Origin of the sequence: Streptomyces sp. NPDC088246, from assembly GCF_044741025.1 — a bacterium.
GTDB lineage: Bacteria > Actinomycetota > Actinomycetes > Streptomycetales > Streptomycetaceae > Streptomyces.
Map to the genome: position 1 here is coordinate 1 of NZ_JBIURV010000001.1, position 57,671 is coordinate 57,671.

Below are 57,671 nucleotides of genomic sequence, written 5' to 3' on the forward strand. Positions count from 1 at the left end.
TGGGGGGACCCCCTTCGCGTTGCCTCCCTCCTCCGCCTTGCAGCTGCACGCACCCAGCCCCGCTCCTTCTCCCACCCCCCATGTGCCGGTCGGTCCAAGTGAGTCTTGGACCCACTGCCGCGTACTGGGCGCATCCCGAACGAACCCCCGTTCCCACCCCCCGAACCACCGCCAGGACTCACTCCCGCTCACCACGACTCACTTCAGCTCAGTAAACCGACAGCAGCTCACAACCCCTCGGCGAGCAGCCGGTCCGCGACCCGCGCCGCCGCCCCGCCGTCGTCCAGGTCGCAGAAGTCCCGGCGGAAACTCTCGTACGCCTCCGCGTGCCGGGCCGCCGACGCGGTCAGGGCGCCGGCGTCGCGCAGGACCCCGGCGATCTCGTTTGTGCCGACGAGCAGCGGCCCCGGCGCCCGGGTCTCGAAGTCCAGACAGAAACCGCGCACCGTGTCGCGGTAGTGCTCCAGGTCGTAGGTGTGGAAGAGCATCGGACGGCCCGTGTGCGCGTAGTCGAACATCAGCCCCGAATAGTCCGTGACCAGTACATCGGCGATCAGCAGCAGCTCCGCGGTGTCCGGGTGCGCCGACACATCGCGTACGCCGTGTCCTTCGGGCACGCTCCCGGTCACCTGTGGATGGCGCCGCACCAGCACGGTGTGGCCGTCGCCGAGGGACCGCGCCAGCGCCGCCAGGTCGAGCGCCGGATCCCAGCGGTAGCGGGGCCGCTCGCCACCGGTGCCGGACGGGTGGGCCAGCTGGTCACGGTAGGTCGGCGCGTACAGCACGACCCGGCGGCCGTCCGGGATGCCGAGCCTGCGCCGTACCCGCTCGGCGGTCTTGGCCCGGTCAGCCGAGAAGAGCAGATCGTTGGCGGGGGAACCCGCCTCCAGGACCTCGCCCCCGTAGCCGAGCGCGCGGCGCAGCAGCGGGGTGGAGTGGCGGCTGGGGGAGACCAGGACGGACCACTGGGCCGCCCGGCGCGGCAGCGAGGCGAGCTGGTGGTGGTCGGCGTACAGGGTGCCGCCCAGATCCGTGCCGAAGCGGCCGAGCGGGGTGCCGTGCCAGGTCTGCACGACGGTCTGGCCGGGCCGCCGCTCGAACCACTCGGGCAGCTGGTCGGCGGTGACGATCCGGCGGGACCGCGCCAGCGCCTCGTACCAGGCGGCGCTGTGTTCGATGACCGGGACGGTGGCGGACGGGATGTGTCCGTGGAGCCCGTCGGTGACCCAGAGGTGCTCCGACTCCACGCCCCGGCGCAGGAGTTCGGCGTGGACGGCGCGCGGTGAGGCGCCGCCCGTGTAGAGGACGGCGTCCCGCAGCGGCAGTGCGCGCCGGGCCGGATAGTGCGTGCCGCGCAGTTCGGCCCGGCGGTACGCACCCCGCTCGGCGACCGCGAGTACCGGTCCGGCCTGCACGGTCAGCCGGTCGCCGAACCTGCGGTCCAGGGCGAACTCCCGGCCGGGTGCGGGGGCCGTGGAGTCCGCCGCCGTGCGCCGGAGCGGCAGACGGGCGGTGAGTGCGGTCAGCACACGGACCGGCCGGCCGCCCAGATACGCGTCCCAGCGGCCCTCGTGCAGCCCCGCGGCCACCGAGGGCGCGAGGAACGCGGTGAAGCGGCACCCCTCGTAAGTTCCCTCGTAAGCCACTTCGGGCGTACCCGCGCGTGCTTCCCCGTACGTTGCCGCGCGCGGCTCCTCATGTGTGACGGGGACCGTCACCGTCTCGCGCAGTGCCTCGTGCCGCAGTACGAGGTGGGTCGGACCTTCCTCCTCCCGTACGCCCGTTCCGGCGCCGGTCACCCCCTCCACCCGCAGCGCACCGTCCGACGTCCACGCCGCCCCGTCCACGAACGGCTGCCCGCTCAGGTCCAGCACCAGCTCGCCCACCGCATCGGCCACGACCGGCGGCGCCGCCTCCGGGGCCGCGGCCAGCGGCACCCTCGACCCGTCCGCCAGCACCAGCCGCGCCCGCCACCGCCCGCCGGGCTCCGGCTCGACCTCGCGGGGCGCCCGGTGCGGCGCCTGTGGTGCGGCCGCCATCCCGGCGAGGTCGGTGAGCGGAATCCGTACCGCGAAACGGCCGTCGGCCCGGCACTCGACCGGGTGGCCGAACTCCTGGTCAGCCACCCCTTCGCAGGTCAGCACCAGGGCCTTCGGCCGGGCGCCCCCGTACAGCCGGCCGGTCAACTCCAGCTCCTCGCCGATGCGACGGTCCTCGCACCGGGCCGGCAGTTGCGCCAGGGTCAGCCTCAGCCGCCCGTCCAGGTAGTCGAGCACCGCCCGCCGTCCCTCGCCCAGGTCATGGACGAGCGGCTGTACGGACCCCGCCTCCACGGCCCGCACCGCCACCCGGCGGGCCGTGCCATGAGCGGCCACCATCATGCCCACCATCCAGCCGCCGGGCCGCAGCCGACGCGGGTCGAGAGTCAACTCGAAACCCGCGTTATCGTAACTATGCACCTGCTGGCCGGAGTTGATGGTCGCCTCGGGTGCGGGAACGTTCCGCACCGGCACCGTCCGCAGATGCTGACCGCGGGTCGCGCGCACCATGCCCACCTTCAGCGAGTGGCGCGGAGCCGCGGCCGGCAGATTGCGGATGTACGCGTAACCGCGCAGCAGCAGCTTCCCGTCGTCGCCCCACTGGGCCTCCAACAGCCGTGCCACGGCCGGGAGATCGGTACGCGCGAGGCGGGTGCTGTCCGGAATGCCGGGGAAACCGGCCTGCCGCCGCCCCGGCACGCCGCCGACCGTGAACGTTCCGGCGCCGTTGGCCCGTTCGAAGGCGAGCACGGCCAGCAGCTCCGCAAGCCTGCGCTCCTTCACCAGCTGCCACTTGATCCGCAGCTCCACCGGCAGTTCATGGGCCACTGCCCGGCCCGACCTGGCCGCCCCGTCCATCCGCTCCATCCGGTCCAGGAACGCCCCCGCGTCCGCCATGAACGCATCCCGGTACTCGGGCCCGCCCATCGCGAGCCCCTCCAGGAAGTACACGAAGTCGTCGCGCAGGCACGAGAGGTCGTAGCGGCGCCGCGCACCGCCGTTCGCCACCCCGCCCCGGCCCGCCAGGAACGCGCTGACCTGCTCGCACGCCGAGATACGGTCCCGTACGCCCTGCACATCCGTACGCCGCCGGGTGATCGACCCCTCCCGGACCCGCCAGTAGTAGACATGCTTGTGCAGTACATCGACCGAGCCCGCGAGGAAGTGCGCCGGGATCATCACCGGGGTGTCCTCGTAGAGCTTCCCCTCCGGGAAGGCGAAGGCGTGCCGGTCCCAGAAGGAGCGCCGGAACACCTTGTTCCAGGCGACCCGGTCGGCGAGCAGTCGCGGATCGCGGCTGATGTGGGTGCGGGCCCGGGTGGCGGTCAGCCAGCGGTACTGCCAGGCCTGCTGCCGCCCTTGCTCGTTCAGCCGCCACACATTGCCGGTCGCGAGGTCGGAGCCGGTCGACTCCAGTGACGCCAGCATCTGTTCGTAGGCGTCGTGGACGACGATGTCGTCGCTGTCGACGAACGCCAGATACGGCACGTCCGCCGTGGTGTGCCGCACGCCGGTGTTGCGGGCCGCGCTCAGCCCCGCGTTGGGCTGACGGACGTAGCGGAAGCGGCGGTCGCGGGCGGCGAACGCCCTGGCGAGGGCCGCGCTGCCGTCCGTCGAACCGTCGTCGACGAGGACCACCTCGATGTCGGAGACCGACTGTTCGGCCACTGACCGCAGGCAGTCCTCCAGATAGTCCTCGACGTTGTGGACCGGGACGACGACACTGAGGCGCGGCTTCATGCCAGGTCAACCGGGGCGGACGCGCCTGGTCACCGGCACTGCCCCGAACGGGTGAACACGCGATTCGGTGCGCGGTGGGTGCGCGATTACCCTCGGCTGCCATGCTCCTCAGTGTTGTCGTGCCCGTCCACCGCGTTCAGGGATATCTCAGGGCGAGCCTGGACTCCGTGCTGGGCCAGGGCCCCGTTGATTCGGAGCTTCTCGTCGTCGACGACGGGTCGAGGGACGGCAGCGCCGAGATCGCCGCCGAGTTCGCGGCGCGCGACCCGAGGATCAGGGTGATCACCCTCGCCGAGCACCGCGGGGCGGGTCCGGCCCGCAACGCCGGGGCGGCAGAGGCACGGGGGCGCTATCTCCTCTTCCTCGACGGCGACGACCTGCTGCGCCCGGGCGCCCTGGAAGCGATCACCGGCCGGCTGGCCGCGAGCGAACCGGACGTGCTCCTCCTCGGACACGACCGCATCGACTGGTGGGGGGACGTCTCGTCCCCGGCATCCGTCATCCCGTCCCCGGCGTCCGTTGCCGAGGGCTTCTCCACCGCCGTCCCGCGCCTCTTCCGCCGCGCCTTCTGGACCGCGCACGGTCTCCACTTCACCGACGGCCCCTATGAGGACGTCCTGCCCGTTCACCGTGCCACCCTCCTCGCCTCCGACGCCGGCACACTCGACACCCTCGACCGGATCTGTGTCCGCCACCGCATCCGCCGCTCCGGCACCTTCGCCACCACCCCGGGACGCCACCACTTCGCGATCCTCGACGCATACGAACGGCTGCTCGCCGAGACGGGCCACGACCCACGGATCCGGGCGGCGCGCACCCACCACCTGCGTGCCGTCCTCGCCGACCCCGGCCGGACCGCCCCCGAGGACCGCGCCGCCTTCCACCGCGCCGCGGCCCTCCCCGGCAACTACGCCGTCCACCGCGCCCGGGAAGCCGTCCGCACCGGCCGCACCCGCGCCCGGGCCGCCCTGCGCCACGGCAAGAAGACGCTCCGGGCCCGCGTCATGCGCGCCGCCTACCGAACGGATCTGCTCCGCCCCCTGGACCCCGACCTCGCGGTGTACGGGGCCTATTGGAACCGAGGAGTCGCCTGCAACCCGGCCGCGATCCACGCCAAGGCCCTCGAACTCGCCCCGCACATCCGGGGCGTCTGGGCCGTCTCCTCCCGTCACCGCGACCGGATGCCGCCCGGCATCCCGTACGTCATCGAGGGCTCCCGCGCCTACTGGCGGGCGATGGCCACCGCCACGTACCTGATCAACAACTCCAGCTTCCCCGGCGGCTTCACCAAACGCCCCGGCCAGCGGTATCTCCAGACCCACCACGGCACCCCGCTGAAGACCATGGGCCTGGACCAGCGCGCCTACCCGGCCCTCACCAACGGCATCAGCTTCGAGAAGATCGTCGCCCACGCCGACCAGTGGGACTTCTCCCTCTCCGCCAACCCGCACACCACCGAGATCTGGGACCGTGTCTACCCGTCCGGCTACGAGCATCTGAACCTCGGCTACCCGCGCAACGACATCTTCTTCACCGCCACCCCCGAGCAGACCGCCGCGATCCGGCAGCGACTCTCCCTCGCCCCGGACCGCACGGTCCTGCTGTACGCGCCCACCCATCGCGACTACCACAAGGGTTTCGTCCCCCACCTCGACCTGGAACGACTCGCCCGCGAACTCGGACCGGACTACGTCGTGCTGGTCCGGGCGCACTACTTCTACGGCCGCTCGGCGCAGCTGGACGGCGCCCGGGTGGTGGACGTGACCGCATATCCGTCCGTCGAGGAACTCTGCCTGGTCTCCGACGCGTTGATCACCGACTACTCGTCGCTGATGTTCGACTACGCCTGCCTGGACCGCCCGATCATCAGCCACGCCCCGGACTGGGCCGCCTACCGGGCCTCGCGCGGCACCTACTTCGATCTGCTGTCCGGACGCCCCGGCGACACCCCGGGCGCGGTCGCCAGCGACGAGGACGAGCTGCTGGAACTGTTCAGGACGGGCGAGTGGCGCTCGGCGCGGACAGCGGAGCTGCGGGCGGCGTTCCGGGTGCGCTTCTGTCCGTACGACGACGGACACGCGGCCGAGCGCGTGGTGCGGCGGCTGTTCCTGAGCGACAGGGAGTAAGCGCGGCGCAGCCGATGTCACCCGTTCGGGAAAGACCGCAACCGGTGACCCCCGGCCCTGCACGGGGTTGAGCCATACGGACAACCAGGCCCCCGATGAACGGACGTGCTCAACATGCCGCCACGGCTCAGTGTCGTCGTACCCGTCCACAACGTCGAGCTCTATCTGACGGACTGCCTGAAGTCCCTCGCGGAGCAGACCATGGCCGACCTGGAGGTGGTGATGGTCGACGACGGGTCCACCGACAACAGTGCGGTCCTGGCCGCCGAGTTCGCCGAACAGGACGGCAGGTTCCGGCTGGTGAGCCAGGAGAACGGCGGACTCGGGCACGCCCGCAACACCGGGGTCCGCAACTGCGACCCGGGTGCCCGCCATCTCGCTTTCGTCGACAGCGACGACGTGCTCCCGCCCCGCGCGTACGAACTTCTCGTCGGCGCCCTGGAGGAGACCGGCTCGGACATCGCGTCCGGCAATGTGCTGCGGCTGCGGGCCTCCGGAAAGCTCCAGCAGTCGCCCAACTTCCGCAAGCCCATGGCGACGACCCGGCTGCGCACCCACATCTCCCGCGACTGGGACCTCGCCGCCGACCGGATCGCCTGCAACAAGGTCTTCCGCCGGTCCTTCTGGGACGAGCACGCCTTCGCCTTCCCGGTCGGCGCCCTCTACGAGGACATCCCGGTCGTCCTGCCCGCCCACTTCCTGGCCCGCTCCGTCGATGTGCTGAAGGACGCGGTCTACCACTGGCGCGACCGGGCGGGCTCGATCACCACCCGTCGGGCCGTCGTCCGCGGTATCCAGGACCGGGCCTCGCACGTGCTGGGCGTCTCCACCTTCCTCGACGAGCACCGCGGTGCCGCCGACAAACGGCAGTACGAGGCGCACGTCCTCGCCAACGACCTCTGGTACTTCATGGAGGCGCTGCCCGACGGCGACGAGGAGTACCGGCGTGCCTTCCTCACCTACGCGAACGAGTTCACCGACCAGGTCGACCCGGCCGTCCTCGACGCGCTCCCGCTGCGGCTGCGCCTGATGTGGTACCTCGTGCGCGAACGGCGGACCGACGAACTGCTGGCCCTGCTCGCCTTCGACAAGGCCGAGCCGGGAGCATTCGCGGTACGGGGCGTGCGGCGCCGCAGCGCCTTCTTCCCCGCCCTCGTCCGGCCGGTGCCGCGCTCGGTGCTGCGGGTCACCGACCGGGATCTGCCGCTCACCGCCCGGCTGCGGGACGCCCACTGGCGGGGCGGCAAGCTGCACCTCAAGGGGTACGCGTACATCCGGAATCTGCCCGCCACCACGCGCGGCAGCGAGTTCCGGGCCGGCTGGCTGCGGGCGGGACGACGGCATGTGCTGCCGCTGCGGCTGCGCACGGTCGCCGAACCCGAGGCCACCGTCCGGTCGCGGCAGAGCCTGCACGACTACGGCCGGTCCGGCTTCGAGACCGTCATCGACCCGGCCAGGCTCCGCATCGATGCGGCCGGCAGCCTCGAACGGCTCACCTGGCGCCTGGAGATCGGCATCGCCGGGCACGGCATGCTGCGCCGCTCCGGCCTCTCGACGAGCGAGGCGGCCGCACCGCCACCCGTGCACCGGCCCGACGGCGACCACCGGATCGTGCCCGCCTTCGAGAGCGGCAGGCTCGTGCTGCACGCCGAGCGGATCGATGCCCGCTTCGAGACACACCGCGAGGGCGGCACGGGCGGCGGCGCAGGCACCGTGGTGATCGACGGGATGATCCGCGACCGTCTCGGCAAGGGACCGTTGCGCCTCGCACTCACCCACCGGGCCTCCGGTACCTCCTTCGACTGTCCGGTGACCGTGCACGAGGGGGCGGTGCCCTCGGCTGCGGGGTGGCGGCGTTTCACAGCCGATGTCCCGCTCGGAGCCTTCGCCGACGCCCGGCAGGCAGCGGGGGAGGGGGCGGCGCCCGCACAACTGCCGTACAGCCTCCAGCTCGTCGGCCCGGACGGGCGCAGGACACCGATCGATGTGCCGGGGCCTGTACTGCCGGGCCGCTACCCGCTGGGCAGGGACGGCGACCATCGGCGCGAACTCGGTCTGACCGCAAGCTCCCGCGGCAATCTGCTGATCAGCGACCGCACCGTACAACCCGCCGTCGACCTGGCGACCTGGACGGAGGACGGACAGCTCCTCCTGGAGGGCACCTTCCCCGACGACCCGGAACGGCCCGTCGAGCTGGTGGCCCGGCACAGCGGACACGGCGAGGAGGCCGTCTTCCCCCTCACCTCCTCCGGGGCCGTCGGGGCGCGGCGGTTCAGGGCCGCGCTCCGGCCGGACGCCGTAGGGGGACCCGGTGGGAAACTGCCGCTGGGCCAGGGCCACTGGTACCTCTTCCTCCGCGAGAAGGGTGCGAGGGACGACGCGTACGACGCCCCGCTGCGCATCCCGGCCGCCGCCCACCGCACCCTGCCCGCCGCCCGCTCCCTCGCGGGCCGGGAGTACCTCATCGAACGGCGCTTCCACGACCAGCTGCTGATCAACTGCGCATCGGTGCTCACCGCCGCGGAACGCGGTGCGCGCGGCAAGCGGCTGCTGCGCGAGGCATACCGGGGCCTGCGCATGGCACCTCTGCGCGACACCGTGCTCTACAGCAGCTTCGACGGCCGCCAGTACTCCGACTCGCCGCGCGCGATCCATGAGGAAGTGGCACGGCGGGGAGCCGGGTCGGAGCATATGTGGGTGGTGCGCGACCAGCAGGCCCGTATTCCGGCGGGAGCCACGGCCGTCGAGCACGGCTCCGCCGCCTGGCACGAGGCGCTGGCCCGCAGCCGTTGCATCGTCACCAACACCCAGCTGCCGGAGTGGTTCGAGCGGCGCGAGGGCCAGTGCGTCGTCCAGACCTGGCACGGCACCCCCCTCAAGCGCATCGGTCTCGACCTCGCGGGCACCGCCCAGGCCAACACCGCCTATATCGCCACCATCGAGCGGCGCGCCCGCCAGTGGAGCGTCCTGGTCTCCCCGAACCGCTTCTCCACCCCCGTCCTGCGGCGCTCGTTCGGCTACCGGGGCGAGGTCCTGGAGTGCGGCTATCCCCGCAACGACCTGTTCCATGCCTCGGACCGGACCAAGGTCGCCGCGGCGGTACGGGAGCGGCTCGGCATCCCCGAGGGCAAGCGGGTCGTGCTGTACGCGCCGACCTGGCGCGAGGACCGGCCGCAGGGCGGCGGCCGCTACGCCCTCGACCTGCAGCTCGACCTGGCCGTCGCCGAACGCGAACTCGGCGCGGACACCGTCCTGTTGGTCCGACGTCACTATCTGGTCGCCGACCGTCTCCCGGACAGCGGCAGCGGCTTCGTCCGTGACGTCTCGCGCTACGGGGACGTCGGCGAGCTGATGCTGGTCAGCGACGCGTTGGTCACCGACTACTCCTCGCTGATGTTCGACTTCGCCCAGACCGGCCGACCGATGCTCTTCCACACCCACGATCTGGCGCACTACCGCGACACCCTGCGCGGCTTCTGCTTCGACTTCGAGGCCCGCGCCCCCGGCCCCCTGATCCCCGGCTCCGCCGGACTCGTCGAGGCGCTGCGCGACCCGGAGCGGGCCACCAGGGGACACGCGAAGGCGTACGAGGCATTTCTCCGGGACTTCTGCGACCTGGACGACGGACACGCGGCGGCGAGGGTGGTCGACCGGATGCTCCAGGGCCTTGGCCGGCCCTGACCGGCCTTGATCCGCCGGACCGTGGTCCGCGCGGCCCGGCCGGTTCCGGTGCCGGCCGGGCAGGGGCGCCGAGGTCATCACATCTCATCTGAATCATTCGAGTGATTCAGGGATTCGGACGTTTGCGCAGATACGCAGGGCATCGAAGTCGCGGGCCATGTAAGTGTGGTCATCGGTGCGTTGCTCGGCGTCTTCGGGTTGCTACGTTCTGTTTTCATGGGTATCCGAATGCGATGCGAAACCTGGGACGTACGACGGGCGAGAGCGGTGGTGCTCATTGCTGCGGCCGCCGGTCTCCTCACCCGAATGCTGATCGCGGCGAATACGCCCGGGCCGGCCGACGTGCGGATCTTTCAAGGTTTCGCAGAGGCCATCGTGCGGTACGGCCCCATTCGGATTTACGAACAGCCGCTGCCGGGGCTGCCCGTCTACAACCATCCGCCACTGGCCGGCTGGATACTTCTCGGTCTGCACGAACTCTCCGAACTCGGAATTCCCTTCGGAACGCTGATCAGATCACCCGCCTCGATCGCCGACTTCTTCTGCGCTCTCCTCGTGTTCGAAATCGTGCGTCGGCGCAGCTCGGCCGGTACGGCGGTCGCCTGCGGTGTGGGCGTGGCCGCCAGCCCCGTGCTGATCGCCACCTCCGGCTATCACGGCAACACCGACGCGGTCGCCATCACGTTCGCCCTGGCCGCCGCCCATCTGCTCGTGGACCGGAGGTCGCCGCTGGCCGCCGGGCTGTGCGCCGCGCTCTCGATCAGTGTCAAGTTCGTCCCGGTGGTGGTGATCCCGGCGCTGTTCATCGTCGCGCTGCGCTCCGGCCGGCCGGCGCTCACCCGTTTCACCGCCGGGTTCACCGCCCTCGTCGCCCTCGTCTGGGGACCGGTCCTGGTGACCGTGCCGCAGAGCCTCAAGGAGAACGTCCTGGAGTACGCGGGCGGCAGCTACCGGCTCTGGGGCCTTGTCCGGTTCGCCGATGCGCTCGGCCTGCCGCAGTCCTTCATCACCTTCATCCAGGGCGAGGGTCACTTCCTCTTCGTGCTGGTCTGCGTGTCGGCCGGGGTCTGGCTCGCCTGGCTGCGGCCCGCGCAGCTGCCCGGTGTCGTCGCCGTGACGATGGGCCTGCTGCTGCTGCTCTCCACCGCGTCCGCCCTGCAGTACCTGACCTGGGCGGCCGCCGGGCTGTTCGTCATCGGGTTCTGGGAAGGCGCCGCGTACGGCTGTCTGCTCGGCCTGACGGCGGTCCTCGGATACCAGGGGCGCTCCGCCGTGCGCTGGAGCGAAACGGTGCTGCATCTGGGCGAGGCCGGCTGGTTCCTCCTCGCCGCCTGCCTTGTCAGCGGAGTCCGCAAGATCCTCGCCGCGCAGCCGTCCGCACCCCCGCAATCCCCCGCCGAGCGGACCTCGGTCCCGGCGCCCTGTACCCCGCGGCCCACCGGCTTCCCCGTCAACTGACCGCCCCTCCCAAGCACCGAGCACAACTGGAGAACGCCCCGTGAAGGAAAGCCCGAGCCCCAGGATCGGCATCCTGGTGGTCGCGTACAACGCCGAGACGACGCTGGAGAGGACCCTCGACCGCATTCCGGAAGACTTCCGGTCCAAGGTCGCCGAGGTCCTGATTCTCGACGACGCGAGCCATGACGCGACCTTCACCGCAGGCTGCCGCTGGTCGCAGACGGAGGGGCTGCCGCGGACCGTGGTGATGCGGCACACCAAGAATCTCGGATACGGCGGAAACCAGAAGGCCGGATACGCGCTGGCCGCCGAGCACGGACTCGACATCATCGTGCTGCTGCACGGCGACGGACAGTACGCTCCCGAATTGCTGCCCGACATGGTCGCACCGATCGAACGCGGCGAATGCGATGCCGTGTTCGGCTCGCGGATGATGAAATCCGGATCCGCTCTCAAGGGCGGCATGCCGGTGTACAAATGGCTGGGCAACCGCATTCTCACCCGCCTGGAGAACGCTCTTCTCGGCTCGCAGCTCACCGAATTCCACTCCGGGTACCGCGCCTACAGCGTTGCGGCACTCAAGAGGCTGCCGATCCACCGGAACACCGACGCGTTCGACTTCGACACCCAGATCATCGTCCAGCTGCTCAACGAAGGAATGCGGATCAAGGAGATCCCCGTCCCCACCTACTACGGCGACGAGATCTGCTACGTCAACGGCATGAAGTACGCGAAGGACGTCGTCAAGGACGTCCTCGAATACCGGCTCGCCGTCAAGGGATTCGGCACCTGCGCCTGGATCCCCAAGCCCGTCGAGTACGCATTCAAGGAGGGCGACGGTTCCTCGCACGCCGTCATCCTGGAGAAGATGCGCAGCCTCCCGCCCGGCCGGGTCCTCGATCTCGGCTGCTCCGGCGGCCTGTTCGCACAGCGACTCGAGGCCCTCGGCCACGAAGTGACGGGTGTGGACTACGTCGAAGTCCCCGGCGTACGCGAGAAATGCACCCACTTCCACCTCGCCGACCTGGAGGAGGGGCTGCCCGCGGAGATCGGCACCGACTACGACTATGTCGTCGCCGGAGATGTCATCGAGCACCTCTCCCGCCCCGAGCGCGTGCTCGCCGAGGTCGCCACCGTGCTGCGGCCCGGCGGCCATGTGCTGCTCTCCGTACCGAACTTCAGCCACTGGTACTCACGGCTGCGGGTCGCGCTCGGCGTCTTCGACTACGACCGGCGCGGCATCCTCGACGAAACGCATCTGCGCTTCTTCACCCGGGCCAGCCTGCGCCGCACGGTCAGGAACGCGGGCTACGACGTCCTCCACATCGCCTCCACCGGAGCCCCGTTCTGGGCGCTGCTCGGAGGCGGACCGCTCCCCGCGGTCCTCGGCGGGGTGTCGAAGCTGCTCACCCGGATCCGGCCGACGCTGTTCGGCTATCAGCACGTCGCACTGCTCACCCCGCATGCGGCCGAGACGATCATCGCTGGAGAGCACGTCGATGTACAGGACATCCTCAACCGACGGTACGCCGCTGCCGACCGGGTCGGCGTCTGAGGCCGCCGTCCCCCGTCCCACCCCCGCCCCGACGTCCGAAACCCCGGTCGCCGCAGTCAGGAGCAAGGCCTTGACCCTCCCCAGTCTGATGCTGCTGCTGTTCGCCGTGTTCTCGTCGGCGGGCGGCCAGATCATGCTCAAGCACGGGATGAAGGGCGCCGCGGCCGCCGCCGCGCAGGGCGGCGGGTCCCTCGCCGTGCGCGCCGCGACCAGCCCCTGGGTCGTCCTCGGCCTGGTGGTCTTCGCGGTGTCCGCCATCGCCTGGATGACCACCCTGGCCAAGGTGCCGCTGTCCATCGCCTATCCGTTCAACGCCCTCGGGTATCTGCTGATCGTGCTGGCCGGGGCGACCGTGCTGCACGAGCGGACCTCGATGTGGACCTGGGGAGGGTCGCTGCTCGTGGTCGTCGGCCTCTTCACGGTGATGGCGGGCCAGTAACGCTGAGCAGATTCAAGCCCGTCCGGCAGCGTTCGAGGACACGCCGCCGGACGGGCCCGGCACCACACGCTCCCCCAGCAACACCCTCCGCACCACCCGCTCCGCTGCGCGCCCGTCGTCGTACGGACAGAACCGGGCCCGGAACGCGGCCCGCAGCGCCTCGTTCGCCGGGCTCCGCCAGCTGCCGTCGAGGAAGATCCGGGCCAGCTCGTCCGTATCGGTGGAGACCGCCCCGGGGGTGTCGCCGGGCTTCCCGGACAGCAGATCGAAGCAGACTCCCCGGACCGTGCGGTACGTCTCCCAGTCGGGGGCGTGCACCACGATCGGCCGGTCCAGATGGGCGTAGTCGAACATCACCGACGAGTAGTCCGTCACCAGCGCGTCCGCCGCCAGGCACAGCTCCTCGATCCGCGGATGGTCGCAGACGTCGAGGAGCGAAGGGTGCTCCGGCAGCCCGGCACCCTCGTAGAAGTAGTGGGCGCGGACCAGCACCACGGTGTCCGGGCCGAGCGCCTCGCAGAGGCGGACCAGATCGAGACGGCTGGTGAACGCCGCCTCGTAGTCGCGATGCGTCGGCGCGTACAGGATGGCGCGCCGGCCGGGCCGGATGCCGAGGCCCTCGCGGATCTGTGCGATCCGCTCGTCGGTCGCCGTCGCGAAGACGTCATTGCGCGGATAGCCCGATTCCAGGGACCGGGCGGTGCCCGGATAGGCGCGTGCCCACACCTCGGTGGAGTGCGGGTTGGCGGAGACGCTCCAGTCCCACCGGTCGACGCGCTGGAGCAGCCGGTCGAAGTTCAGCCCCTGGGCCGCCGCCGGATAGTCCTGCTGGTCGAGCCCCATGATCTTCAGCGGGGTGCCGTGATGGGTCATCACATGGATCTGGCCGGGGCGCTTGACCAGATGGTCGGGGAAGTTGACGTTGTTGAAGAAGTACGTGGCACGGGCCAGCAACTGCCAGTAGCGGCGGGTTCCCGGCACCACGTGGTCGATGCCCTGGGGCACCGCGTCCACCTGGTTCTTCGACACCACCCACACGCTGCGCACCTGTGGGGCCAGCTCCTGGGCCTTGCGGAAGACGGCCTCCGGATTGCAGCTCACCCCGCGGTTCCAGTACGCGGCGTAGACGGCGAGCCCGGGGTCCAGCGGAAGCCTGCGCTGCCACCAGTAGTAGCGCGCGGACAGGGTGCGCCTGGCCCGCGCCCGGACCGCGCCGGGCGCCGCCCGCAGACTGCGGCGCAGGGCCAGGACCGTGTCGAGGGCGCCGAGCACGACGTACCGGCCACCGCCCATCAGCTTCGGCCGCAGCCCCTGGGCACCGCCCGGGAAACGGTGCCCTTCCGGCCGGTGCGCACGGTGGAACGCCGCCACGGACCGTACGTAGCGCCTGCGCCGCCAGGTCACCGACGGGTATCCGGAAAGGAGTTCCCAGGCCGCCCGCTCGAAGAGCAGGGTCCGCACGGGATGCAGGAGCGGCCGGTCCCGTACGAACTCCATCAGACCGGCGTACGCGTCGACGAGCTGGTGCGGTGTCGAGCCGTCCGCCGGTTTTGTCGCGTCGGCCGGAACGGGCAGGTGGCGCCGGCCGCGGTGCTCGACGCAGGCGGTGGGGAGCACGGCGACGGACTCGGCCGCGGCGAGGGTCTGCAGTGCGTACATCCGCTCCCCGTGACGCCCCGGTCGGAAGGACAGCTTCTCGCCCTCGTGGAGGATGCGGCGCACGGCGCGGTTCCAGGAGACCGGTGCAATCTCCAGGAGTATGGGGTGTTCGAGCAGGGCGAGCCGGCCCTCGGGCAGTTCGCCGAGCAGCTCCAGCGACCGGGTCGGGCGGGGACGGCCCCGGAACGGGCGCCTGTGATGGCCGAACAGCAGCAGTTCGGGGTCACCGGCGGCGTCCAGCCGGTCGGCGACGGCCTGCAGGGCGCCCGGCAGGTGGACGAAGTTGCCCTCCAGGAAGAGGAGATAGTCCCCGACGGCCCGCTCGGCCCCGGCGTTGCGCCGCCCGTCCGGCCCGGCCCCCGGCGGCAGATGGATGGCCTGCACCCGGTCGTCCCGTGCGGCGAACTCGTCGAACAGCAGCCCTGAACCGTCCGGCGAACCGTCATCGACCCCGATCACCTCGATGTCCGTGAACGACTGCGTGAGCACCGACTCCAGGCACTCGCGCAACTGCCCTCGGGCGCGGCGGACGGGGATGATGACACTCAGCCGGGGCATACAGGCTCTTTCTCGGACTCGGGTCTACGGGGGAGAGGTGCGCTCAGGGGTGGTTGGTGGGCCGCGCTCCGGCGAGGCCGAGGCCCGCGGACGCCTGCCGGTCCGCCGGGACCGTGGCCGTCGCAGGCGCGGAGACCTTGACCTGCGCCGGGTTGCCCGCCGCCGGTGCGGGCCGCCGCCGGGCCGGAGGAATCGCGGGCGGCTGCGCGGACGTGTCGCCCAGGAAGACCCGGCGCACCACCCGCTCCGCCGCGTGCCCGTCGTCGTACGGACAGAAACGCTCCCGGAACGCCGCACGCAGCCGGGCGGAGCGGGTGCCGCACCAGTGGCCGGTCGCGAAGACGTCGAGCAGTTCGTCCTCGCTGTGCGCGATCGCGCCGGGCGGGCAGGAGTGCAGGTCGAAGTAGGTGCCGCGGGCCGCTTCGTACGCCTCGCGGTCGTCGCAGTGGATGACGACGGGCCGGTCCAGATTGGCGTAGTCGAACATCAGCGACGAGTAGTCCGTGATCAGCACGTCCGAGGCGAGCGCGAGCGCCTCGACGCAGGGGTGGCCGCTGACGTCGATGATCCGCGGGTGCGGTTCGCCGACCGGCGGAGCCCCGTACGAGTAGTGGGCGCGGCTCAGGATCACAAAGCCCGGACCGAGGACCCGCAGCACGCGTGCCAGGTCGAGCGCGATGTGCTGGTCGCGCCGGTAGTCGCGGTGCGTGGGCGCGTACAGCAGGGCCAGCGTGCCCTCGGGGATGCCGATCGACTCGCGCAGCCGCGCCACGTCGTCGGCGGTTGCCCGCTGGTAGATGTCGTTGCGCGGATAGCCGTACTCCAGTGTCGCGCAGCTCGCGGAGGCCGACGGATAGGCCTTCTCCCAGACGAGGGTGGAGTGCTGGTTCGCGGAGAGGGAGTAATCCCACTTGTCGACATTGGCCAGCAGCCGGCCGAAGTCCATCCCGCGGGCCGCCGCGGGCCGGTCCTGGAGGTCGAGGCCCATGGTCTTGAGCGGTGTGCCGTGGTGGGTCTGGAGCAGCACCTGGCCGCGCCGCTTGACCAGCCGCCGGTCGAAGTTGACGTTGTTCACCAGATACCTGGAGCGGGCCAGCGCCCGCCAGTAGCCGTACGTTCCGGGGGTGAGCCGCTGTGTTGTGGTGGGCACGGTGTGCGCGTCCTCGGGGCGGCAGATCCAGGCGGTCCGCAGGCCGGGGACCAGTTCGCGGGCCTTCGCCTCGATCGCGGCCGGATTGCAGGCGTAGCCGCGGTGCCAGTACGCCGCGAACACCGCCCGGTCCGCCTGGACGGGCAGCCGCAGCTGGATGCGGTAGTACGCCTGAAGCGCGGCGGCCCGCAGCACCCGGCGGACAGCCGTGGTGACCTTCCGCAGCCGGCCGTGCAGCAACTGCGCGGTCCACAGCGCACGGTACGTGCGGTGCGCGCCCAGCCGGATCAGGCCGTGGCGCAGCCGGGCGCGACGCGGGGCGGGGGCGCCCGGAGTGCGGTAGCGGCCGCAATGGGCGCGGGCGCGGCGGAAGAACTCGGCGCGGCTGCGGCGCGGCAGTCGGCCGGGGGTGGTGAACAGGGTGCAGAAGTGGTCGAGCATCCTGCGGAAGATCACCGGCCGCCAGGGCGCGAGTTCGGGGCGGGCGTCGATGAACGCGAAGACCCGGTCGTACTGTTCGAAGATGTCGAAGTGCTTGCGGCTGGTGGTGGCCAGGATGTTGCCCCGGCGCCGCTGCCGGTAGCCGACGCACACCTGGTCGAGTACCGCGATCGAGCGGGCGGCCAGCAGCACCGGGTACGTCCAGGGCGTGTCCTCGTAGTAGCCGGGCGGGAAGGCGAATCCCTCGGCCTCGACGAACGCCCGGCGGTACGCCTTGTTCCAGACGACCATCAGGACCTTCAGCAGCCCGGGCCGGCCGGCGAGCGTGAAGGTGGCGGGGCCGGTCTCGGCGAGGTGTTCGGCGAAGGTGTTGCGTACGCTCTCGCCCGTCCAGTACGTACGGGCGTAGTCGTAGACCAGGACGTCCGGTTCCCCGGTCTCCTCGATCCGGTCGGCGACGGCCCGCAGGGCGCCGGGGGCGAGGGTGTCGTCGCTGTCCAGGAAGATCAGATAGTCGCCGGTGGCCTGTGCGATCCCGGCGTTACGGGCCCGGCCCAGACCCACGTTCTCCGGCAGATGCAGGGCCCGCACCCGTTGGTCGCGGGCGGCGAACTCGTCGATGACGGCGCCGCAGGCATCGGGTGAGCAGTCGTCAACCGCGATGAGCTCGAAGTCCTCGAAGGACTGGGTCAGCACCGAGTCCAGGCTCTCGTGCAGATACGCCTGAACCCGGTACGCGGGCACGATGACACTGAACCGGGGCACAACACATCCATGGGTCGTTCGCAGCGCGGGCGGGCGGTCCGCAAACTTCCGATGGGGTGACAGGGTTACGCCAAAATATGGCAAATCCGCAAAATTGCAGGTGGGGTGGTCCTGTTGCGGTGAACAGGACCACCCCGTGTTGACGTACGGCTGTGCGGCTACTTCACCGCGCCCGCCATCACGCCGGAGACGAACTGACGCTGGAAGGCGAAGAAGACCGCAAGCGGAATGACCATCGACACGAAGGCGCCGGGCGCCAGCACATCGATGTTGTTGCCGAACTGCCGTACCTGCTGCTGCAGGGCCACCGTGATCGGCGGGGAGCCGGAGTCCGCGAAGATCAGTGCGACCAGCATGTCGTTCCACACCCAGAGGAACTGGAAGATCCCGAGCGAGGCGATCGCCGGGCCGCCCAGCGGCATCACGACCCGGGTGAAGAGCCGGATCTCGCCCGCCCCGTCGAGCCGGGCCGCCTCCAGCAGCTCCCTCGGGATCTCCGCGAAGAAGTTCCGCAGCAGGAAGATCGCGAAGGGCAGACCGAAAGCCGTGTGGAAGATGATCACACCGAAGGTCGTCTCGAAGATCCCGACCGCGCCGAAGAGCTTGGAGACGGGGACCAGGGCGACCTGCACCGGCACCACCAACAGCCCCACGACCACGAGGAACCACCAGTCGCGGCCGGGGAACTCCATCCAGGCGAAGGCGTATCCGGCCAGTGAACCGATCACGACGACCAGGACGGTCGCCGGGACGGTGATCATGACCGTGCTGAGGAGGGAGTGGGTGATGGTCGAATTGTCCAGCAGCCGCGAGTAGTTGTCGAAGGTGAGCTGTGACGGGGCCGTGAAGACCTTCCACCAGCCGGTCGACGCGATGTCGTCCGCACCGCGCAGCGAGGACAGCAGCAGCCCGATGGTCGGCATCAGCCAGAACAGGCCCACCAGGATGAGGAAGACCCGCATCACACCGCCGCCGGCACGGGCGGCGATGCGTGCGCCGAGGGACTGTTCGGCCTTCACCGGTTCGGTTGCGGCTGTCGTGCTCGTGGCCGTGTTCGACGCTGTCGTCATCGGCGCCCCTCCTTCCGGATCCGGCGGACGTTGCTGTGCCGTCCCGGGGGGCAACCCCCGGACCCCCGGCAGGGGCTCGTGGCCGTGTTTGACGCTGTCGTCATCGGCGCCCCTCCTTCCGGATCCGGCGGACGTTGAAATACATCACCGGGAGTACCAGCAGCAGCAGGAGCACGGCGATGGCGCTGCCGATCCCGAGGTCCGCGTCCGTACCGAACGAGGAGCGGTAGAGCTGGAGCGCCAGCACGTTCGCATCGTCCTGCGAGGAGCCCGGCGCGATGATGAAGACCAGGTCGAAGATCTTCAGAACGTTGATCATCAACGTGACCAGCACCACCGCGAGAACGGGCGCGAGCATCGGCACCGTGATCCGGCGGAACACCTGCCACTCGTTCGCACCGTCCACCCGGGCCGCTTCCAGGAGTTCACGCGGCAGGCCCGCCAGGCCCGCGGCGATCAGCACCATCGCGAACCCGGCCCACATCCACACGTAGGAGCCGATGATCCCCGGTGTGACCAGGGTCGGGCCGAGCCACTCGACCCCGTTGTACGGCTCCTTGAAGTTGGAGGCGGGGAGCCGGAGTTCGGCGCCGTCCGCCGAAGCGGGCAGGGTGAATGTCCCGTCCGCGGCCGCCGTCGTCGAGGCGACCACCTTGCCGTCCTTGACCGCCTCCACCTCGATGCCCTTGAGCCCCAGCTCCTTGGCGTCGATGACATTGGGTCTGCCGCCGCCGCCCCTGGTGAAGTCCAGCCACGCGGTACCGGTGATCTTCCCGGCCCCCGCAGCCGCGGCCTTCGCGGGCTTCGCGTCCGTCGGCATCTTCGCCGGTGCCACACCGACCAGCGGCAGCTGCACCGGCTGCCCGGCCCGTACCGGCGCCTTGGTGACGAACGAACCGCCGCCGCCCGCCTTGAGCGGGTGGACGGGCAGCGGATGCGCCTTCGGATAGCCCGCCGACTCGGCGAATGTGTCGTGCACACCCACCCATACGGCGTTGGCGACCCCGCGCTCCGGGGCCGCGTCGTACACCAGCCGGAAGATGATGCCCGCGGCGAGCATGGAGATCGCCATCGGCATGAAGACGATCAGCTTGAACGCCGTACCCCAGCGGATCCGCTCCGTCAGCACCGCGAAGATCAGCCCGAGTACGGTGGAGACCGTCGGCGCGAACACGACCCAGATCGCGTTGTTCTTGACCGCTGTACGGATGGTGTCGTCCGTGAACAGCGCCTTGTAGTTGTCGAGTCCGGCGAAGCCCGTACCCGCCTGGTCGAAGAACGACCGGTAGACGGAGTACACGATCGGATAGACCACGAGCGCGCCCAGCAGCACCAGCGCGGGCGCCAGGAACAGGGCCGCGATGACCCGGCGGGTGCCGGTCACACTTCTGCGGCTGCGGCTGCGTTTCGGGCCGCCGGCCGGGGCATCGGACGGCTGTCTGGGCGAGGGCGGCGACGACTGTCCGGACGGATGCTTGTCGGCGGGGGGCACCGCGTCGGCGCCCCCCGCTGTGGCTGTCGTCATCCCGTCAGCTCTTGTACGCCTTGGCCGCGTCGGACTCCAGCTTGGCTTGAGTCCCCGCGATGTCCTTCGGGTTCTTCAGGAAGTCCTGGAGGGTCTTCCACTCGCCCTTCCCGGGCGTCCCGCCGAACGACTGCGGGGCCTGGTCGGACATGTCGAACCGGACGGCGTCACCAGCCGCGACCAGCGCCTTCGCCATCGTGCGCTGCACCTCGTTCGGGTACGCGGCGGCGTCCAGGGACTTGTTCGGCGAGATGAACCCGCCCTGCTCAGCCATGATCTTCGCCGCGTCCGTCGAGGCCAGCCAGGTCAGCAGGGCCTGGGCGCCCTTGCCGTCCTTCAGTGCCACCGCCGCGTCGCCGCCCGTCACGACGGGGGACTCGGCGCCGACCGCCGGGAACGGGAACACCTTGGCGTCGGTCCCGATCTTCGCCTTCGTCTGCGCGATGTTGACGGCCACGAAGTCGCCCTCGTAGACCATCGCGGCCTTCGGCTGGTCGCCGCCGGTGAAGGTCTGGGTGACCGAGGCCGGGAACTCCGTCTGCAGCGCGCCGTCGGCGCCGCCGGCGATCAGTGACGGCTTGCCGAAGAGCTGCGCGAGCGTGGTCAGCGCGTCCTTGACGGAGGGGTCCGTCCACTTGATCTTGTGCTGGGCCAGCTGGTCGTACTTCTCCGGGCCCGCCTGGGAGAGATAGATGTTCTCGAACCAGTCGGTGAGGGTCCAGCCGTCCGCGCCACCGACCGAGACCGGGGTGACACCCGAGGCGGAGACCGTCTCGGCCGTCGCCAGGAAGTCCTTCCAGGTCTTCGGTTCGCTCGCGCCCGCGTTCTCGAACGCCTTGGCGTTGTACCAGATCAGGGACTTGTTGGCGGCCTTGAAGTAGACGCCGTACTGGGTGCCGTCCACCGTGCCGAGGTCCTGCCAGACCTTCGAGTAGTTCTTGTCCAGCTGGGCCTTGGCCTCGTTGCCGACCGGCTTGGCCCACTTCTTCTGCGCGGCCTGCTGGATCGCGCCGACCTGCGGGATCATCGCGACGTCCGGCGGCTGACCTCCCGCGATCTTCGTACCGAGGAAGTTGACGATCGGGTCCTGCGCCGGGACGAAGGTGACCGTTGCCCCCGTGCGGTTCTCGAACTCCTTGAGGACCTTGACGAAGTTGGCCTGCTCGACGCCGGTCCAGACCGCCGCGACCGAGAGCTTCTCGCCGTCCAGTTTCGGCAGTACGACGCTCGGCGAGCTCCCCTTGCCGCCCTCGGAGCTCTTGTCCGACTTGTCTTTTCCGCCGCCGTCGTCACTGCAACCGGTGAGGGCCAGTGCGCCGATGGCGGTGAACACTGCGGCGGCCCTGCTGATCCGAAGGGTTGTGCGCATTGCTTCCCCGTCTCTCACATCGTTGTGTGCGCACAGTCCTACGCCCGGTGTACGGGTGCCGCAATACCGCTTCTCGGGTCAACTCCTTGATCGTAATGGGCTCGTGACGTCATGTCAGTGGATGTCCGGACCCGGTGCCCCTCAGGAACGGACGGGCCCGAACGGGGCTATCGGCTCGGCGTTCACCGACCTGGCCGCCCGCTCCAGCGCACTGGCCAGCAGGGCCAGGTCCGTCGGACCGTTGCCCAGTTCGCGGACCGGGCGCCGGGCCGGCGGATCGCCCATCCGCTCCCACTCCAGCGGGACGACGGTGGGGCGCAGGGTCGCCGTACGCGGAATGCGTCCCGTCACCCTGCCGCCCTGGAACGGTGTCACCCGCCCGTCCGGATGCCCCAGCCGGCCACGTCCGGGCGCCGGATCCTCCGGCGACGGCGGGACGACCGGCGCGTCGAGCACGATGCGCAGCCGCGCCCCATGGGCCAGGTCCGTGTCCTCCGTACGGTCCGGGCGGGCGGACGTGGCGACCAGGTGGACGCCGAGCCGGCCGCCGTCCCTGGCCACGGCTTCCAGGGCCCGTACGACCGACCCCGCGGCGGGCCGGCCGGGGCTGCCGAGCGCCGGGGCGACCAGCGCGTCGAAGTCGTCGACCAGGACGACGAGCCGGGGCAGCGGGGAGGGGCCGGGATCCGTGGACCGCGCGGCAGCGGGCCGCAGCCGGAGCGTCCCGCTCATCGGGGAGTCCAGGTCTCCGCGCTGCTCCGCGGCGCTCGGCGGGCGCTGGCCGACCATCCGCTGCGCCGCCTCGTGCCGGTGGTGCCACTCGGTGAAGTCGTACGGGCCGAGCAGTTCGGCGCGCCGCTTCAGTTCGCCGCCCAGCGCCTGCGCGAACTCGCGCATCCGTACCGGGTCGGAGGCCACCAGGTGTGTGAACGCGTGCGGGAGTTCGGTACAGGGGCGCAGGCTCTCGCCGCGCTCGCCACCGGCGCCGTCGACCAGGAGTATGCCCAGCCGGTCGGGCCGGGCTGCCGCGGCCAGCGAGGCGGCGACGGCCCGCAGCAGCTCCGTACGTCCGCTGCCGGCCGGCCCCTCGATGAGAAGGTGGGGGCCCTCCTCCGCCAGATCCACACTGACCGCGCCCCGGGGCCCGGCCCCGAGCACCACGACGGGCCGCCCGGCGGCCACGGCGGCGGTGCCCTCGGCCCGGGCGGCTGCGGGCACGCCGGTGCCCGTGTTCGCTTCCGCTGCGGTACGTGCGGCTGCTGCCCCGCTCCCGGCGCCTCGCGCCGCGACCGGGGGTGTGTCGCCGCCGCGCGGGCCGCTGACCCGGTTCGAGGTCCGCCCGGATCCGGCGGAACGGAGACTGTCGGCCCCCTGGACATCACCTCCGCCCCAGGTACCGGACCCGGGAACGGTGCGGGAGCTCGGGGTGTCCCCGGGCGAACTGCCGTAGCGCCCGCCGCCGACACGGGAGGTGCCGGGGTACGGGGTGCGTCCGGAGCCACCGGTGTCGTGGGAGTCGTCGCGCACGAGGCCGTGGCCCGCGGTGCCGATGTGGGTGGTGGTCTCGCTGCCGGGGTACGGGGTGCGCCCCGAGCCGGGGGCGTACCTGCCCGCGCGGTCCGGCCCCGGTGCGCCGCCTGTGCGCTGGGCGCCCACGCGGGGGCCCGCACTGCGTGGGTACTCCGTACGTCCCGAACCGCGGGCATCCGCGTCGGCCGCATCCGTACCGCCACCGGCGCCCGTCGGGCCGCCCGCCCAGCGGCCCGAACCGCGGACCGTGGCGCCGGGCTGGTCGTCCGCGGTGGAGGCCCAACGGGCCATCAGGGATGCCGGGGTGGCACGGGCCAGGCCCAGTTCGTCCAGCAGCCGGGCGGTCGGCGGGAGCGCGGCCGACGCGGACCGGCCGTGGGCCGACGCCGAACCCTCCGTACGCAGCGGGGCCAGCGCCCGGCCGAACCGCTCGGCCCAGTGCGCCGACACCGCGTCCACCGCGGCGACCGTGCCGCGGCCCGCGGCCCGGCCGTCCGCCGTGCGCAGCAGTCGCAGTGCCGTGGCCACATCGCCGCTCAGCATCGCCACCGCCCCGCACTCACGGAACGCGATCGAGGCGTGGCAGGCGGCCTCGTACGTCGCCGCGACCGGTGAGGTGGGCGTGGCGGCCGGGGTCTCGGCCAGACAGATCAGATGGATTCCGGCAGCGGCACCCGCGGCGGCCAGCCGGGCGGTGTTCTCGCGCAGCACCGCCGAGCCGGGGTCGCCGTCGACGATCACCACGGTGTACGGGCCCGAGTACTGCCCGGCGGCCTCGGCGACCGTGCTGCGGTCCAGGCTCGCCCAGCCGGGCCCCAGCGGCCCGTCGTCCAGCCGTCGCACCAGCTCCGTCGCACGGGCGACGGCCTGTTCCCGGTCGTACGCGAGGAGCAGCCGGCAGTCCTGGCCGTGCATGGGGCGCAGATGGGGCAGCCAGCCGAGCCAGGCCCATTCGCGCCTGCGCTCGTCCGCGCTGCGGGCGCGGTCCGTGCTGATCAGCACGATCTCCAGATCGGCGGGGGAGTGCAGCGCGGCGAGCTGCGCCACCGCTGAACGGGCGAGTCCGGCCAGCCGGGTCCGCGGACCGGCGAGCCCGAGGGAACCGGCCTCCCGCAGCCCCACGGTCACCGGCACGGCGGGCAGCTCGGCCCGGTCCGTCGTCCCCAGGCGCACCACGAGCGCCTCCGGGTGCGCGGTGTCGCGCTCCCACAGCCGGGGGCCGGGTCCGAGCGCGGTCAGCAGCACGGCCGCGGGGTCGGGCCAGATGCTCTGCGCGGCGGATCCCGATGGTGTCGCGGGGGAGGCGGCGGCCGGGAACGGCAGCTCGGCCGCGCCTGTCTCGTCGGGCGTCGCCTCGTGCACCGGCTCGCCCTTGTTGCCCGCGAGCCTGCGCGCCCAGGCGCCTATCCCGCCCCGCCGGGGTGTCCCGTCGCCCGGGAAGCGGGGGGAGTGCTCGGAGGGGGACTGGCGGCGGGTGTCGGCCCATCCGCCTTCGCCGCTCTCGTACGTGTGACGGTCGCCGGGCCCCTCGTACGGGGCGGGCCCGGGGCCGGCGGTGGCCGGGGCATACCCGTGGCCGGAACCGTACTGCTCGGCGAAGCCGCCATCGGCGGCGGCCGCGCCTGCTGTACCGGACACCCGCAGATGCCCCTCGCCGTCCGGGGCTGCCGCCAGCGTCGGCGTACGCGCGCCCGAGGTCAGCCGGAGCGTCGATTCGCCGAGCCGCAGCAGCGCGCCGGGCTTCAGACGGACCGGGCGGTCGCGGACCTCCGTACCGTCGAGCAGGGTGCCGTTGGTGGAGCCCAGGTCGGCCACCGAGACCAGGCCGTCCGCGGAGACCGTCACCGTGCAGTGCAGGCGGGACACATCGGGGTCGTCGAGCGGGACGTCCGCGTCGGCGGAGCGGCCGATCCGGATCCGGCCGCCGTGCAGCAGATGGACCCCGCCCGCGTCGGGCCCCGCGACCACGTGCAGCTGCGCCGGAACGGCGTCGTCCGCCGCCTCGTCATCGCCCGGGACCTGGAGCGAGAGCACCGCTCCGTCGACCAGCGGGGGCTCCCCCAGTGCGCACCGCTGCGCGTCGAGCCGCTCGCGCCCGGCGAACAGCACCACCGCACCGCTGCCGAGCGAGCCGTCGGGCCCGGAGACGGCCGCGGCCAGATTGGACGCCACCGTGGCGAGCGCCGTCCCCGGCGGGGCGGTGACCAGCACGTCGCAGGCGCGCGCCGGAGTCTGGCCGCTGCGCGGCGCGAGGACGGTCAGCCGGATCTGCATCGCCGTCGGCGGTCCCTTCTGCGCGGGGCGCCGGGCAGGGGAAACGCCCTGTGATTCCCCCCACCCGACAACCCGGACGCGTCGTCCGGTACAGGTTCGTCACGTGCTACAGGGCTCCCTACCCCACAGTCCGTGCTGAAGGCATCCTCGCACCTGCCACTGACAACACGCCCGGGGGCCACCGCTAAGTGATCTTGAAAGGTCGGCTGTGCGCCCATAAGTGCCTGCTTGGAACGTTCTCCGCGGCAGCGCAACCGATCCGGGAGAGCGCCCGGAGCGGTTCATCGCACGTGTGTACGACAACCATCCGCCCGGTGTGAGCGTCTTGTTCCGCAACCGGCCGGTACCTCCTTCAGCAGGCAATCGGGCCCGGCGGACAAGGACGGCGACGGCAACCGGGCGGACCCGCCCGACCTCGCCGGTCACCCCACTAGAGTGGGCCGGAACTCCCGGGGGGATCCGGGAGCACCGCAAGCACCACGATCAGCAGGGAGCGCATGACGTGCGGCCGGTAGGCAGCAAGTACCTGCTCGAGGAGCCGCTGGGACGCGGCGCCACGGGCACCGTCTGGCGTGCCCGCCAGCGGGAGACCGCAGGCGCCGAGGCGGCCGTCGCGGGCCAGCCCGGCGAGACCGTGGCGATCAAGGTCCTGAAGGAGGAGCTCGCCAACGACGCGGACGTCGTGATGCGGTTCCTGCGGGAGCGCTCCGTGCTGCTCCGGCTCACCCACGAGAACATCGTGCGCACCCGCGACCTGGTCGTCGAGGGAGATCTGCTCGCCCTCGTCATGGACCTGGTCGACGGCCCCGACCTGCACCGTTACCTCCGCGAGAACGGCCCGCTCACCCCGGTCGCCGCCGCGCTCCTCACCGCGCAGATCGCGGACGCGCTCGCCGCCAGCCACGCCGACGGTGTCGTCCACCGCGATCTGAAGCCCGCCAACGTCCTGCTCGACGAGCGCGACGGCCAGATGCACCCGATGCTCACCGACTTCGGCATCGCGCGCCTGGCCGACTCCCCGGGGCTGACCCGGACCCATGAGTTCGTCGGCACGCCCGCCTATGTGGCGCCCGAGTCCGCCGAGGGGCGGCCGCAGACGTCCGCGGTCGACATCTACGGCGCGGGCATCCTGCTGTACGAGCTGGTCACCGGGCGCCCGCCGTTCTCCGGAGGCACCGCCCTCGAAGTCCTGCACCGGCACCTCAGCGAGGAGCCCCGCCGCCCCACCACCGTCCCGGCGCCGCTGTGGACGGTCATAGAGCGCTGCCTGAGCAAGGACCCCGACCGGCGGCCCAGCGCCGAGAACCTGGCCCGTGGTCTGCGTACCGTCGCGGCCGGTATCGGCGTGCACGCCAGCTCGGCCCAGATCGCGGCGGCCGACGGCGTGGGCGCCCTGCTCGCACCCGACCCGGCGCCCGCGGCCGTTCCCCAGACCCCCGGTGCGGCCGACCCGACGCAGGTGCTGCCCAGCAACGCGGGCTCGTACGATCCGAACGCCGCGACCAGCGTCATGCAGCACGCCCCCGGCCCGGGCGGGCACGCCGACCCGACCTCGGTCATGCCGCCCGTACCGCCGCACCCGGACGGCCCTCCGCAGCCCGAGGGGCCGCACCCCTGGCAGTCCCAGCTCCAGGCGGCCCGCGATCGCAACGAGCAGACGCAGGTCCAGTACCTCGACCCGGGCCAGGACCCGCTGCGCCGCCGCCCCCAGCGGTCCCAGCCCCAGCCCCAGCAGCCTCAGCGACGGCAGCAGCCGCCGCAGCCTCAGCAGTACCAGCAGCAGCCGCAGCAGTACCCCCAGCCCCGGCAGCAGCAGTACCAGCCGCAACCCCAGCACCAGCCCCAACAGCAGTACCAGCGGCAGCAGTACGCGCCCCCGCAGCAGCCGCCGCCCCAGCAGCCGGCCCCGCGGCAGCCCCGCGAGCCGAGGCAGCGCAGCGCCAACCCGATGAGGATTCCCGGCCTCGGCTGTCTCAAGGGCTGCCTGTTCACCCTGGTGCTGCTGTTCGTCGCGGGCTGGCTGATCTGGGAACTGACCCCGCTGCAGGACTGGATCGGCCAGGGCAAGAGCTACTGGGCGGCGATCAGTGACGCCGTCTCCAGCGTGACCGACTGGGTCTCGAAACTGGGCGGCAGCAGCGGTCCCTGAGCGGCCGGTGCACCATCAACTCTGTAGCTATATCGACTTCTGCGGGCCAGTTTCCACCGCATTTCGCCCGCAGAAGTGAGGGTTGGCGCCATCCCGGGCACTCAACACCCCGATCGACGCGTAACTTTGTCGACCGGGGGTCATGAGCGACGGTCCATCGCCAGCCGCTGAGGGAGCAGTTTTGGCACGGAATATCGGCAGCCGGTACACCGCCCACCAGATCCTGGGGCGCGGCAGCGCCGGCACGGTGTGGCTCGGCGACGGGCCCGAGGGCCCGGTGGCCATCAAGCTGCTCCGCGAGGACCTCGCGTCCGACCAGGAGCTCGTGGGCCGCTTCGTCCAGGAGCGCACCGCCCTGCTCGGCCTGGACCATCCGCATATCGTCGCCGTCCGCGATCTCGTGGTGGACGGCAACGACCTGGCACTGGTCATGAACCTGGTACGCGGCACGGACCTGCGCACCCGCCTCGACCGCGAACGCCGTCTCGCGCCCGAGGCCGCCGTCGCGATCATCGCGGATGTCGCCGACGGCCTGGCCGCCGCGCACGCCGCCGGGGTGGTCCACCGTGACGTCAAGCCGGAGAACATCCTGCTCGACATGGAGGGCCCGCTCGGCCCCGGCGGCTCGCACCCGGCGCTGCTCACCGACTTCGGCGTGGCCAAGCTGATCGACACCCCGCGCCGCACCAAGGCCAGCAAGATCATCGGCACGCCGGACTATCTGGCCCCCGAGATAGTCGAGGGCCTCCCGCCCCGCGCCGCCGTCGACATCTACGCACTCGCGACGGTCCTCTACGAACTCCTGGCCGGCTTCACGCCCTTCGGCGGCGGACACCCCGGCGCGGTCCTGCGCCGCCACGTCACGGAGACGGTCGTCCCGCTCCCGGGCATCCCCGACGAGCTCTGGCAGCTCCTGGTCCAGTGCCTGGCCAAGGCCCCGGCCTCCCGGCTGCGCGCCTCCGAGCTCGCGGCCCGGCTGCGCGAGCAGCTCCCGCAGCTGGCCGGTATCCCGCCGCTGGACGTGGACGAGCCGCATGTCGAACCGGAACCCCAGACGTACGACGAGCAGCAGTACACCCCCGCACCCGAGGAACCCCGCCGCCGCGGCGCGGTCCCCCTGGTCCCCGGCTCGTCCGCCGACTCCAACCGGGACACCCACACGAGCATGCGTGTCCCGGCCCCCGACGAACTCTCCGGCGGCCCCCGGGGCACGGCCAGGGCCCCGCGCTCCCCGGGCCGGCCCCGCCCGGGCTCGGCCCGCAACAAGTCCGCGGCCGTCCGCAAGCGCCGCCTGACGCTGGGCGCCGCGGCGCTGGTGCTGGTGGTGGCGCTGGGCGTGGGCGGCTGGCTGGCGCTGGGCGACGACGCCGCGGACGCGCCTGCGCAGGACACGAAGAACTCGGCACCCGGAACACCCTGACCCCCCGGGGCCCGCGAGGCGGTTCCCGATGGGTCCGGGGCCGCAGAGTCCCGTGGGCACCCCTTCGCCGTACGGCCCGGTGACGCGGCTCCCACACGGTCGCGGAGTCGTGATCATGCGGCCCGAGGAATGTCCGCGCCGACAGCCGTTACGCTGGACCCGTGGCAGTCGTCGATATTTCCGAAGAGCTGAAGTCCCTCTCCTCGACCATGGGGTCGATCGAGGCCGTCCTGGACCTGGATGCGCTGAGGGCGGACATCGCCGCGCTCGAGGAGCAGGCGGCGGCGCCGTCCCTCTGGGACGACCCGGACGCGGCGCAGAAGATCACCAGCAAGCTTTCGCACCTCCAGGCCGAGGTCCGCAAGACCGAGGCCCTGCGCGGCCGCATCGACGATCTCGGGGTTCTCTTCGAGCTCGCCGAGGACGAGGGCGACGCCGACACTCTCGCCGAGGCCGAGGCGGAGCTGGAGTCCGTCAGGAAGGCGCTCGACGAGATGGAGGTCCGTACGCTCCTCTCCGGCGAGTACGACTCCCGCGAGGCCCTGGTCAACATCCGGGCCGAGGCCGGTGGCGTGGATGCCGCCGACTTCGCCGAGAAGCTCCAGCGCATGTACATCCGCTGGGCCGAGCGGCACGGCTACAAGACCGAGGTCTACGAGACGTCGTACGCGGAAGAGGCCGGCATCAAGTCGACCACCTTCGCCGTCCAGATCCCGTACGCCTACGGCACCCTCTCCGTCGAGCAGGGCACCCACCGGCTCGTCCGGATCTCGCCCTTCGACAACCAGGGCCGCCGCCAGACGTCCTTCGCGGGTGTCGAGGTGCTGCCCGTGGTCGAGCAGACCGACCACATCGAGATCGACGAGTCGGAGCTGCGCGTCGACGTGTACCGCTCGTCGGGCCCCGGCGGCCAGGGCGTCAACACCACGGACTCCGCGGTGCGCCTGACCCACCTCCCGACCGGCATCGTCGTCTCCTGTCAGAACGAGCGCTCGCAGATCCAGAACAAGGCGTCCGCGATGAACGTCCTCCAGGCGAAGCTCCTTGAGCGCCGCCGCCAGGAGGAGCAGGCCAAGATGGACGCCCTCAAGGGCGACGGTGGCAACTCCTGGGGCAACCAGATGCGGTCCTACGTCCTGCACCCGTACCAGATGGTCAAGGACCTGCGTACGGAGTTCGAGATCGGCAACCCGGAAGCGGTCTTCAACGGCGAGATCGACGGCTTCCTGGAGGCGGGCATCCGCTGGCGCAAGCAGCGGGAGAAGTAGGCGGGCCCCAGCAGTCTGTTGCTGCTTCCTGTTCTTACGGCGGTGCCGGAATCCCGACGGGGTTTCCGGCACCGCCGTTTTCGTCGGGGAGGGGTGCGGGGCGGCACCCGAAAGGGAGTTGGGGTTCCGAGTTGCGCAGGTGGCGTGGTGAGTGCGTCACAGTCGTGATTCTGAATGAAGGTCAACTGCTATCAAAGCGGTGCACATTGCACGGAACGGCCTTGACGCAGGCCTTAACTGTGGACAGGGTGCTAGAGCAGCATGCGTATGTCTGGGACGGGTGTGAACGGGGGCGGGCGGCGTGACCACGGTTCCATGTGGCGCTGTTCGGAGCAAACCCCGCAGAGCCGGGGCCCGCATATGGCTGCTCCACTGACGAGAACAGCTACTGGGGGTAGCAGCAGATGACCAAGAAGACGCGAGTACGCGTCGCGCGCATAGCCGCAGGTGCGGTGATCGCGGCGGGTGCCTCGCTCACCGCTGCCGGTGTGGCATCGGCCGCCGGTATCGGAATCGGGATCGGCGTGGACGCCGGTGACGCCTCCGTCAGCGCCCAGGTCGGCAACGCCGGCGAGGCCGGCGGTGGTAGCGGCGGGGAGCCCGGTGGCGTCGACACGGGCGGTACCACCGAAGGTGGTGCGGGCAGCGAGGGTGGTGCCGGTAACCAGGGTGGTGCGGGCAGCGAGGGTGGTGCCGGTAACCAGGGTGGCGCGGGTAACCAGGGTGGTGCGGGCAGCGAGGGTGGTGCCGGTAACCAGGGTGGTGCGGGCAACCAGGGTGGTGCGGGCAACCAGGGTGGTGCCGGTAACCAGGGTGGTGCGGGCAACCAGGGTGGTGCGGGCAACCAGGGTGGTGCGGGCAACCAGGGTGGTGCGGGCAACCAGGGTGGTGCCGGTAACCAGGGTGGCGCGGGCAACCAGGGTGGTGCCGGTAACCAGGGTGGCGCGGGCAACCAGGGTGGTGCGGGCAACCAGGGTGGTGCGGGCAACCAGGGTGGCGCGGGCAACCAGGGTGGTGCGGGCAACCAGGGTGGTGCCGGTAACCAGGGTGGCGCGGGCAACCAGGGTGGTGCCTCGCACGGCGGCGCGACCGGTGGCGACACCGGCTCCACCACCGGTAACGCCTCCGCAGGCTCCGCGACCGGTGGCGGCGCCGCCGACACGTGCACCGTCGACCTCGACGGCGCGAAGTGCGCGGACAACACCACCCCCGACTCGGCCGGCAACCAGCCGGTCGAGCAGGGCAAGGGCAAGGACGAGCTCGCCGAGACCGGTGCCGCCGAGACCACGTTCCTGCTGGTCGGCGCCGCGACGATGATTGCCGGAGGCATCGGCTTCCGGATCCTGCCGCGCCTCGTGAACGGCCGTACGGTCGCCTAAGGGCCGCCTGCGGTAACAGCTACGCACAGAGGGGCCCGGGATGCCAGTCGGCATCCCGGGCCCCTCTGCGTACACGTACACGCTCTTGCAGGCGGACGGACGGCCTCGACTACACGGTCTGGTGCGCCAGCAGCGCCAGCGCGCCCAGCAGCACCACCAGCAGGGCCACCAGCGTCACAGGGCTCAGCCCCGCGAACATTCCCTGCTCCTGTTCCTGCTGCAGCCGTGCGCGGCTGGCCCGGCACACAGGGCAACGGCCCTCGTTCACGGGCGCTGCGCAGTTTGCGCACACCAGTCGGTCATAGGTCATGCGCTTTCCTCCTCCCGCGCGGCGGAGCCGCATACGCCTTCACTCCGCACAACGCTCATGGAAACGCAACTGTTCCCCCCACCACTGTGCCAGCTCGCGCGGATTTCGGCGCGGCCCGCCGGACATCACCCGTTCCGTAGCGCTTCGGCCTCGCTTCCGGCCAGTCCCGTTCCGCCATAAATCGCCCATCCCCGGACGCGCGCCTGCACGCGTCAGCCCGGTTCGCGTATGGTCACGCACACCTACTCCCGGCCGACCGTGGTGCATCCGTGATCCGATTCGACAACGTCTCCAAGACCTACCCGAAGCAGAGCCGTCCCGCTCTACGGGGTGTGTCTCTCGATATCGAGAAGGGCGAGTTCGTCTTCCTGGTGGGCTCCTCCGGCTCCGGCAAGTCCACCTTCATGCGACTCATCCTCCGCGAAGAGCGCGCCAGCCAGGGCATGGTTCACGTCCTGGGCAAGGACCTCGCGCGCATGTCCAACTGGAAGGTGCCGCACATGCGCCGCCAGTTGGGCACGGTGTTCCAGGACTTCCGCCTCCTCCCCAACAAGACCGTTGCGGAGAACGTGGCGTTCGCGCAGGAGGTCATCGGCAAGCCGCGCGGTGAGATCCGCAAGGCGGTGCCCCAGGTCCTCGACCTGGTCGGCCTCGGCGGCAAGGAGGACCGGATGCCCGGCGAGCTCTCCGGTGGTGAGCAGCAGCGCGTGGCGATCGCGCGGGCGTTCGTGAACCGTCCGATGCTGCTGATCGCGGACGAGCCGACCGGCAACCTCGACCCGCAGACCTCCGTCGGCATCATGAAGCTGCTGGACCGGATCAACCGGACCGGCACCACTGTGATCATGGCGACTCACGACCAGAACATCGTCGACCAGATGCGCAAGCGCGTCATCGAGCTGGAGCAGGGCCGTCTCGTACGCGACCAGGCCCGCGGCGTCTACGGCTACCAGCACTGAGCATCGAGCACTGAAAGGACGCCATGCGCGCCCAGTTCGTCCTGTCGGAGATCGGCGTCGGCCTCCGTCGCAACCTCACGATGACCTTCGCCGTCGTCGTCTCCGTCGCCCTCTCGCTCGCCCTGTTCGGCGGCGCGCTGCTCATGCGCGAGCAGGTCAGCACGATGAAGGACTACTGGTACGACAAGGTCAACGTCTCGATCTTCCTGTGCAGCAAGAGTGATGTGACCTCGACGCCCAAGTGCGCCAAGGGCGCTGTCACCGCGCAGCAGAAGAAGGACATCGAGGCCGACCTCGGCAAGATGGACAGCCTGGTCGAGAAGGTCACCTACGAGTCGGCCGACCAGGCGTACAAGCACTACCAGCAGCAGTTCGGCGACTCGCCCATGGCGAGCAACATCACGCCGGACCAGATGCAGGAGTCGTTCCGGGTCAAGCTCCACGACCCGAAGAAGTACAAGGTCGTCGCCACCGCCTTCGCCGGCCGTGACGGGGTGCAGTCCGTCCAGGACCAGAGATCCATCCTGGACAACCTCTTCCAGCTGATGAACGGCATGAATGTGGCCGCCCTCTTCGTGATGGCGCTGATGCTGGTCATTGCGCTGATGCTGATCGTGAACACCGTCCGGGTGTCCGCGTTCAGCCGACGGCGCGAAACCGGCATCATGCGGCTCGTCGGCGCCTCCGGCTTCTACATCCAGATGCCGTTCATCATGGAGGCCGCGTTCGCCGGTCTCATCGGTGGTGTGCTCGCCTGCGTGATGCTGCTGGCCGGTCGGTACTTCCTGATCGACGGCGGTCTGGCACTGCAGAGCAAGCTGAATCTGATCGACTTCATCGGCTGGGACGCGGTCTTCACCAAGCTGCCCCTGGTCCTGGCAATCGGTCTGCTGATGCCCGCCGTTGCCGCTCTCTTCGCGCTCCGCAAGTACCTGAAGGTGTGACAAGCGCCCCTGTGGTGCGCGGCCAACCGGCCGTGCGTCACAGGGGCGTTGTCCTAGACTCGACGCCATGTCGGGCCCCACACAATGTTTCGGGCCCCGCGGCGTGCGCCGCGGGGCGGCCCTGACATTGGTCTTCGCGACCGTGCTGGCCACCGCGGCCGCCACCGGCTCGCTGCCGCGCGACGGTGCGAAGTCCTCGGGCATCGCGGCCCGTTCCGTCGCCTCCACCGTCGACGGCGACGAGGTGGCCGCCGCCGCCGCCCGCGCCGTCGCCGACGGCAAGTCCGGTAAGGAGGCGGCCGAGGAGGCCGTCAGCCGCAGCGGCGACCGCTGGAGTGCGGTGTACGACGAGCGGCAGTACGAGGAGTTCGAGCAGGCGCTCGACGGCTCGTACACCGGTGTCGGGGTCGCCGCGAAGCGCTCCGCGGACGGGCTGGTCGAGGTGGCCCGGGTCCAGCCCGGCGGCCCCGCCGACCGGGCCGGCATCGAGCCGGGCGACCTGCTCCGCACGATCGACGGTCACCGGATCGACAAGCGCCCCGTTGCCGAGGCCGTGGCCCTGCTGCGCGGAGACCGTACGGAGGCGGACGCGGGCACCACCGTCGTGCTGGGGGTCCAGCGGGGCGCCGTCCTTCGGACCGAGACGCTGCGCCGGGCCAGACTCACCACCGAGGCCGTCACCGTGCGGCGAATCGGACCGGACCGTTCCGATTCCTCCGCAGCTGTACTGATCGAGGTCGACTCGTTCACCAGGGGCTCGGGTGCCGAGATCCGCGACGCGGTCCGGGACGCACCGGCGGGTGCCGGGGTGCTCCTCGATCTGCGCGGTAATTCCGGCGGCCTGGTCACCGAGGCCGTGACTGCCGCGTCCGCCTTCCTGGACGGCGGCCTGGTCGCCACGTACGACGTGCACGGCGAGCAGCGCGCCCTCTACGCGCAGCCGGGCGGTGACACCGTCCGCCCCCTCGTCGTCCTCGTCGACGGCGGCACGATGAGCGCCGCCGAGCTCCTCACCGGCGCGCTGCAGGACCGGGGCCGGGCCGTCACCGTCGGATCGCGCACCTTCGGCAAGGGTTCGGTCCAGATGCCCAGCAAGCTCCCGGGCGGCTCGGTGGCCGAGCTGACCGTCGGCCACTACCGCACCCCGGCGGGCCGCGGCGTCGACAGCCGCGGCATCACCCCGGACCTCGCGGTCAGCTCCGGGGCCGAGCAGCGGGCCGAGACGGTATTGAGTGGCCTCGGGGGTGGGTCGTAGTGCGAAAATGGCCTCACTATGGCTAAGGAAAAGGACACAGGGCGCAAGCTCATCGCGCAGAACAAGAAGGCGCGGCACGACTACCACATCATCGACACCTACGAGTGCGGTCTCGTACTCATGGGTACCGAGGTCAAATCGCTGCGGCTGGGCCGGGCCTCCCTGGTGGACGGCTTCGTCCAGATCGACGGCGGCGAGGCCTGGCTGCACAACATCCACGTCCCCGAGTACGTGCAGGGGACCTGGACCAACCACTCGGCCAAGCGCAAGCGCAAGCTGCTGATGCACCGGGCGGAGATCGACAAGCTGGAGTCGAAGTCCGGCGAGACGGGTCACACGATCGTGCCGCTCGCGCTGTACTTCAAGGACAGCCGGGTCAAGGTCGAGATCGCGCTGGCCAAGGGCAAGAAGGAGTACGACAAGCGGCAGACCCTGCGTGAGAAGCAGGACCTGCGGGAGACCAACCGCGCGATCTCGGCAGCGCGCCGGCGCCAGCGCAGCGCATAGCCGGGAAGCGTACGGGCGGGGCCGGCAGCGGCCTGCAGGAATAGGCTGGCATCGTCGTGCGTTGGTCACGTACGATGGCACTGCACCCCACGGCGGGTGCGCGTTTTGAGCTGTTGACAATTAAATACGCCAACATGGGGATGATCGGTTTCGACAGCGGATGTCGAAGCAGGGGAAGCGAGCCGAGGAAGCGGCAATGATCTCGTAAACCATATGTCGCAACCAATAATCGCCAATTCCAAGAGCGATTCCCAGTCCTTCGCCCTCGCTGCCTAATAAGCAGTGAGTGAGGGACCCTTAATGGGTGTCAGCCCGGGGGTGTTCCCGACCCGGACCCTGGCATAATCTAGGGGACTAAACCACTGATCCCGGTCACGGGGTTCGGTGGGAAATCAAACAGTGACTGAGCCCGTCGGAGACTTGTTCGCGAGATCTCCGGGGCCGAGAAAATCGCAGCGAACTGCGCTCGGAGAAGCCCTGATTCTGCACCGTTGGACGCGGGTTCGATTCCCGCCATCTCCACAATTCCCATGTGAACGAGGACCCCGTTGCCCACCGGCAACGGGGTCCTCGTTTTTGTGCCGGCCATCAGTTCCGGGGGGCCCGGACCCCGGCCGCCGCGACGACCAGCGCCAGTCCGGCCGCGCACACCGGAACGACATAGCCCGTCACCTGCCCCAAGTGCTCCACCATCCAGCCGCCGGTCGCCGAACCTGCGGCGATCCCGCCCAGCAGCGCGGTCACGGCCAGGGTCATGCCTTCGTTCAACTGGCCCTCGGGGGTGAGGCGTTGCACCAGCGTCATGCCGGTGACCATGGTCGGGGCCGTCGCCGCACCGGCCAGCAGCAGCGCGCCCGCGAGGGCGAGCAGCGAATCGGTCGAGGAGGCGGCCAGCAGCGGCAGGGACATCAGCGTCGTCATTCCCGCCAGGCAGCCCAGCAGCCGGCGCCGGACGTCCGCGGCCGGGCGCAGCGATCCGTACAGCAGCCCGGCCGCACACGATCCGGCAGCCTGGAGGGCCAGGATCGCGCCCCCGGCGTGGGCGATCGTGACGACCTCCATCGTGCCGAAGACCGCGCCGGTGGCGAGGAAGGCGGCGAGCAGGGCCGGCATGCCCGGGGCGCGGAGCGGGGAGCCCGCGTGTGTGCGGGGTGCCACCGGCGGTTCGGTGGCGCGCTGGGCGGCGAAGATCAGCACGCCGGTCATCAGCAGGATCGCCCCGACGAGTGTTCCGGCCTCCGGGAAGAGCGCCGCGCACAGCAGGGCGGCGAGGGCCGGGCCGAGCATGAAGCAGAGTTCGTCGGCGGCCTGTTCGAAGGAGTTCGCGGTGTGCAGGGCGGCCGGATCGCCCCGGTGCAGATGGGCCCAGCGGGCCCGGGACATCCCGCCGGTGTTGGGGGTGGTGGCGGTCGCGGCGTAGGAGGCGAAGAGTGCCCAGGCCGGGGCGCCGTAATGCACGCAGAGCAGCAGTGCCAGCGATCCGAGCGCGGCGATCGCGGTGGCGGGTACGGCGACCCTGGCCTGTCCGTACCTGTCGACGAGCCGGGCCGTCCAGGGCGCGACCACCGCCGTCGCGGCGAGGCCGGTCGCGGTCACGGCGCCGGCCAGGGCGTACGAGCCGCGCGAACCGGCAATCATGATCACCGCGCTGACGCTGAACATGCCCATGGGAAGCCGGGCGAGGAGATTGCCCGCGGTGAAGGCGCGGGCACCCGGGGTGGCGAGCAGCCGGCGGTAAGGGTTGGTGGGCACCGGCCTGGCGGCGGCGGTGCGCGGGGCTATGACCAGCAGGTCCCCGGAGACGGCGAGCATGGGGTCGGTGTGCGGGGCTCTCTCGTACGGCATGGATCAACCCTCATGGCGCACGGGCCATGGGGTCCAACACCTTCTCCGTACCAATTAACGCATCTGTGTTGTAAATTTCCGGGTGTGGCCTCCTCCGCTGCCGATACGGGCACCCAGACGCACACCCATACCGACCCTCGGCTGCTCCGCGCCTTCGTCACCGTCGCCGAGGAGCTGCACTTCACCCGTGCCGCCGCCCGGCTCTACATCGCCCAGCAGGCGCTGAGCCGGGACATCCGCCGGCTGGAGCGCGAGCTGGGTGCGGAACTGTTCGTACGCACCACCCGGCAGGTTGCCCTCACCGCCGACGGTGAACGGCTCCTCCCGTACGCCCGGCGGGTGCTGGAGGCGCACGCCGATCTTGCCGCAGCCTTCGTCGACCCTGCGGCCCGGCCGCTCTTCGTCGACCTCAACACCGACGGCATGACGGCCGCCCGCGTACTCGCCCGCGCACGGGAGCTGGCTCCGGCGTGCGAGCTGATGGCGCGCTTCGAGAGCGGACTCACCTGGGCCGCCGGCGAGATCCTCGCCGGGCGGCTCGACGTCTCCTTCGGCCGCGCCGCCGGACTCGGCCCCGCGGTGCGGGCACGGCTCGGCGTACAGCCGGTGCGGTACGAGCCGATGGCCGTTCTGCTCCCCGCCGATCACCCCCTCGCCGCACATGAGGTCGTCGTGCTGGACGACCTGGCCGGCGAGACCGTCTACGCGGGCGCCGGGAATCCGCGCACCGAGGAGTGGACGGACCTCGCCCGGCTGCTCTTCGCCGAATGGGGCATCGAACTGGCGCCACCCGCCCCACTCGCGATCGGTGTGGCCGAATTTCAACGGGTCATGGCGAAGTCGCGGCAGCCGGTTCTGTGCGTCGTCGACTTCTCTCCGGTGCCGGGCACCGTGGTGCGTCCGCTGGCCCGGCCCGTACCGCTCTCGCCGCTCCTGATGGTCTGGCGCAAGGGACTGCGCCACCCCGGCCTGGACGCATTGCGTAAAGCCACAGCTCAGCTGGGCTCCGAGGAGGGCTGGATGGTGCGGCCGGACGGAAGTTGGCTGCCCGAGATCGATGCATCTCTCATGTTGAAATCCACCTGATTGGGGGAAAGAAGTGCCGTTTTCGTGCGCTACATTCATCGCCCGGGTGCAATGTGGTGGGGGCGCGGACAGGGTGGGGGCCCGGTCCGGAAGCACATAATCGGACAGTCGTGCGCACCCGATCCTTGAGGCTCTGGCCGAACGGATCGCGGAAGCGGTCTGGGTGACCGGGGGACGGTATACCTTCGCCGGACCGGATCCCGTCCTGCCCGTGCCCGGGAAGCCACAGCTCAGCCGCCCCGGGGCCTGATCGTGACCGCTCGATGTCATCTGACGTAACGGGCGGGAAATATGGGTGAACCAGGTCTGTCACGCGTCGTTGGCAGGCTCGGCCCTCGGCATCATCGGGCAGCAGCGGGACGAGAGCCGGGTAGACCACATGCACGAGGACGAACAGCACGGGCCCCTCGCGGGCTTCACCGTCGGGGTCACCGCCGCGCGGCGCGCGGCGGAGTTCGGCGCGCTGCTTGAGCGACGGGGCGCCGCCGTCCTGCACGCGCCCGCTCTGCGGATCGTGCCGCTCGCCGACGACAGCGAACTCCTCGCCGTCACCCGGCGAATCGTCGACTCCGCCCCCGAAGTGGTCGTCGCGACCACCGCGGTCGGTTTCCGGGGCTGGATCGAGGCCGCCGACGACTGGGGCCTCGGCGACCGGCTGCTGGAAATCCTGCGCGGCACCGAGGTGCTGGCCCGCGGCCCCAAGGTCAAGGGCGCCATCCGGGCCGCCGGGCTGACCGAGGCGTGGTCACCCGTCACCGAGTCCATGGCCGAGGTACTGGACCGGCTCCTGGACGAGGGCGTGGAGGGCCGTCGGATCGCCCTCCAGCTGCACGGCGAACCACTCCCCGGCTTCAGCGAGTCGCTCCGCGCAGCGGGCGCCGAGGTCCTCGCCGTACCCGTCTACCGCTGGGTGGACCCCGAGGACGTCGCCCCGCTCGACCGGCTGCTCGACATCACCCTGGCCCGGGGCCTGGACGCCCTCACCTTCACCAGTGCCCCGGCCGCCGCCTCGCTGCTCCGCAGGGCCGAGAAGCGCGGGCTGATCCCGGAGCTCCTGAGCGCCCTGCGGGACGATGTCCTCGTGGCCTGCGTCGGACCGGTCACCGCCCTGCCGCTGCAGGCCCGCGGCATCGACACCGTCCGGCCGGAGCGCTTCCGGCTCGCCCCGCTCGTCCAGCTGCTGTGCGACGAACTCCCCTCCAGGGCACGTGTGTTGCCGATCGCCGGGCGCCGGGTGGAGATCCGCGGTCACGCCGCGATCGTCGACGGCGAACTGCGCCCGGTGCCGCCTGCCGGAATGGCCCTGCTGCACACCCTGGCCCGTAGGCCGGGCTGGGTGGTGGCCCGCGCCGACCTGCTGCGAGCGCTGCCCGGCGGCGGAACGGACGAACACGCGGTGGAGACGGCCATGGCGAGGCTGCGTACGTCACTGGGCGCACCCCGCCTCATCCAGACGGTCGTCAAGCGCGGCTACCGGCTGGCGCTGGACCCGGCGGGGGACAGCGAGTACGGCGATTCCTGAGGGGGCCGCGGACGCTGCCGCGCCGTCAGGAACGCGGCACGCAGGAGAAGGGCGAGCGCGGCCGTGCACAGGACGGCCCGGACGGCGTTCCATGCCACCCACGCGTCCTCGAACCTCTCGCGCACGGCTCCGGGATGGGCGATCCGCGCCGGATCCCCGGCGTGTGCAAGGGCGTTGTTCAGCGGGACGTTGACGCCCGAGGTGAGCAGGAAGGCGACGGTGTACGTGGCGAGGGCGGCAAGGATCCACCGTCGCGGACCCGGGGACCGGCGCTGCTGCCAGGCGGCGACCGCCGTGAGGACCAGCGCGCCGAAGAATCCGGCGAAGAAGACCGGATTTTCGATGACGTCGTTGATGTTCTGCATGACCTCGATGAAGGTCCGGTCGTCGCTGCGCCCGAGGGCCGGCATGACGGCACAGGAGAACACATAGAACGTGCCCGCGACCAGACCGGTGGCGACGGCCGCGCCGCCGAGCACGAGGTGGTCCAGGGTGCGGGAGGGGGGTGTGGGCCGGGTGGTTGTCATGTCTCCCAGTGAAGCAGCGCGGGCGGCCGCGCTCCATGGCCCGGACGCGCAACTCCCTACGCGAGCGTCCAGAGGGAGCGCGGCACTCGGTCCGCCCACTGTTGTCAGTGCGGCTTGCCAGTGCTGTGACCGTGAAGGTTCGCCGGGTTGGTGGTCGCGACGGTTGGATGTGCGGTGACGTCCGATCCGATCGCTGGAGGCGCGGTGGCTGAGCCTGTCCGTGTACGCAGACCGACCGACCAGGAGGGGCAGAAGCTGCAGCAGATCGTGCGCCGGGGCAGCACGAGTTCGGTGCGCTACCGGCGCGCGATGATGCTGCTCGCCTCGGCGGGCGGGAACCGGGTGCCGGTGATCGCCCAGCTGGTCCAGGCCGACGAGGACACCGTGCGCGATGTGATCCACCGCTTCAACGAGATCGGCCTGGCCTGCCTGGACCCTCAGTGGGCGGGAGGCCGTCCCCGCCTACTCAGTCGTGACGACGAGGACTTCGTCATCCGGACGGCCACCACTCGTCCCAGCAAGCTCGGCCGGCCCTTCACCCGCTGGTCGATCCGCAAACTCGCCGCCTACCTGCGGAAAGTGCACGGACGTGTCATCCGCATCGGCCGTGAAGCCTTACGGTGCCTGCTCCGGCGCCGCGGCATCACCTTCCAGCACACCAAGACCTGGAAGGAGTCACCCGACCCTGATCGCGATGCCAAGCTCGACCGGATCGAGCAGGTGCTGGACCGCTTCCCGGACCGGGTCTTCGCCTTCGACGAGTTCGGGCCCCCGGGGATCCGGCCCATCGCGGGCTCCTGCTGGGCGAAGCAGGCCAAGCCCAACCGGCTGCCGGCGACCTACCGCCGCACCCACGGCGTCACCTACTTCCACGGCTGCTACTCCGTGGGCGACGACCGCCTGTGGGGCGTCAACCGCCGCCGCAAGGGCACCGCCAACACCCTGGCCGCGCTCAAGTCGATCCGCGCCACCCAACCCGACGACGCGCCGACCTACATCATCCTGGACAACCTCTCCTCCCACACCGGCGCGGACATCCGCCGCTGGGCGAAGAAGAACAAGGTCGAGCTGTGCTTCACCCCGACCTACGCTTCCTGGGCCAACCCGATCGAGGCCCACTTCGGCCCGCTGCGGCAGTTCACCCTGGCCAACTCCCACCACCGCAGCCACCCCGCGCAGACCCAGGCACTGCACCGCTACCTGCGCTGGCGCACCACCAACGCCCGCCACCCCGACGTACTCGCCGCCCAACGCAAGGAACGTGCCCGCATCCGCAGCGAAATGGGCATCCGCTGGGGCGGACGCCCCCTCAGCACCGCAGCCTGACCAACTGCGAACCGCAGCCCCCGAGCGCCGAAGGGGCAAGTTCAGGAGAAGGACAGCGACAGAAGGATGACTCAGGAGGCGGACGCCTCGATCTCCCCCGCAAAGACGATGACCTGGTCGATGAGGCTCCGCCGCAGATGGACGACGTCCGTTCCCGCCAGGCGGGGGCCTCCATCCGGCGTGGTGAAGACCCACTTGTACCGGGCCCACTCGTCAGGCATGTCCACCGCTGAGCAGCGCACCATCGTGCCGGTCCCCGCTGGGTGGCGCCGGATGTCCAGCACGAACCGCTCGACCGCCGCGATTCCTTCGCTGCGGCCCAACGGCCCCCAGAAGACCACGTCTGAGGTCAGGGCCTGGGAGAGCAGGGCAGTCACATAGCTGTCGTCCGAGGCGTTGAACGCAGAGATGAACGTGTCGATCGCGGAGCGTGCGGTCTCTTCTTGCATGCCCCAGTAATACCAGCCGTTTCGCGTGCGCTCGTCCCGCGAGCCGCCTTCCGATCACGGTGAACCATCCCGGTCACAGCACTAGAACAGTCGCAGGCACAGAACGGTGAGCGGAGGGGGCCTGTGGGTACCTGGGGCAGTGGGAATTTCGACAGCGACACGGCGGCGGATCACCTGTCGGGCATCACCGGGCGACTCCTCTCGGAGATCGAGGAGGCGATGGCAGGTGACCCGGTGGGCCTGGAGCCCGACGAATACTGGGGCGTCGCAGTGCCGTGCAACATCGAGCTGCTGTGCCTGATCGCCGAGCAGCGCCACGTCGGTGCGGCGGTGCCCGGTGCGGCGGTGGTCGAGGGCTGGAAGAAGACCTTCATGGACGTGTGGGAGCGGACCATCGACGGTCTTGAACCCGCGCCGGAATACAAGGAGAAGAGACGGGCGGAGCTGATCCGCACCTTCGACCGGCTGGCAGGGCCGGCCTCGGCGGAGGCGGCGTGAGGAGGCCGGGATAGCGTGAAGGGATGATCGACGACATCCACCGGCTCGACGCGGAGGTGCGACTCCGTCCCGTCACCCCGGCCGACGCCCCTTCCCTCGCCGTGGCGCTGACCCGCAGTCGCACGTACATGCAGCCCTGGGAGCCGGTACGGCCCGACGCCTTCTACACCGAGCAGGGGCAGCGGGAGCGGCTGGCCGGAATGCTGGCGGACCGCGACGCGGGGCGCGTGATGCCGTGGGTGCTCGCCGATGAACAGGACCGCGTGGTGGGCGGGTTCAACCTCAACGGCATTGTGCTCGGGCCGTTCCGCAGCGGGGTTCTCGGTTACTGGGTCGACGTCGAGTACGCGGGTCGCGGGCTGGCCACGGCCGCCGTCGAGCGGATCTGCGAGTTGGCCAGGGACGAGCTGCGCCTGCACCGGGTCGAGGCAGGGACGGTGCTGGACAACGTGGCGTCGCAGCGGGTGCTCGCCAAGTGCGGCTTCGAGCAGTACGGGATGGCTCCGCGCTATCTGCACATCAACGGTGAGTGGCGCGACCACCGGCTGTTCCAGCGGATCCTGCACGATGGGCCGTTGATGGGGTGACGGCCCGGACGGGGTTGATAGGGGTGACGGCCCCGGACGGGCCTCATTTCGCCGCGGGGGCGTGAAAGCCGAGGCCGCCGGAAATGCGGGAGGAACGGCTACCGGACGTCCCCGGAACGCAACCGCGCATGCCGGTGTCCGTCCAGCGGCCACGGCGGCCGTGCCGGAAGAACCTCTGCGAAGCCGTATCCGCTCTTCTCGGCAACCCGGCAGGACGCCTCGTTGTTCACCTGATGCAGCAGGTCCAGCCGGACGAGCCCGTCCCCGGCGAACGCTTCGAACGCCCAGTCGGTGAGCGCCCCGAGCGCCCGCGGCGCGATTCCGCGGCCGCGCGCCCGCGCCGTCGTCCAGTAGCCGACCTCCGCGCTGACGGAGCCCGGTGCGGGGCACTTGAGCGCCACATTGCCGACCAGTTCGTCGGCGCGATCGCGATCGACCACCGCGAAACTGAAGCGGCTGCCGGATTCCCGGCCCTCCTGCTGCACCCGCAGCCAGTGCTGAGCCTCCGCCTCGTCCGTGACCAGCATGCGCAGCATGGCGCGCATCGCAGGATCGCGGTACGCCTCGATCACGGCCGGCATGTCGTCGGGCAGCCACGGCCGGAGCAGGAGCGGGCCGGCCGCAAGGGTGGCGGTGCGGAGATCGTCGTCCATCAGGACACCGTACGGGCTCGCGTGCACCGACCCGCGTGGCAGCAGGGGTTCCGGGTCTGCCGCCCGAGGGGCACTCTGGGGGAGACCTCCACCGGAGACCCCGAGGCGGTGACATGCACATGGCGGCGGGCAAAGGCTCGTACGACTGGCGGTTCGACTCCGGCCGCCCCTGCCTGGACCTGGTGGCCACAGGAATCGGCACCTCCGGCGCATGCGAACTGCTCGACGGCGCCGAGCGGCTCGCCGACTGGCTGGTGGCCGCCGGACTCGTACCGAGTGGCACCCACCTCGGCGCGGTGGACGACACCTGGGTGGTGCGCTTCCGGCAGTTGAGGACCGGCGTCGACCGCCTGCTGACCGCCGAACTCGGCGGCCGCAGAGCGGAGAGCGCTCTGGAACGGGTCAACGCGCTCGCCGCGACCGCACCACCGGGACTGCGGGCCGTACGCGGAGGAAGCGGCACGCTGGTACGGACGCTGAGCGCCGATCCCGAATGCGGGGCACTGCTGGCCGCCGTGGCCCGCGACGTCGTGGAACTCCTGACCGACCCCGTGGCTCGGGCCGGCCTGCGCCGCTGCGAGGCCGGCAACTGCCGCCGCCTCTACCTGGACACCTCGCGCGGCCGCCGGCGCCGCTGGTGCTCCAGCGAGGTGTGCGGGAACCGGGAGCGGGTGGCCCGGCACCGGCGCCGGGCGGCGGCCGTGGCGATCACGGACACGGACGCGGGAGCGCCGTAAAAGAATCTTGAAAGCGGATTGAATGGATCGCGGCCCCCCTTCGTGTTCATGGTCAAGGAGCTCAACAGGGTCTCGACCGGGAGGTTCGGGTGCGCAAGGATGCGGCCGTGGCCGATGACCGTCCGCACAGGGCTCGACATCGCAGTGAGCCGCCTCCGTCCCCCTCCGATGCCCCCGACGAGGAGTTGATGCGGGCGCTCTACCGCGAACACGCCGGACCTCTGCTCGCGTATGTGCTCCGCCTCGTCGCCGGCGACCGACAGCGCGCCGAGGACGTGGTGCAGGAAACGCTCATCCGTGCCTGGAAGAACGCCGGCCGGCTCGACCGGGCCACCGGCTCCGTCCGCCCCTGGCTGGTGACGGTCGCCCGGCGCATCGTCATCGATGGCCACCGCAGCCGGCGGTCCCGGCCGCACGAGGTCGATCCGTCGCCGCTGGAGGTCGTTCCCGCGGAGGACGAGATGGACAAGGCGCTGTGGCTGATGACGCTCTCGGACGCGCTCGACGATTTGACCCCTGCGCACCGGGAAGCATTGGTCGAGACCTATTTCAGGGGCCGTACGGTCAATGAGGCGGCTGATGTGCTGGGCATCCCCAGCGGGACGGTGCGGTCCCGGGTCTTCTACGCACTGCGTTCGATGAAGCTCGCTCTCGAAGAAAGGGGGATCACGGCATGAGCGACCACGAGTGGGAGCCTTTCGGGCTTCGGCCGACCGGTCCCTCCGGCCCCCGAAACCCCGGCAGCCCCAGCGGCCCCCGCAGCCCCGGTGGCCACACAGCCTCGCGCGGAGCCGCCGAAGGGCCCGGGCACGACGCCGCCGGTGCGTATCTCCTCGGCATTCTGGACGATGCCGAGGCATCCGCCTTCGAGGCGCACCTGGCCGACTGCGATCTGTGCGCCGCCCATCTCGACGAGTTCGCCGGCCTGGAACCCGTGCTCGCGTTGCTCTCCGAGTCCCCGGCCGCCGTACCGGGCGCCCGCCCCGTCCCACACGTCCCGCAGCCGCCCGCTCCCCGCATGCTCGACCGGCTGGTGGACGAGGTCGCGGTCAAACGGGCCGGACGCAGGCGCCGCTCCAGGTATCTGGTCGCGGCGGCAGCCGCGCTGATCATCGGCGGTCCGGCGGTCGCGGTCCTGGCGACCGGCAACGACGGTACCTCGGCGCAGGCGGCCGACCCGCACCCCACCAGCCCCGCCGAGGACGCCTTCTTCCACCACATGACGGAGAAGGTGCGGGCCACCGACCCCACCACCGAGGTCGACGCCACCATCGGCATGGAGAAGAAGGCATGGGGCACTCACACCGTGCTGGAGCTCAAGAACGTCACGGGTCCGGAGAAATGCAGCCTGATCGCCGTGTCGAAGACCGGTGAGGAGGAGGTCGTTACCTCCTGGTCCGTACCGAAGTGGGGATACGGCATCAAGGACTCCCCGCACCCGGCCTCGAAGTACCCGCTCTATGTCCACGGTGGCGCGGCGATGGACCGCGGCGACATCGACCATTTCGAGGTGCGTACGTTCGACGGCAAGCGGCTGGTGGAGGTCGACGCCTGATCGAGATCCCGCCGTGTCATTTCGATACGCGCGGCAGGTGCGCGGCGGCCCCCGCTTCGCATAGGGTTGACGGCTGCCCAATGCACGTCAGAAGGGGGCCTCGGTGGCCGCGCAGGATGCCGCTGTCGATTCGATGCGGGACCGGGAAATCGGTGTCGAGCAGGAACATCTCGACCGTGTTTATCACCGCCTCGAAGAGAAGATCCACGAGGCGGAATTTCTCATGAGTGACGCCGTCAAGCGCGGCCAGGTCGGTACCCCCGGAGCGCTCGCCGAGCGCGACGCCCAGGTGTTCCGGGCCGGAATCCACCTCAACCGGCTGAACAGCGAGTTCGAGGACTTCCTCTTCGGAAGGATCGATCTGCTGCTCGGCAAGGACGGCGAACGGGGCCCGGACGGCGCGTACACCTCCGTCGAACCGGCCGACGACGCCGTACGCGAGGACAACTGCGCCGATATCGCGGAGACGCTGCACATCGGCCGGATCGGGGTCCTCGACTCCGACTACGCGCCGCTGGTCATCGACTGGCGCGCACCGGCCGCCGCACCGTTCTACCGGTCGACGCCGAAGGAACCGGGCAGGGTGGTACGCCGCCGGGTCATCCGCTCCAAGGGCCGCAAGGTCCTCGGGGTCGAGGACGACCTGATGCGCCCCGAGCTGACCGCCTACCTGGGCGGCGACAAGCTTCCCGTCATCGGCGACGGCGCCCTGATGGCGGCGCTCGGCCAGGCCCGCAGCCACACCATGCGGGACATCGTCTCCTCCATCCAGGCCGAACAGGACCTGGTGATCCGGGCCCCCGCCGCCTCCGTCACCGAGGTGTCCGGCGGCCCCGGCACCGGCAAGACCGCCGTCGCCCTGCACCGCGCCGCGTACCTCCTCTACCAGGACCGGCGGCGTTACGCGGGCGGCATCCTCGTCGTCTCGCCGACCCCGCTCCTCGTCGCGTACACCGAAGGCGTGCTGCCCTCGCTGGGCGAGGAGGGACAGGTCGCGATCCGCGCGGTCGGTTCGCTCTCCGACGAGGCGGCCGGCGTCGAGGGTGCCACCACGTACGACGAACCCGCCGTCGCCCGGATCAAGGGCTCCTCCCGGATGCTCCAGGTGCTGCGCAAGGCGGCACGCGGCGCACTGGAACAGCCCGGCACCCCCCGCAGGACGGAGGACCGGGACGGCCAGCTGTCCTTCGGTGACGGAGCCGACGAGGCCCCGGCCACCCCGACCCGGCTGCGGGTCGTCGCGTTCGGCGCCCGTGTCGAGCTGAACGCCGACGAACTGCACCGCATCCGGCAGTCCGTCCTCGGTGGCACCGCCCCGGTCAACCTGCTGCGCCCGCGCGCCCGCAGACTGCTCCTGGACGCCCTGTGGAACAAGTCCTCGGGCCGGGGCCGCTACACCGACCCCGAGCTGGCCGCCGAACTGCGCTCCTCCTTCGACGAGGACGTCTCCACCGAGACGCCCTTCCTCGACTTCCTGAACGCCTGGTGGCCCGAGCTCACCCCACGCGGGGTGCTCGCCGCGATGGCCGACGAGAAGCGGCTCGGCCGCTGGGCGCGCCGGGTCCTCAACCAGGGCGAGGTGCGCCGCTTCGCCCGCTCCCTGAAGAGGCTCGACAGCGAAGGGAACGGGCCGCTCTCCGTACACGACGTGGCGATCCTCGACGAGCTGCAGACGCTGCTCGGCACCCCGCACCGGCCGAAGAAGAAGCGCGAATTCGACCCGCTGGACCAGCTCACCGGTCTGGAGGAGCTGATGCCGCAGCGCGAGGAGACCCAGCGCGAGCGGGCCGAGCGGCTGGCCGCGGAGCGTACGGAGTACGCGCATGTCATCGTCGACGAGGCGCAGGACCTCACGCCCATGCAGTGGCGCATGGTCGGCCGCCGTGGCCGGCACGCCACCTGGACGATCGTCGGAGACCCGGCACAGTCCTCCTGGTCCGATCCGGACGAGGCGGCCCGGTCGCGCGACGAGGCACTCGGCAACCGGCCGCGGCGCCGCTTCACCCTCACGGTCAACTACCGCAACCCGGCGGAGATCGCCGAGCTGGCCTCGAAGGTGCTGGCGCTCGCGATGCCCGGAATGGAGTCACCGGCCGCGGTCCGTTCCACGGGTGTGAAGCCGCGCTTCGAGACCGTACGGGACGGCGATCTGGCCGCATCGGTGCGCGAGGAGGCGCGGCGGCTGCTGGCCGAGGTGGACGGCACGGTGGGTGTGGTCGTCGCGATGCACCGCAGGGCGCAGGCGCGCAACTGGCTCGCCGAGCTCGGCGAGCGGGTGGTGGCGCTGGGCAGCCTGGAGGCGAAGGGCCTGGAGTACGACGCCACGGTGGTCGTCTCGCCCGCGGAGATCGCGGACGAGTCCCCGGCCGGTCTGCGGGTGCTGTACGTGGCGTTGACGCGTGCGACGCAGCAGCTCACGGTGGTCTCGGGGGAGCGGGATCTGCCCGACGAGGACGGCGTCCCGGACCTCCTGAGGGACTGAGGCAAGGAGCAAAGGCACCGCCGTCGGGGCAGATTCATGAACCGGCCTGTCCTGCGGGAATCACTTCTGCGGGGTCTTTGTTAGCCTGGTGTCGGCACCGGCTCGATCCAAGCCCCCGGGCCCAACCTTCGTCGCTTCGAGCGACCACTTGCCGCGAGGCGAGCATGGCGGGTCGGTGCCGCTCGAACAAGAAGACAGACCCGCGTCACCTTCCGGTGGCGCGGGTCTGTTGCTGTTTGCGGACCTGACGGCTTCTTCACGGGCTTGGCGGCTTCCGGCCCCGGCGGGGAGCGGTGGGGGGTTCCATCGAAGCAGTTATCTCTCGTATGGTGGAAAATACTTTCCGAAACGTGGCAGTCATTACCGGCTACCAGCCAGTAGGTGCGACGATCGGGAGGCGTGTCCGGGGCGAGCGCCCCGGCCGCGCGGCAATGAAGCTAAGGAAAGCGAAGGACTCGGCCATGGCAACGGCGCCCAGCGTCTCGTACTCGATGACGGTCAGGCTGGAGGTGCCCGCGAGCGGCACAGCGGTCTCCCAGCTGACCACGGCCGTGGAGTCCTCCGGCGGTTCGGTCACCGGCCTCGATGTGACCGCCTCCGGCCACGAGAAGCTGCGGATCGACGTCACCATCGCCGCTACTTCCACCTCGCACGCCGACGAGATCGTCGAAAACCTGCGCGGCATCGAGGGCGTCGTGCTCGGCAAGGTCTCCGACCGTACGTTCCTGATGCACCTCGGCGGCAAGATCGAGATGGCGTCCAAGCACCCCATCCGCAACCGTGACGACCTCTCGATGATCTACACCCCGGGTGTGGCCCGGGTGTGTATGGCGATCGCCGAGAACCCCGAGGACGCCCGCCGCCTCACCATCAAGCGCAACTCCGTCGCAGTTGTGACGGACGGCTCCGCCGTGCTCGGCCTCGGCAACATCGGCCCGATGGCCGCCCTCCCGGTGATGGAGGGCAAGGCGGCCCTCTTCAAGCGGTTCGCCGGAATCGACGCCTGGCCGATCTGCCTGGACACCCAGGACACCGACGCCATCGTCGAGATCGTCAAGGCGATCGCCCCCGGCTTCGCGGGCATCAACCTGGAGGACATCTCCGCACCCCGCTGCTTCGAGATCGAGGCACGGCTGCGCGAGGCCCTGGACATCCCCGTCTTCCACGACGACCAGCACGGCACCGCGATCGTGGTCCTGGCCGCGCTGACCAACGCACTGCGCGTGGTGGGCAAGGGAATCGGGGACGTACGGGTCGTCATGTCCGGCGCCGGAGCGGCCGGTACGGCCATCCTGAAGCTCCTCATCGCCGCGGGCGTCAAGCACGCCGTCGTCGCCGACATCCACGGCGTGGTGCACGCGGGCCGCGAGGACCTGGTCTCCGCCGACGCCGACTCGCCGCTGCGCTGGATCGCCGACAACACCAATCCCGAATCCGTCACCGGCACTCTCAAGCAGGCCGTCGTGGGCGCCGACGTCTTCATCGGCGTCTCCGCTCCGAACGTGCTGGACGGCGCCGATGTCGCCGCCATGGCCGACGATGCGATCGTGTTCGCGCTCGCGAACCCGGACCCCGAGGTCGACCCGGCAATCGCCCGCCAGACGGCGGCGGTTGTCGCCACCGGCCGCTCCGACTTCCCGAACCAGATCAACAACGTGCTGGTCTTTCCGGGTGTCTTCCGCGGTCTGCTGGACGCCCAGTCCCGCACCGTCAACACGGAGATGATGCTCGCCGCGGCGCGCGCCCTCGCCGATGTCGTCGCCGAGGACGAGGTGAACGCGAACTACATCATCCCGTCGGTCTTCAACGACAGGGTCGCGGGAGCGGTCGCCGGTGCCGTCCGGGACGCCGCGAAGGCGGGGGGCGGCGCTGTGACGGGCTCGGGCGACCTCGACTGAACCATCCCCCTCACAGAACCCGCCACGGCCCCTGACGGCGCCGCCCACGGCCGCGGTGCCCCCCACGTTGGCCCGACGTACGGCGCGTCGCGGGTCGCGGCGCCACAAACGCCCCTTTAGGGTGGGCGGGCGGCGCGTCCCGCAGAGCCCCGCATCCGCTGCGGACCGCTTTCGGGGAGTCGACGGAACGTCACCACGATGAGGCAGTGGTGCTTTTCGTGTGACTCCGGAGGGTGCCGGATTGGCTTTCCCGCCGCAGGTGGGGGCAGGATGCGTAATCGGGCGCGAGGGTCTGACGACAGACCCGGGTCCGGGGACTGTCCGAGGGCCCTGGCAGCATCGGCTTCGATCTCACGCCTCACAGGCAAGAAGAACACGGGAGTAACAACATGAACCGCAGTGAGCTGGTGGCCGCCCTGGCCGACCGCGCCGAGGTGACTCGCAAGGACGCCGACGCCGTGCTGGCCGCGCTCGCCGAGACCGTCGGTGAGATCGTCGCCAAGGGCGACGAGAAGGTCACCATCCCCGGCTTCCTGACCTTCGAGCGCACCCACCGTGCCGCTCGCACCGCTCGTAACCCGCAGACCGGCGACCCGATCAACATCCCGGCCGGCTACAGCGTGAAGGTCTCCGCGGGCTCCAAGCTCAAGGAAGCCGCCAAGGGCAAGTAAGCCCCACAGGCGCGACGAAGGGCGGTCACCCGACCAAGGGTGACCGCCCTTCGGTGTACCGGCCCGAGAGGGCCCGTTCTGGGCTTCTGCCGCCATCGCGGACCAGGGGTGCGGACCCGGCCCCTTCCGTAAACGAAGAACGGGGGCCCGGGGCAGCGCCCCGAACCCCCGTCAGCAGCCGTCAGGCGCCCCGCCTCAGACCAGCGCCCCGCCCGGCAGCTCCACCTTCGCGCCGAGCTTCTCCAGCTTCTCCATGAAGTTCTCGTAGCCGCGGTTGATCAGGTCGATGCCGTGCACCCGCGACGTGCCCTGCGCCGCCAGCGCGGCGATCAGGTACGAGAAACCGCCGCGCAGGTCCGGGATGACCAGATCCGCGCCCTGCAGCTTCGTCGGCCCGGACACGACCGCGGAGTGCAGGAAGTTGCGCTGCCCGAAGCGGCAGTCGGAGCCGCCCAGGCACTCGCGGTAGAGCTGGATGTGCGCGCCCATCTGGTTGAGCGCGGAGGTGAAGCCGAGCCGGGACTCGTACACCGTCTCGTGGACGATGGACAGGCCCGAGGCCTGCGTCAGGGCCACGACCAGCGGCTGCTGCCAGTCGGTCTGGAAGCCGGGGTGCACGTCCGTCTCCAGGGCGATGGCGTTCAACGCGCCGCCCGGGTGCCAGAAGCGGATGCCCTCGTCGTCGATCTCGAACGCCCCGCCGACCCGGCGGAAGGTGTTCAGGAACGTCATCATCGAGCGCTGCTGTGCGCCCCGCACGTAGATGTTGCCCTCGGTGGCCAGCGCCGCGGACGCCCAGGAGGCCGCCTCCAGACGGTCCGGGATCGCCCGGTGCGTATAACCGTCCAGCCGGTCGACACCGGTGATCCGGATCGTCCGGTCGGTGTCCATCGAGATGATCGCGCCCATCTTCTGCAGTACGCAGATGAGGTCCTCGATCTCCGGCTCCACGGCCGCGTTGGACAGCTCGGTGACGCCCTCGGCGAGCACGGCCGTCAGCAGCACCTGCTCGGTGGAGCCCACCGACGGGTACGGCAGCCGGATCTTCGTGCCGCGCAGCCGCTGCGGGGCCTCCAGATACTGGCCGTCCGCCCGCTTCTCGATGGTCGCGCCGAACTGCCGCAGCACGTCGAAGTGGAAGTCGATCGGCCGGCCGCCGATGTCACAGCCGCCGAGCCCGGGGATGAACGCATGGCCCAGCCGGTGCAGCAGCGGGCCGCAGAAGAGGATCGGGATGCGCGACGAGCCCGCGTGGGCATCGATGTCGGCGACGTTGGCGCTCTCGACATGGGTCGGGTCCAGGATCAGCTCGCCCGGTTCGTCACCCGGCCGGACCGTCACACCGTGCAACTGCAGCAGCCCCCGCACCACCCGCACGTCGCGGATGTCGGGCACATTGCGCAGCCGGCTGGGTCCGCTGCCGAGCAGCGCGGCGACCATTGCCTTCGGCACCAGGTTCTTGGCGCCTCTGACGCGGATCTCGCCCTCCAGCGGGGTTCCGCCGTGGACAAGCAGGACATCGTCTGTGCCGGTCATGAATCTCGCGTTCCGGAGTGGTCGGGCAGGGGGCCAAACGAAAGGGTAATGGCCCACAGCCCCCCTTCCGTAAGAGAGCGGGGGGTGTGCGAACGTCATGAATTCGCCACAACACGCTCTGCTCCCCGACTCTTGCGGAGGGTTACCGTCCGCAACGCCCTCCGGGCGGTGCGCTCCGCGTGCATCCGTGCGCCCTGAGCTGCGTGCGGTCCCCCCTCGGTGACCGGGCGGCCCGCTTGGTCCCCGCGGAGAGCGAAGATGCGGGATCATTTCTGCCATGACCGAGGTGTCCTCGCTCACAGGGCGACTGCTCGTGGCCACACCCGCGCTCGCGGACCCGAATTTCGACCGCGCGGTGGTGCTGCTCCTCGACCACGACGAGGAGGGCTCACTCGGCGTGGTCCTGAACCGCCCGACCCCGGTCGGCGTCGGCGACATCCTCACGTCCTGGGCCGGCCTGACCGGTGAGCCCGACGTCGTGTTCCAGGGCGGCCCGGTCTCGCTCGACTCGGCGCTCGGTGTGGCTGTCATCCCCGGCGACGAGGGCCCGCTCGGCTGGCGCCGGGTGTACGGGGCGATCGGCCTGGTGGACCTGGAGGCCCCACCGGAGCTGCTGGCCGCGGCGAGCGGCTCGTTGCGGATCTTCGCCGGGTACGCCGGCTGGGGCCCCGGACAGCTGGAGACGGAACTCGGCGAGGGGGCCTGGTACGTCGTCGAGTCCGAGCCCGGAGACGTCTCCTCCCCGCGCCCCGAACACCTCTGGCGAGCGGTCCTGCGCCGCCAGCGCAGCGAACTGGCGATGATCGCCACCTATCCGGACGACCCTTCGCTGAACTGATGGTCCCGGCCTTCAGTACCCTTGGGGTCCATGAGCACTCTTGAGCCCGAGCGCGGGGCAGGTACGGGCACCCTCGTAGAGCCGACGCCGCAGGTGTCGAACGGCGACGGCGACCACGAGCGCTACGCCCATTACGTCCAGAAGGACAAGATCATGGCGAGTGCCCTGGAGGGCACGCCCGTGGTCGCACTGTGCGGCAAGGTCTGGGTACCGGGCCGCGACCCGAAGAAGTATCCGGTCTGTCCCATGTGCAAGGAGATCTACGAGTCCATGGGTGCCGGTGGCGACAAGGGCAAGGGCGGCAAGGACAAGGAGTAGTCCGGCACCGTTCGGCCACCATTGCTTCGGGCCCCCGGGGCGCGCGTTGATGCGCGCCCCGGGGGCTTTTCACCTTCCGACGATGCTCGGCATGCGGTTTCATCACGCCGGGAAGCAGGGAAGACCAGGCCACGTTCGTATGCAAGAACCCCGACTGGGGATGGTCAGGAAATGCCGACCACAACGCATCTCGGAACGTCTTGCACCTGTACCGGATCGGCCTCGTGGTGATCCCGGCTGCTGGAAGAAGCAGTCGTCAGGCGCGAAAACGCGTCAAGCCCACCACCGCAAGGTAGGAGGGAATCTCCCGGCTTCGGACGGGAGAGCACTTCAAGTCATGACCAACGGCGGCGGCATCGCCGGCCAGAACCCGGTGCTCAACGTGTACGCGTCCCAGAAGGCGTTCGCGTCCTCGCAGTACAGCCTCGGCTCGGCGATCGGCGTCGTGATGCTGGTGATCCTGCTGGCCGTCACGCTCGTCCATCTGCGCTTGGTGCGGCGCCAGGGGGAGGAACTGTGAGCGCACGGAACCTGCTGCGCATCCGCCGGCCGGGCCGGCCGGCGGGCCGCCGAGGCTGCGGCTCTGCATCGATCGACGGTGCCGGCCGCACCCGCTCCCTGTGGCAGATCCTCTTCCCGCTGGTCTTTCCCGGTCTGGTGGCGACCAGCGTCTTCTCGCTCATCTCGACTGGAACGACTTCCTGTTCGCGAAGTCGTTCATCATCAGCGACACATCCCAGTCGACGCTCCCGATGGCGCTGCCGGTTTTCTTCAAACCCGACGAGAACGACTGGGGAGGGATCATGGCAGCCTCGACGGTGATGACCATTCCCGTACTGGTCTTCTTCGTACTCGTACAGCAACGTCTGGTCTCGGGACTGGGCGGAGCGGTAAAGGACTGACGCCATGGACATGGAACTGATCCCGGCACCCGTGCACGTCGGTGCAGTTGGTGACGAGGGGCGGGGCGCCTTCCCGCTGAACCCCTCCACCACCATCACGGCGGCCCCCGGCACCGAGAACACCGAACGCTGGCTGCGCTCCACCCTCGGCGCCGCCTTCGGCCTGCCGCTCGCCCCGGGCGCCGAGGGCAGGGACAACACCATCCGGCTGCGCATCGACCCGGCCCTGGAGCCCGAGGGCTACCAGCTGGGCGTAGGGCCCTTCGGCGTCGAGATCACTGGCGGCAGCCCCGCCGGGGTCTTCTGGGGCGCCCAGACCCTCCGACAGCTTCTGGGGAACGAAGCCTTCCGGCGCGCTCCCATCAGCCCCGGCAGCCGGCCGGCCGTCCCCTTCGCGGACATCGAGGACAGCCCCCGCTTCCCCTGGCGCGGCATGATGCTCGACGTGGCCCGGCACTTCCTGCCCAAGGACGACGTCCTGCGCTACCTCGACCTCCTTGCCGCGCACAAGCTGAACGTCTTTCACTTCCACCTCACCGACGACCAGGGCTGGCGCATCGAGATCAAGCGCTACCCCCGGCTCACCGAGGTCGGCTCCTGGCGGTCCCGTACCAAGCACGGCCACCGGGCCTCCGAACTGTGGGACGAGACCCCGCACGGCGGCTACTACACGCAGGACGACATCCGCGAGATCGTCGCGTACGCCGCCGAGCGGCATATCCGCGTCGTCCCCGAGATCGACATCCCGGGCCACTCGCAGGCCGCCATCGCCGCGTACCCCGAACTGGGCAACACCGACGTCATCGACACCACCACCCTCTCCGTCTGGGACACCTGGGGCATCAACCCGAACGTACTCGCCCCCACTGACAACACCCTGCGCTTCTTCGAGGGAGTCCTCGAAGAGGTCCTCGGTCTTTTCCCCGCCGCCACCTCGCCGTTCATCCACATCGGCGGCGACGAGTGCCTCAAGGACCAGTGGAAGGAGTCCCCGGCCGCCCAGGCCCGGATCAAGGAGTTCGGCCTGGCCAACGAGGACGAGCTGCAGTCCTGGGTCATCCGGCACTTCGACACCTGGCTCACCGCACGCGGACGCCGGCTCATCGGCTGGGACGAAATCCTCGAAGGCGGCCTCCCGGCGGGCGCCGCCGTGTCGTCCTGGCGGGGTTACGGAGGAGGCATCGCCGCCGCCGAGGCCGGCCACGACGTGGTGATGTGCCCGGAGCAGCACGTGTACCTGGACCACCGTCAGGACGGCGGCACCGACGAGCCGATGCCCATCGGCTTCATCCGCACTCTGGAGGACGTCTACCGCTTCGAACCCGTACCTCCGGGCCTTTCCGAGGAGGCGGCCCGTCACATCCTCGGCACCCAGGCCAATGTCTGGACCGAGGTCATGCAGAACCGGGCCCGCGTCGACTACCAGGTCTTCCCGCGCCTCGTGGCGTTCGCGGAGGTCGCCTGGTCGCCCCTGCCCGCCTCCGTCGAACGGGACTTCACCGACTTCGAACGCCGAATGACCACGCACTACGCCCGACTTGACGCGCTCGGAGTCGACTACCGGCCGCCGAGCGGCCCGTTGCCCCGGCAGCAGCGCCCTGGCGTCCTCGGGCGCCCCCTTGAGGGACCGCCCCCGAACGTGTGATACCGGTCGCGCTCCGGCTCCGGCCGTCACCCTCCCCGGGAGCGTGACGGCCGGCGGCCGTTCCCCGTAACGCATCGCAGCCGGAACGGAATACCGGAACGCGTCCCGTAGGCACGGAGCAGCCGGAAGCAGCCACAGTCGGACCGGAACGCGTCACCGCCGGACCGGAATGCACCCCCGCCGGACCGGAACAGCCGGAACGGAACAAGCCGTACAAGGCTCGCCGAAGAGTGGCAATTCGCACTCCGCGTCGAAGCGGGGTGAATCGGGACCATCCCCCTGGTCGGGGACGGATACGCCCTTCGCGGACCCTCGCGTCGGGCCGGTCGGAAGATGTGCCAGAGTTGCCACGTCCAGGCTTTGAGCACGTACCGTACGGCGAAACAAGCCGGACAGCCGGGACACCGGGAAGGGGCAGCTGGGTTGACCACGCACGCACCGCAGGCGACGCAGTCCGTGACGCTGCCGGCCTCGCTCGACGAGGCCGTGGCGGCGCTGGGCGCCATGCCCGCCGCCGTTCCTGTAGCAGGCGGTACAGACCTGATGTCGGCCGTCAACAAGGGGCTGCTGCGCCCCTCAGGGCTGGTCGGCCTCGGCCGGATCAGCGAGCTCCGCGGCTGGCACTACCAGGACGGCCACGCCCTGCTCGGCGCCGGACTCACCCACGCACGCATGGGGCGGCCCGACTTCGCCGCTCTCATCCCCGCCCTGGCCGCGTCCGCGCGCGCCGCGGGCCCGCCCCAGATCCGTAACGCCGGAACACTCGGCGGCAACATCGCCACCGCCGCCCCGACCGGTGACGCCCTGCCGGTGCTCGCCGCGCTGGAGGCCGAGCTCGTCATCGCGGGCCCCGGCGGCGCCCGCCGCGAGATCCCGGTCTCGCACCTGCTGGCCGGCCGCGACATGCTCGAACCCGCCGAACTGATCGGCTTCGTCCGGGTACCGCTGCTGCACGCCCCCCAGGTCTTCCTGAAGGCCACCGGCCGCACCGGTCCCGGCCGCGCCACGGCATCCGTCGCGATCGTC

The 57,671-nt window shown here is 70.7% G+C and carries 41 protein-coding genes, 1 other RNA gene and 3 pseudogenes (1 of these 45 running past the window's edge); 32 read left to right on the forward strand and 13 right to left on the reverse strand.

Features of this window, described 5'->3' with window-relative positions:
* Window positions 1-227: 227 nt before the first annotated feature.
* Window positions 228-3,779 carry a CDP-glycerol glycerophosphotransferase family protein gene (locus ACIPEK_RS00005; protein ID WP_401989371.1) on the reverse strand — a complete coding sequence of 1,184 codons (3,552 nt, stop codon included), beginning with the start codon at window positions 3,777-3,779 and terminating at the stop codon, window positions 228-230.
* A 101-nt stretch (window positions 3,780-3,880) separates the two neighbouring features.
* On the opposite strand from ACIPEK_RS00005, the gene ACIPEK_RS00010 reads away from it, so the two are divergent.
* The 5 genes from ACIPEK_RS00010 to ACIPEK_RS00030 all read left to right on the forward strand — a co-directional run bounded on the left by ACIPEK_RS00010 (window position 3,881) and on the right by ACIPEK_RS00030 (window position 13,038).
* Window positions 3,881-5,905 (forward strand): CDP-glycerol glycerophosphotransferase family protein, encoded by a 2,025-nt coding sequence (locus ACIPEK_RS00010; RefSeq protein WP_401989372.1) that lies wholly within the window; start codon window positions 3,881-3,883, stop codon window positions 5,903-5,905.
* 114 nt (window positions 5,906-6,019) lie between these two features.
* A complete protein-coding gene (locus tag ACIPEK_RS00015) occupies window positions 6,020-9,586 on the forward strand; it encodes a CDP-glycerol glycerophosphotransferase family protein (RefSeq protein ID WP_401989373.1) in 3,567 nt (1,188 codons plus the stop codon).
* Between the two features lie 216 nt (window positions 9,587-9,802).
* Window positions 9,803-11,044, forward strand: a complete 1,242-nt coding sequence (locus ACIPEK_RS00020) for a glycosyltransferase family 39 protein (protein ID WP_401989374.1) — start codon at window positions 9,803-9,805, stop codon at window positions 11,042-11,044.
* 40 nt (window positions 11,045-11,084) lie between these two features.
* Entirely contained in the window at window positions 11,085-12,599 is a 1,515-nt protein-coding gene (locus ACIPEK_RS00025; RefSeq protein WP_401989375.1) for a methyltransferase domain-containing protein, read from the forward strand.
* A 70-nt stretch (window positions 12,600-12,669) separates the two neighbouring features.
* On the forward strand, window positions 12,670-13,038 hold the full coding sequence (locus tag ACIPEK_RS00030; RefSeq protein ID WP_383071781.1) for a hypothetical protein: 369 nt from the start codon (window positions 12,670-12,672) through the stop codon (window positions 13,036-13,038).
* A 12-nt stretch (window positions 13,039-13,050) separates the two neighbouring features.
* On the opposite strand, the gene ACIPEK_RS00035 is transcribed toward ACIPEK_RS00030, so the two are convergent.
* The 6 genes from ACIPEK_RS00035 to ACIPEK_RS00060 form a co-directional block, all read right to left on the reverse strand.
* Window positions 13,051-15,255, reverse strand: coding sequence for a CDP-glycerol glycerophosphotransferase family protein (locus ACIPEK_RS00035; protein WP_401989376.1), 2,205 nt, complete (start codon window positions 15,253-15,255; stop codon window positions 13,051-13,053).
* Window positions 15,256-15,298: 43 nt separating this feature from the next.
* On the reverse strand, window positions 15,299-17,611 hold the full coding sequence (locus ACIPEK_RS00040; RefSeq protein ID WP_401989377.1) for a CDP-glycerol glycerophosphotransferase family protein: 2,313 nt from the start codon (window positions 17,609-17,611) through the stop codon (window positions 15,299-15,301).
* Window positions 17,612-17,769: 158 nt separating this feature from the next.
* Complete coding sequence (locus tag ACIPEK_RS00045) at window positions 17,770-18,681, reverse strand: carbohydrate ABC transporter permease (protein ID WP_327274903.1); 912 nt, start codon at window positions 18,679-18,681, stop codon at window positions 17,770-17,772.
* Between the two features lie 100 nt (window positions 18,682-18,781).
* On the reverse strand, window positions 18,782-20,206 hold the full coding sequence (locus ACIPEK_RS00050) for a carbohydrate ABC transporter permease (RefSeq protein ID WP_401989378.1): 1,425 nt from the start codon (window positions 20,204-20,206) through the stop codon (window positions 18,782-18,784).
* Window positions 20,207-20,210: 4 nt separating this feature from the next.
* Window positions 20,211-21,575: an ABC transporter substrate-binding protein gene (locus tag ACIPEK_RS00055; protein ID WP_383071786.1), complete on the reverse strand. Its 1,365-nt coding sequence runs from the start codon at window positions 21,573-21,575 to the stop codon at window positions 20,211-20,213.
* 141 nt (window positions 21,576-21,716) lie between these two features.
* Complete coding sequence (locus ACIPEK_RS00060) at window positions 21,717-25,379, reverse strand: FHA domain-containing protein (protein ID WP_401989379.1); 3,663 nt, start codon at window positions 25,377-25,379, stop codon at window positions 21,717-21,719.
* A 502-nt stretch (window positions 25,380-25,881) separates the two neighbouring features.
* Here ACIPEK_RS00060 and ACIPEK_RS00065 point away from each other — a divergent pair.
* From ACIPEK_RS00065 to ACIPEK_RS00080, 4 genes are all read left to right on the forward strand, one after another.
* Window positions 25,882-27,528: a serine/threonine-protein kinase gene (locus ACIPEK_RS00065; protein ID WP_401989380.1), complete on the forward strand. Its 1,647-nt coding sequence runs from the start codon at window positions 25,882-25,884 to the stop codon at window positions 27,526-27,528.
* A gap of 181 nt (window positions 27,529-27,709) precedes the next feature.
* Complete coding sequence (locus ACIPEK_RS00070) at window positions 27,710-28,948, forward strand: serine/threonine-protein kinase (RefSeq protein WP_401989381.1); 1,239 nt, start codon at window positions 27,710-27,712, stop codon at window positions 28,946-28,948.
* Window positions 28,949-29,109: 161 nt separating this feature from the next.
* On the forward strand, window positions 29,110-30,216 hold the full coding sequence (gene prfB / locus ACIPEK_RS00075) for a peptide chain release factor 2 (RefSeq protein ID WP_383071790.1): 1,107 nt from the start codon (window positions 29,110-29,112) through the stop codon (window positions 30,214-30,216).
* A gap of 404 nt (window positions 30,217-30,620) precedes the next feature.
* Window positions 30,621-31,595, forward strand: coding sequence for a hypothetical protein (locus ACIPEK_RS00080; RefSeq protein WP_401989382.1), 975 nt, complete (start codon window positions 30,621-30,623; stop codon window positions 31,593-31,595).
* A gap of 109 nt (window positions 31,596-31,704) precedes the next feature.
* Here ACIPEK_RS00080 and ACIPEK_RS00085 read toward each other — a convergent pair whose 3' ends face one another.
* Entirely contained in the window at window positions 31,705-31,905 is a 201-nt protein-coding gene (locus tag ACIPEK_RS00085; RefSeq protein WP_266361154.1) for a hypothetical protein, read from the reverse strand.
* Window positions 31,906-32,174: 269 nt separating this feature from the next.
* On the opposite strand from ACIPEK_RS00085, the gene ftsE reads away from it, so the two are divergent.
* The 5 genes from ftsE (at window position 32,175) to ssrA (ending at window position 36,095) form a co-directional block, all read left to right on the forward strand.
* A complete protein-coding gene (ftsE, locus tag ACIPEK_RS00090) occupies window positions 32,175-32,864 on the forward strand; it encodes a cell division ATP-binding protein FtsE (protein ID WP_401989383.1) in 690 nt (229 codons plus the stop codon).
* A 23-nt stretch (window positions 32,865-32,887) separates the two neighbouring features.
* Entirely contained in the window at window positions 32,888-33,808 is a 921-nt protein-coding gene (gene ftsX / locus ACIPEK_RS00095; RefSeq protein ID WP_401989384.1) for a permease-like cell division protein FtsX, read from the forward strand.
* Between the two features lie 67 nt (window positions 33,809-33,875).
* The gene (locus ACIPEK_RS00100; protein WP_401989385.1) at window positions 33,876-35,063 is read left to right on the forward strand and encodes a S41 family peptidase; all 1,188 of its coding nucleotides are present in this window, start codon (window positions 33,876-33,878) and stop codon (window positions 35,061-35,063) included.
* An 18-nt stretch (window positions 35,064-35,081) separates the two neighbouring features.
* Window positions 35,082-35,570, forward strand: a complete 489-nt coding sequence (gene smpB, locus ACIPEK_RS00105) for an SsrA-binding protein SmpB (RefSeq protein WP_401989386.1) — start codon at window positions 35,082-35,084, stop codon at window positions 35,568-35,570.
* Window positions 35,571-35,706: 136 nt separating this feature from the next.
* Window positions 35,707-36,095: a transfer-messenger RNA gene (gene ssrA, locus ACIPEK_RS00110) on the forward strand.
* A 63-nt stretch (window positions 36,096-36,158) separates the two neighbouring features.
* Here the strand turns inward: ssrA and ACIPEK_RS00115 are convergent.
* Window positions 36,159-37,415, reverse strand: a complete 1,257-nt coding sequence (locus tag ACIPEK_RS00115) for an MFS transporter (RefSeq protein ID WP_401989387.1) — start codon at window positions 37,413-37,415, stop codon at window positions 36,159-36,161.
* Between the two features lie 84 nt (window positions 37,416-37,499).
* Between ACIPEK_RS00115 and ACIPEK_RS00120 the strand changes: the two genes are divergently transcribed.
* Together ACIPEK_RS00120 and ACIPEK_RS00125 are read left to right on the forward strand one after the other, a co-directional pair.
* A complete protein-coding gene (locus ACIPEK_RS00120; RefSeq protein WP_401989388.1) occupies window positions 37,500-38,501 on the forward strand; it encodes a LysR family transcriptional regulator in 1,002 nt (333 codons plus the stop codon).
* A 379-nt stretch (window positions 38,502-38,880) separates the two neighbouring features.
* Entirely contained in the window at window positions 38,881-40,023 is a 1,143-nt protein-coding gene (locus tag ACIPEK_RS00125; RefSeq protein ID WP_401989764.1) for a uroporphyrinogen-III synthase, read from the forward strand.
* Here the strand turns inward: ACIPEK_RS00125 and ACIPEK_RS00130 are convergent.
* Window positions 39,972-40,550 (reverse strand): DUF1772 domain-containing protein, encoded by a 579-nt coding sequence (locus ACIPEK_RS00130; protein WP_401989389.1) that lies wholly within the window; start codon window positions 40,548-40,550, stop codon window positions 39,972-39,974. The two genes, ACIPEK_RS00125 and ACIPEK_RS00130, sit on opposite strands and share 52 nt — an antisense overlap.
* Window positions 40,551-40,754: 204 nt before the next feature.
* Here ACIPEK_RS00130 and ACIPEK_RS00135 point away from each other — a divergent pair, with 204 nt between their 5' ends.
* Window positions 40,755-41,876, forward strand: coding sequence for an IS630 family transposase (locus ACIPEK_RS00135; protein ID WP_401989390.1), 1,122 nt, complete (start codon window positions 40,755-40,757; stop codon window positions 41,874-41,876).
* Between the two features lie 71 nt (window positions 41,877-41,947).
* Here ACIPEK_RS00135 and ACIPEK_RS00140 read toward each other — a convergent pair whose 3' ends face one another.
* Entirely contained in the window at window positions 41,948-42,325 is a 378-nt protein-coding gene (locus tag ACIPEK_RS00140) for a nuclear transport factor 2 family protein (RefSeq protein ID WP_238576850.1), read from the reverse strand.
* A gap of 123 nt (window positions 42,326-42,448) precedes the next feature.
* Here ACIPEK_RS00140 and ACIPEK_RS00145 point away from each other — a divergent pair, with 123 nt between their 5' ends.
* Window positions 42,449-42,823, forward strand: a complete 375-nt coding sequence (locus tag ACIPEK_RS00145) for a DUF4259 domain-containing protein (RefSeq protein WP_401989391.1) — start codon at window positions 42,449-42,451, stop codon at window positions 42,821-42,823.
* A 23-nt stretch (window positions 42,824-42,846) separates the two neighbouring features.
* Complete coding sequence (locus ACIPEK_RS00150; protein ID WP_401989392.1) at window positions 42,847-43,410, forward strand: GNAT family N-acetyltransferase; 564 nt, start codon at window positions 42,847-42,849, stop codon at window positions 43,408-43,410.
* A gap of 98 nt (window positions 43,411-43,508) precedes the next feature.
* Here the strand turns inward: ACIPEK_RS00150 and ACIPEK_RS00155 are convergent, their stop codons facing one another.
* Entirely contained in the window at window positions 43,509-44,063 is a 555-nt protein-coding gene (locus tag ACIPEK_RS00155) for a GNAT family N-acetyltransferase (protein WP_401989393.1), read from the reverse strand.
* A 119-nt stretch (window positions 44,064-44,182) separates the two neighbouring features.
* Between ACIPEK_RS00155 and ACIPEK_RS00160 the strand changes: the two genes are divergently transcribed.
* The 6 genes from ACIPEK_RS00160 to ACIPEK_RS00185 all read left to right on the forward strand — a co-directional run bounded on the left by ACIPEK_RS00160 (window position 44,183) and on the right by ACIPEK_RS00185 (window position 51,406).
* Window positions 44,183-44,800: a CGNR zinc finger domain-containing protein gene (locus ACIPEK_RS00160; protein WP_401989394.1), complete on the forward strand. Its 618-nt coding sequence runs from the start codon at window positions 44,183-44,185 to the stop codon at window positions 44,798-44,800.
* 89 nt (window positions 44,801-44,889) lie between these two features.
* Window positions 44,890-45,477 (forward strand): sigma-70 family RNA polymerase sigma factor, encoded by a 588-nt coding sequence (locus ACIPEK_RS00165; RefSeq protein ID WP_401989395.1) that lies wholly within the window; start codon window positions 44,890-44,892, stop codon window positions 45,475-45,477.
* Window positions 45,474-46,355: an anti-sigma factor family protein gene (locus ACIPEK_RS00170; RefSeq protein WP_401989396.1), complete on the forward strand. Its 882-nt coding sequence runs from the start codon at window positions 45,474-45,476 to the stop codon at window positions 46,353-46,355. Before ACIPEK_RS00165 ends, ACIPEK_RS00170 begins: the two co-directional genes overlap by 4 nt.
* 103 nt (window positions 46,356-46,458) lie before the next feature.
* Window positions 46,459-48,837, forward strand: coding sequence for a HelD family protein (locus ACIPEK_RS00175; protein ID WP_401989397.1), 2,379 nt, complete (start codon window positions 46,459-46,461; stop codon window positions 48,835-48,837).
* 461 nt (window positions 48,838-49,298) lie between these two features.
* On the forward strand, window positions 49,299-50,735 hold the full coding sequence (locus ACIPEK_RS00180; protein ID WP_401989398.1) for an NAD-dependent malic enzyme: 1,437 nt from the start codon (window positions 49,299-49,301) through the stop codon (window positions 50,733-50,735).
* A 389-nt stretch (window positions 50,736-51,124) separates the two neighbouring features.
* Complete coding sequence (locus tag ACIPEK_RS00185) at window positions 51,125-51,406, forward strand: HU family DNA-binding protein (RefSeq protein ID WP_003968811.1); 282 nt, start codon at window positions 51,125-51,127, stop codon at window positions 51,404-51,406.
* Between the two features lie 195 nt (window positions 51,407-51,601).
* On the opposite strand, the gene murA is transcribed toward ACIPEK_RS00185, so the two are convergent.
* Window positions 51,602-52,942, reverse strand: a complete 1,341-nt coding sequence (gene murA / locus ACIPEK_RS00190) for a UDP-N-acetylglucosamine 1-carboxyvinyltransferase (protein ID WP_093900252.1) — start codon at window positions 52,940-52,942, stop codon at window positions 51,602-51,604.
* 277 nt (window positions 52,943-53,219) lie between these two features.
* Between murA and ACIPEK_RS00195 the strand changes: the two genes are divergently transcribed.
* The 7 genes and pseudogenes from ACIPEK_RS00195 to ACIPEK_RS00225 form a co-directional block, all read left to right on the forward strand.
* Window positions 53,220-53,780, forward strand: coding sequence for a YqgE/AlgH family protein (locus ACIPEK_RS00195; RefSeq protein WP_401989399.1), 561 nt, complete (start codon window positions 53,220-53,222; stop codon window positions 53,778-53,780).
* 30 nt (window positions 53,781-53,810) lie between these two features.
* Window positions 53,811-54,098, forward strand: coding sequence for a DUF3039 domain-containing protein (locus ACIPEK_RS00200; protein WP_351261437.1), 288 nt, complete (start codon window positions 53,811-53,813; stop codon window positions 54,096-54,098).
* A gap of 71 nt (window positions 54,099-54,169) precedes the next feature.
* Window positions 54,170-54,394, forward strand: a pseudogene (locus ACIPEK_RS00205) (zinc ribbon domain-containing protein); the annotation flags it as partial.
* Between the two features lie 32 nt (window positions 54,395-54,426).
* Window positions 54,427-54,618, forward strand: a pseudogene (locus tag ACIPEK_RS00210) (sugar ABC transporter permease); the annotation flags it as partial.
* 62 nt (window positions 54,619-54,680) lie between these two features.
* A pseudogene (locus ACIPEK_RS00215) lies at window positions 54,681-55,000 on the forward strand (ABC transporter permease subunit); the annotation flags it as partial.
* Between the two features lie 4 nt (window positions 55,001-55,004).
* On the forward strand, window positions 55,005-56,645 hold the full coding sequence (locus ACIPEK_RS00220; protein WP_401989400.1) for a beta-N-acetylhexosaminidase: 1,641 nt from the start codon (window positions 55,005-55,007) through the stop codon (window positions 56,643-56,645).
* Between the two features lie 423 nt (window positions 56,646-57,068).
* A protein-coding gene (locus ACIPEK_RS00225; protein ID WP_383071809.1) for an FAD binding domain-containing protein crosses the window boundary here: on the forward strand, window positions 57,069-57,671 show its 5' portion. Its footprint extends 294 nt past the window's final position; 603 of the gene's 897 nt are visible here — the first part of the coding sequence; the start codon lies at window positions 57,069-57,071; the stop codon falls past the right edge of the window.

Coding starts and splice junctions, on each gene's coding strand:
- ACIPEK_RS00220 (WP_401989400.1), top strand. CDS start 55,005: ATGGACATGGAACTGATCCCGGCACCCGTGCACGTCGGTGCAGTTGGT.
- smpB (WP_401989386.1), top strand. CDS start 35,082: ATGGCTAAGGAAAAGGACACAGGGCGCAAGCTCATCGCGCAGAACAAG.
- ACIPEK_RS00170 (WP_401989396.1), top strand. CDS start 45,474: ATGAGCGACCACGAGTGGGAGCCTTTCGGGCTTCGGCCGACCGGTCCC.
- ACIPEK_RS00195 (WP_401989399.1), top strand. CDS start 53,220: ATGACCGAGGTGTCCTCGCTCACAGGGCGACTGCTCGTGGCCACACCC.
- ACIPEK_RS00035 (WP_401989376.1), bottom strand. CDS start 15,255: ATGCCCCGGCTGAGTGTCATCATCCCCGTCCGCCGCGCCCGAGGGCAG.
- ACIPEK_RS00010 (WP_401989372.1), top strand. CDS start 3,881: ATGCTCCTCAGTGTTGTCGTGCCCGTCCACCGCGTTCAGGGATATCTC.
- ACIPEK_RS00125 (WP_401989764.1), top strand. CDS start 38,881: ATGCACGAGGACGAACAGCACGGGCCCCTCGCGGGCTTCACCGTCGGG.
- murA (WP_093900252.1), bottom strand. CDS start 52,942: ATGACCGGCACAGACGATGTCCTGCTTGTCCACGGCGGAACCCCGCTG.
- ACIPEK_RS00050 (WP_401989378.1), bottom strand. CDS start 20,206: ATGACGACAGCCACAGCGGGGGGCGCCGACGCGGTGCCCCCCGCCGAC.
- ACIPEK_RS00005 (WP_401989371.1), bottom strand. CDS start 3,779: ATGAAGCCGCGCCTCAGTGTCGTCGTCCCGGTCCACAACGTCGAGGAC.
- ACIPEK_RS00045 (WP_327274903.1), bottom strand. CDS start 18,681: ATGACGACAGCGTCGAACACGGCCACGAGCACGACAGCCGCAACCGAA.
- ACIPEK_RS00185 (WP_003968811.1), top strand. CDS start 51,125: ATGAACCGCAGTGAGCTGGTGGCCGCCCTGGCCGACCGCGCCGAGGTG.
- ACIPEK_RS00020 (WP_401989374.1), top strand. CDS start 9,803: ATGGGTATCCGAATGCGATGCGAAACCTGGGACGTACGACGGGCGAGA.
- ACIPEK_RS00055 (WP_383071786.1), bottom strand. CDS start 21,575: ATGCGCACAACCCTTCGGATCAGCAGGGCCGCCGCAGTGTTCACCGCC.
- ACIPEK_RS00200 (WP_351261437.1), top strand. CDS start 53,811: ATGAGCACTCTTGAGCCCGAGCGCGGGGCAGGTACGGGCACCCTCGTA.
- ACIPEK_RS00085 (WP_266361154.1), bottom strand. CDS start 31,905: ATGACCTATGACCGACTGGTGTGCGCAAACTGCGCAGCGCCCGTGAAC.
- ACIPEK_RS00080 (WP_401989382.1), top strand. CDS start 30,621: ATGACCAAGAAGACGCGAGTACGCGTCGCGCGCATAGCCGCAGGTGCG.
- ACIPEK_RS00155 (WP_401989393.1), bottom strand. CDS start 44,063: ATGGACGACGATCTCCGCACCGCCACCCTTGCGGCCGGCCCGCTCCTG.
- ACIPEK_RS00100 (WP_401989385.1), top strand. CDS start 33,876: ATGTCGGGCCCCACACAATGTTTCGGGCCCCGCGGCGTGCGCCGCGGG.
- ACIPEK_RS00150 (WP_401989392.1), top strand. CDS start 42,847: ATGATCGACGACATCCACCGGCTCGACGCGGAGGTGCGACTCCGTCCC.
- ACIPEK_RS00015 (WP_401989373.1), top strand. CDS start 6,020: ATGCCGCCACGGCTCAGTGTCGTCGTACCCGTCCACAACGTCGAGCTC.
- ACIPEK_RS00140 (WP_238576850.1), bottom strand. CDS start 42,325: ATGCAAGAAGAGACCGCACGCTCCGCGATCGACACGTTCATCTCTGCG.
- ftsX (WP_401989384.1), top strand. CDS start 32,888: ATGCGCGCCCAGTTCGTCCTGTCGGAGATCGGCGTCGGCCTCCGTCGC.
- ACIPEK_RS00115 (WP_401989387.1), bottom strand. CDS start 37,415: ATGCCGTACGAGAGAGCCCCGCACACCGACCCCATGCTCGCCGTCTCC.
- ACIPEK_RS00130 (WP_401989389.1), bottom strand. CDS start 40,550: ATGACAACCACCCGGCCCACACCCCCCTCCCGCACCCTGGACCACCTC.
- ACIPEK_RS00160 (WP_401989394.1), top strand. CDS start 44,183: ATGGCGGCGGGCAAAGGCTCGTACGACTGGCGGTTCGACTCCGGCCGC.
- ACIPEK_RS00060 (WP_401989379.1), bottom strand. CDS start 25,379: ATGCAGATCCGGCTGACCGTCCTCGCGCCGCGCAGCGGCCAGACTCCG.
- ACIPEK_RS00180 (WP_401989398.1), top strand. CDS start 49,299: ATGGCAACGGCGCCCAGCGTCTCGTACTCGATGACGGTCAGGCTGGAG.